This window comes from Microtetraspora malaysiensis (assembly GCF_001528665.1).
GTDB classification, from domain to species: Bacteria; Actinomycetota; Actinomycetes; order Streptosporangiales; family Streptosporangiaceae; genus Microtetraspora_A; species Microtetraspora_A malaysiensis.
Window position 1 is genome coordinate 120988 of the sequence record NZ_BBYJ01000014.1, and the last position, 56004, is coordinate 176991.

At 71.0% G+C, this 56004-nt stretch carries 53 protein-coding genes (1 of these 53 only partly in view); 28 read left to right on the forward strand and 25 right to left on the reverse strand.

Annotated elements, in window-relative coordinates; all coding sequences use genetic code 11:
- Both dhaK and AWQ71_RS44435 read right to left on the reverse strand, forming a co-directional pair.
- The coding region (gene dhaK, locus AWQ71_RS43300) for a dihydroxyacetone kinase subunit DhaK (protein WP_218001857.1) at positions 1–1111 on the reverse strand (1111 nt) is incomplete at its 3' end.
- A 223-nt stretch (positions 1112–1334) separates the two neighbouring features.
- Positions 1335–3170, reverse strand: a complete 1836-nt coding sequence (locus AWQ71_RS44435; RefSeq protein WP_218001858.1) for a multicopper oxidase family protein — start codon at positions 3168–3170, stop codon at positions 1335–1337.
- A 291-nt stretch (positions 3171–3461) separates the two neighbouring features.
- Here AWQ71_RS44435 and AWQ71_RS19055 point away from each other — a divergent pair, with 291 nt between their 5' ends.
- The 3 genes from AWQ71_RS19055 to AWQ71_RS19065 all read left to right on the forward strand — a co-directional run bounded on the left by AWQ71_RS19055 (position 3462) and on the right by AWQ71_RS19065 (position 9019).
- Positions 3462–4838 (forward strand): NADP-dependent succinic semialdehyde dehydrogenase, encoded by a 1377-nt coding sequence (locus tag AWQ71_RS19055; protein WP_067135018.1) that lies wholly within the window; start codon positions 3462–3464, stop codon positions 4836–4838.
- Positions 4839–4922: 84 nt separating this feature from the next.
- Positions 4923–7799 (forward strand): ATP-binding protein, encoded by a 2877-nt coding sequence (locus AWQ71_RS19060; RefSeq protein ID WP_067135020.1) that lies wholly within the window; start codon positions 4923–4925, stop codon positions 7797–7799.
- A gap of 35 nt (positions 7800–7834) precedes the next feature.
- Positions 7835–9019 (forward strand): FAD-dependent monooxygenase, encoded by a 1185-nt coding sequence (locus AWQ71_RS19065; protein ID WP_067135022.1) that lies wholly within the window; start codon positions 7835–7837, stop codon positions 9017–9019.
- A 24-nt stretch (positions 9020–9043) separates the two neighbouring features.
- Here AWQ71_RS19065 and AWQ71_RS19070 read toward each other — a convergent pair whose 3' ends face one another.
- The 7 genes from AWQ71_RS19070 to AWQ71_RS19100 form a co-directional block, all read right to left on the reverse strand.
- Positions 9044–9721 (reverse strand): alpha/beta hydrolase family protein, encoded by a 678-nt coding sequence (locus AWQ71_RS19070; RefSeq protein ID WP_218001859.1) that lies wholly within the window; start codon positions 9719–9721, stop codon positions 9044–9046.
- Between the two features lie 46 nt (positions 9722–9767).
- Positions 9768–11084, reverse strand: coding sequence for an FAD-dependent oxidoreductase (locus tag AWQ71_RS19075; RefSeq protein WP_067135026.1), 1317 nt, complete (start codon positions 11082–11084; stop codon positions 9768–9770).
- Positions 11081–12346, reverse strand: a complete 1266-nt coding sequence (gene kynU / locus AWQ71_RS19080) for a kynureninase (RefSeq protein WP_245658361.1) — start codon at positions 12344–12346, stop codon at positions 11081–11083. The genes AWQ71_RS19075 and kynU overlap by 4 nt, the downstream gene beginning before the upstream one ends.
- A gap of 13 nt (positions 12347–12359) precedes the next feature.
- Positions 12360–13220, reverse strand: a complete 861-nt coding sequence (locus tag AWQ71_RS19085; protein WP_245658362.1) for a tryptophan 2,3-dioxygenase — start codon at positions 13218–13220, stop codon at positions 12360–12362.
- Positions 13221–13433: 213 nt separating this feature from the next.
- Positions 13434–13946 carry a redox-sensitive transcriptional activator SoxR gene (gene soxR, locus AWQ71_RS19090; protein ID WP_084259063.1) on the reverse strand — a complete coding sequence of 171 codons (513 nt, stop codon included), beginning with the start codon at positions 13944–13946 and terminating at the stop codon, positions 13434–13436.
- 38 nt (positions 13947–13984) lie between these two features.
- Entirely contained in the window at positions 13985–15412 is a 1428-nt protein-coding gene (locus AWQ71_RS19095) for an MFS transporter (RefSeq protein ID WP_067135032.1), read from the reverse strand.
- A 348-nt stretch (positions 15413–15760) separates the two neighbouring features.
- Positions 15761–16954 carry a cytochrome P450 gene (locus AWQ71_RS19100; protein ID WP_067135034.1) on the reverse strand — a complete coding sequence of 398 codons (1194 nt, stop codon included), beginning with the start codon at positions 16952–16954 and terminating at the stop codon, positions 15761–15763.
- 295 nt (positions 16955–17249) lie between these two features.
- Here AWQ71_RS19100 and AWQ71_RS19105 point away from each other — a divergent pair, with 295 nt between their 5' ends.
- The 6 genes from AWQ71_RS19105 (at position 17250) to AWQ71_RS19130 (ending at position 23164) form a co-directional block, all read left to right on the forward strand.
- Entirely contained in the window at positions 17250–17741 is a 492-nt protein-coding gene (locus AWQ71_RS19105; RefSeq protein ID WP_067135035.1) for an SRPBCC domain-containing protein, read from the forward strand.
- A gap of 167 nt (positions 17742–17908) precedes the next feature.
- Positions 17909–19114 (forward strand): NAD(P)/FAD-dependent oxidoreductase, encoded by a 1206-nt coding sequence (locus tag AWQ71_RS19110; RefSeq protein ID WP_067135037.1) that lies wholly within the window; start codon positions 17909–17911, stop codon positions 19112–19114.
- The gene (locus AWQ71_RS19115) at positions 19111–20028 is read left to right on the forward strand and encodes an RNA polymerase sigma-70 factor (RefSeq protein ID WP_067135240.1); all 918 of its coding nucleotides are present in this window, start codon (positions 19111–19113) and stop codon (positions 20026–20028) included. The genes AWQ71_RS19110 and AWQ71_RS19115 overlap by 4 nt, the downstream gene beginning before the upstream one ends.
- Before the next feature lie 1198 nt (positions 20029–21226).
- A complete protein-coding gene (locus tag AWQ71_RS43305) occupies positions 21227–21469 on the forward strand; it encodes a plastocyanin/azurin family copper-binding protein (protein ID WP_218001860.1) in 243 nt (80 codons plus the stop codon).
- Complete coding sequence (locus AWQ71_RS19125; protein ID WP_067135041.1) at positions 21466–22431, forward strand: metallophosphoesterase family protein; 966 nt, start codon at positions 21466–21468, stop codon at positions 22429–22431. The genes AWQ71_RS43305 and AWQ71_RS19125 overlap by 4 nt, the downstream gene beginning before the upstream one ends.
- Positions 22432–22609: 178 nt before the next feature.
- Complete coding sequence (locus AWQ71_RS19130; protein WP_218001861.1) at positions 22610–23164, forward strand: DUF6529 family protein; 555 nt, start codon at positions 22610–22612, stop codon at positions 23162–23164.
- 143 nt (positions 23165–23307) lie between these two features.
- Here the strand turns inward: AWQ71_RS19130 and AWQ71_RS19135 are convergent, their stop codons facing one another.
- The 4 genes from AWQ71_RS19135 to AWQ71_RS19150 all read right to left on the reverse strand — a co-directional run bounded on the left by AWQ71_RS19135 (position 23308) and on the right by AWQ71_RS19150 (position 25388).
- Positions 23308–23934 (reverse strand): dihydrofolate reductase family protein, encoded by a 627-nt coding sequence (locus tag AWQ71_RS19135; protein WP_067135044.1) that lies wholly within the window; start codon positions 23932–23934, stop codon positions 23308–23310.
- Positions 23931–24407: an SRPBCC domain-containing protein gene (locus AWQ71_RS19140; RefSeq protein ID WP_067135046.1), complete on the reverse strand. Its 477-nt coding sequence runs from the start codon at positions 24405–24407 to the stop codon at positions 23931–23933. Before AWQ71_RS19140 ends, AWQ71_RS19135 begins: the two co-directional genes overlap by 4 nt.
- On the reverse strand, positions 24404–24742 hold the full coding sequence (locus tag AWQ71_RS19145) for an ArsR/SmtB family transcription factor (RefSeq protein ID WP_067135048.1): 339 nt from the start codon (positions 24740–24742) through the stop codon (positions 24404–24406). The genes AWQ71_RS19140 and AWQ71_RS19145 overlap by 4 nt, the downstream gene beginning before the upstream one ends.
- Positions 24743–24869: 127 nt before the next feature.
- Positions 24870–25388, reverse strand: a complete 519-nt coding sequence (locus AWQ71_RS19150) for a hypothetical protein (RefSeq protein WP_067135050.1) — start codon at positions 25386–25388, stop codon at positions 24870–24872.
- A 167-nt stretch (positions 25389–25555) separates the two neighbouring features.
- Here AWQ71_RS19150 and AWQ71_RS19155 point away from each other — a divergent pair, with 167 nt between their 5' ends.
- The 6 genes from AWQ71_RS19155 (at position 25556) to AWQ71_RS19180 (ending at position 30542) form a co-directional block, all read left to right on the forward strand.
- On the forward strand, positions 25556–25858 hold the full coding sequence (locus tag AWQ71_RS19155) for an urease subunit gamma (RefSeq protein ID WP_067135052.1): 303 nt from the start codon (positions 25556–25558) through the stop codon (positions 25856–25858).
- Positions 25855–26178, forward strand: coding sequence for an urease subunit beta (locus AWQ71_RS19160; RefSeq protein WP_067135054.1), 324 nt, complete (start codon positions 25855–25857; stop codon positions 26176–26178). The genes AWQ71_RS19155 and AWQ71_RS19160 overlap by 4 nt, the downstream gene beginning before the upstream one ends.
- A complete protein-coding gene (locus AWQ71_RS19165) occupies positions 26175–27923 on the forward strand; it encodes an urease subunit alpha (protein ID WP_067135056.1) in 1749 nt (582 codons plus the stop codon). Before AWQ71_RS19160 ends, AWQ71_RS19165 begins: the two co-directional genes overlap by 4 nt.
- 89 nt (positions 27924–28012) lie before the next feature.
- Entirely contained in the window at positions 28013–28936 is a 924-nt protein-coding gene (locus AWQ71_RS19170; RefSeq protein WP_218001862.1) for an urease accessory protein UreF, read from the forward strand.
- 45 nt (positions 28937–28981) lie between these two features.
- A complete protein-coding gene (gene ureG, locus AWQ71_RS19175) occupies positions 28982–29701 on the forward strand; it encodes an urease accessory protein UreG (protein WP_084259047.1) in 720 nt (239 codons plus the stop codon).
- A gap of 22 nt (positions 29702–29723) precedes the next feature.
- A complete protein-coding gene (locus AWQ71_RS19180) occupies positions 29724–30542 on the forward strand; it encodes an urease accessory protein UreD (RefSeq protein ID WP_067135060.1) in 819 nt (272 codons plus the stop codon).
- A gap of 53 nt (positions 30543–30595) precedes the next feature.
- Here the strand turns inward: AWQ71_RS19180 and AWQ71_RS19185 are convergent, their stop codons facing one another.
- Positions 30596–32203: a fatty acyl-CoA synthetase gene (locus tag AWQ71_RS19185; protein ID WP_067135062.1), complete on the reverse strand. Its 1608-nt coding sequence runs from the start codon at positions 32201–32203 to the stop codon at positions 30596–30598.
- 197 nt (positions 32204–32400) lie between these two features.
- Between AWQ71_RS19185 and AWQ71_RS19190 the strand changes: the two genes are divergently transcribed.
- Entirely contained in the window at positions 32401–32955 is a 555-nt protein-coding gene (locus AWQ71_RS19190; protein WP_067135064.1) for a TetR/AcrR family transcriptional regulator, read from the forward strand.
- Between the two features lie 49 nt (positions 32956–33004).
- Positions 33005–34552 (forward strand): MFS transporter, encoded by a 1548-nt coding sequence (locus tag AWQ71_RS19195; RefSeq protein WP_067135066.1) that lies wholly within the window; start codon positions 33005–33007, stop codon positions 34550–34552.
- A gap of 82 nt (positions 34553–34634) precedes the next feature.
- On the opposite strand, the gene AWQ71_RS19200 is transcribed toward AWQ71_RS19195, so the two are convergent.
- The gene (locus tag AWQ71_RS19200; protein WP_369407206.1) at positions 34635–35096 is read right to left on the reverse strand and encodes an Lrp/AsnC family transcriptional regulator; all 462 of its coding nucleotides are present in this window, start codon (positions 35094–35096) and stop codon (positions 34635–34637) included.
- A 53-nt stretch (positions 35097–35149) separates the two neighbouring features.
- On the opposite strand from AWQ71_RS19200, the gene AWQ71_RS19205 reads away from it, so the two are divergent.
- The 4 genes from AWQ71_RS19205 to AWQ71_RS19220 all read left to right on the forward strand — a co-directional run bounded on the left by AWQ71_RS19205 (position 35150) and on the right by AWQ71_RS19220 (position 37718).
- Positions 35150–35926, forward strand: a complete 777-nt coding sequence (locus AWQ71_RS19205) for an AzlC family ABC transporter permease (RefSeq protein ID WP_084259049.1) — start codon at positions 35150–35152, stop codon at positions 35924–35926.
- 7 nt (positions 35927–35933) lie between these two features.
- Positions 35934–36263: a branched-chain amino acid transporter permease gene (locus AWQ71_RS19210; protein WP_067135070.1), complete on the forward strand. Its 330-nt coding sequence runs from the start codon at positions 35934–35936 to the stop codon at positions 36261–36263.
- A gap of 52 nt (positions 36264–36315) precedes the next feature.
- Positions 36316–36804, forward strand: a complete 489-nt coding sequence (locus tag AWQ71_RS19215; RefSeq protein WP_157570437.1) for a DUF5946 family protein — start codon at positions 36316–36318, stop codon at positions 36802–36804.
- A 443-nt stretch (positions 36805–37247) separates the two neighbouring features.
- Positions 37248–37718, forward strand: a complete 471-nt coding sequence (locus AWQ71_RS19220) for a DUF8711 family protein (protein WP_067135074.1) — start codon at positions 37248–37250, stop codon at positions 37716–37718.
- Between the two features lie 144 nt (positions 37719–37862).
- Here the strand turns inward: AWQ71_RS19220 and AWQ71_RS19225 are convergent, their stop codons facing one another.
- A complete protein-coding gene (locus AWQ71_RS19225; RefSeq protein ID WP_218001863.1) occupies positions 37863–38444 on the reverse strand; it encodes a TetR/AcrR family transcriptional regulator in 582 nt (193 codons plus the stop codon).
- A gap of 146 nt (positions 38445–38590) precedes the next feature.
- Here AWQ71_RS19225 and AWQ71_RS19230 point away from each other — a divergent pair, with 146 nt between their 5' ends.
- Together AWQ71_RS19230 and AWQ71_RS19235 are read left to right on the forward strand one after the other, a co-directional pair.
- Complete coding sequence (locus AWQ71_RS19230; protein WP_084259050.1) at positions 38591–39517, forward strand: NADP-dependent oxidoreductase; 927 nt, start codon at positions 38591–38593, stop codon at positions 39515–39517.
- A 109-nt stretch (positions 39518–39626) separates the two neighbouring features.
- Positions 39627–41480, forward strand: a complete 1854-nt coding sequence (locus AWQ71_RS19235) for a glycoside hydrolase family 15 protein (protein WP_245658363.1) — start codon at positions 39627–39629, stop codon at positions 41478–41480.
- A gap of 37 nt (positions 41481–41517) precedes the next feature.
- Here the strand turns inward: AWQ71_RS19235 and AWQ71_RS19240 are convergent, their stop codons facing one another.
- The 3 genes from AWQ71_RS19240 to AWQ71_RS19250 form a co-directional block, all read right to left on the reverse strand.
- Complete coding sequence (locus tag AWQ71_RS19240; protein ID WP_067135080.1) at positions 41518–41817, reverse strand: helix-turn-helix domain-containing protein; 300 nt, start codon at positions 41815–41817, stop codon at positions 41518–41520.
- Positions 41818–42107: 290 nt separating this feature from the next.
- Positions 42108–43643, reverse strand: coding sequence for a class I adenylate-forming enzyme family protein (locus tag AWQ71_RS19245; RefSeq protein ID WP_067135082.1), 1536 nt, complete (start codon positions 43641–43643; stop codon positions 42108–42110).
- Positions 43624–44430, reverse strand: coding sequence for a crotonase/enoyl-CoA hydratase family protein (locus tag AWQ71_RS19250; RefSeq protein WP_067135084.1), 807 nt, complete (start codon positions 44428–44430; stop codon positions 43624–43626). The genes AWQ71_RS19245 and AWQ71_RS19250 overlap by 20 nt, the downstream gene beginning before the upstream one ends.
- 82 nt (positions 44431–44512) lie before the next feature.
- Here AWQ71_RS19250 and AWQ71_RS19255 point away from each other — a divergent pair, with 82 nt between their 5' ends.
- Positions 44513–45307 carry a hypothetical protein gene (locus tag AWQ71_RS19255; RefSeq protein WP_084259051.1) on the forward strand — a complete coding sequence of 265 codons (795 nt, stop codon included), beginning with the start codon at positions 44513–44515 and terminating at the stop codon, positions 45305–45307.
- A gap of 142 nt (positions 45308–45449) precedes the next feature.
- Here the strand turns inward: AWQ71_RS19255 and AWQ71_RS19260 are convergent, their stop codons facing one another.
- Both AWQ71_RS19260 and AWQ71_RS19265 read right to left on the reverse strand, forming a co-directional pair.
- Positions 45450–47864: an ABC transporter permease gene (locus AWQ71_RS19260; RefSeq protein WP_067135086.1), complete on the reverse strand. Its 2415-nt coding sequence runs from the start codon at positions 47862–47864 to the stop codon at positions 45450–45452.
- Complete coding sequence (locus AWQ71_RS19265; RefSeq protein ID WP_067135088.1) at positions 47864–48568, reverse strand: ABC transporter ATP-binding protein; 705 nt, start codon at positions 48566–48568, stop codon at positions 47864–47866. The genes AWQ71_RS19260 and AWQ71_RS19265 overlap by 1 nt, the downstream gene beginning before the upstream one ends.
- Before the next feature lie 87 nt (positions 48569–48655).
- On the opposite strand from AWQ71_RS19265, the gene AWQ71_RS19270 reads away from it, so the two are divergent.
- From AWQ71_RS19270 to AWQ71_RS19285, 4 genes are all read left to right on the forward strand, one after another.
- Positions 48656–49348 carry a response regulator transcription factor gene (locus AWQ71_RS19270; RefSeq protein WP_067135090.1) on the forward strand — a complete coding sequence of 231 codons (693 nt, stop codon included), beginning with the start codon at positions 48656–48658 and terminating at the stop codon, positions 49346–49348.
- Between the two features lie 10 nt (positions 49349–49358).
- Entirely contained in the window at positions 49359–50432 is a 1074-nt protein-coding gene (locus AWQ71_RS19275) for a sensor histidine kinase (protein ID WP_067135092.1), read from the forward strand.
- A gap of 164 nt (positions 50433–50596) precedes the next feature.
- On the forward strand, positions 50597–51325 hold the full coding sequence (locus AWQ71_RS19280) for a class I SAM-dependent methyltransferase (RefSeq protein ID WP_067135094.1): 729 nt from the start codon (positions 50597–50599) through the stop codon (positions 51323–51325).
- 86 nt (positions 51326–51411) lie between these two features.
- Entirely contained in the window at positions 51412–52299 is an 888-nt protein-coding gene (locus AWQ71_RS19285) for a hypothetical protein (RefSeq protein ID WP_067135096.1), read from the forward strand.
- A gap of 198 nt (positions 52300–52497) precedes the next feature.
- Here AWQ71_RS19285 and AWQ71_RS19290 read toward each other — a convergent pair whose 3' ends face one another.
- The 4 genes in view from AWQ71_RS19290 to AWQ71_RS19305 are tightly spaced (at most 3 nt apart) and all read right to left on the reverse strand, a layout consistent with a single transcriptional unit that may run on beyond the window.
- Entirely contained in the window at positions 52498–53262 is a 765-nt protein-coding gene (locus AWQ71_RS19290) for a PIG-L deacetylase family protein (protein ID WP_067135098.1), read from the reverse strand.
- A 3-nt stretch (positions 53263–53265) separates the two neighbouring features.
- A complete protein-coding gene (locus AWQ71_RS19295) occupies positions 53266–54453 on the reverse strand; it encodes an ROK family transcriptional regulator (RefSeq protein ID WP_067135100.1) in 1188 nt (395 codons plus the stop codon).
- Positions 54453–55283, reverse strand: coding sequence for a carbohydrate ABC transporter permease (locus AWQ71_RS19300; RefSeq protein ID WP_067135102.1), 831 nt, complete (start codon positions 55281–55283; stop codon positions 54453–54455). The genes AWQ71_RS19295 and AWQ71_RS19300 overlap by 1 nt, the downstream gene beginning before the upstream one ends.
- Position 55284: 1 nt before the next feature.
- Positions 55285–56004, reverse strand: partial view of a carbohydrate ABC transporter permease gene (locus AWQ71_RS19305; RefSeq protein ID WP_067135104.1) — the 3' portion only. 186 nt of this gene lie beyond the right edge of the window; only the last 720 of its 906 coding nucleotides appear in the window; the start codon falls outside the window, past its right edge; the stop codon is at positions 55285–55287.

Genomic DNA, 56004 nt, shown 5'->3' on the forward strand with positions numbered 1-56004 from the left:
GCGGGCCGCCCGCCGCCGCTGCCGCGGGCCGGCTCCCGGCGGCGGGCACGCCGCCCGGAGCGGGCGGCCCCGGGACGCGCAGCGGCTCCGGCCGTACCCGGCCGAGGTGCGCGGCCGGCCAGGCCGGAGCCGACACCGGCGCGTCGAGCCGGTCCAGGAGACGGTCGTCCACCCGCAGCACCGACAGCGAGCACCCGGCCATCTCCAGGGCGGTGAGGAAGGACCCCGTCCAGGCGCGTTCCAGCCGGAAGCCCTGCTCCGTCAGCCTGCGGACCGCGCGCCGCGCGACGATCTGAAGCTCCATCAGCGGCGTGCCGCCCAGGTTGTTCACCAGGAGCGCGACCCGCTCTCCCGGCGCCAACGCCAGGTCCGCGGTGATCCGGTCCAGCAGCGTGTCCACCACGACGTCGGCCGGCGCGACGGCGGTCCGCCGCACACCGGCCTCACCGTGGATGCCGAGCCCCAGCTCGACCTCGTCCGGGCCGAGCTCGAACCCCGGACGGCCCGCCGCGGGCACCGTGCACGCGGACAGGCCGACCCCCATCGAGCCGACCGCGGCCGCGGCCGCCTCGGCCTCCCGGCGCACCTCGGCGAGCGGCAGCCCCGCCTCCGCCGCCGCGCCCGCGACCTTGTGCACGAACACCGTGCCCGCGATGCCCCGGCGGCCGGCGGTGCCCTCGCCCGTGTCGAGGGCGACGTCGTCCGCCACGACCACAACCTCGACGGGGATGCCCTCAGCCCGGGCCAGCTCCGCGGCCAGGCCGAAGTTCAGCCGGTCGCCGGTGTAGTTCTTGACGATCAGCAGGACGCCGGCCGGGCCCGCGACCGTACGGATCGTCTCCAGCACGGCGTCGGTGGACGGGGAGGTGAAGACGTCGCCGCACACCGCCGCCGTCAGCATGCCCCGCCCGACATAGCCGGCGTGCGCGGGCTCGTGCCCGGACCCGCCGCCCGAGACGACCGCCACCCGGCCCGACCTCCGGAAATCGGCGACATCCGCGCGTACGGCGATCGTCTGTCCGTCCAGCAGGGCGATCTCGGGGTGGGTGAGGGCGAGACCCTCCAGCATGTCCGGGACCACGCCGGACACGTCGTTGACGAGTTTCTTCATCGAATCTCCTTGGATGGGGGTCCGCATGGAGGCGAGGCAAGGTCTACCCCGGCGCCGTACGGGAGTACCCGCTCTCAATGATGCGAGGACCCCGCGGGGTGATACCCCGCTTATCGGGAAAGACCGGCATACCGGACCGCCGGCCACGGCGCCGGGACCGGATCCGCCGGCCAGGCGGACGGAGGCGACGCCGGCTGACCTGCCGCCACCGGCGTCCCCGTCCTCAGCCGACGAGCTGCCAGGGGCGCATCATGTCGTTGTCCTCGTGTTCGAGGATGTGGCAGTGGTGGATGTAGTCGGCCGGGTACGTCGTCCCGGTGCCGGCGATGCCCGGTATCGACGGCGCCGGTGTGTACGCGGCGATGATCCGGTTCACCATCTGCGGCAGGGCGACGAAGCTGTCCCGCCAGCCCTGTTCCTCGGGGGCCGGGGGCACCGGCCCGCCGACGAGATACCTGGCCAGGACGGGCTTCCCGTCGGCGGGCCGGCCCGCCGCCAGCCACCGGGCGTAGTCCTTCTTGTACGCGTCGGCCCGGAACCGCTGCCGGTTGTACACGTGGAACTGGACGAGATGCACATGCATCGGGTGGGCGTCCGGCGTGGTGTTGACGTACTCCCACACCTCGGTGGCGCCGGCGCGGACGAAGTCGTCCACCGGCTCGTAGAAGAAGCGGCCGTTGATCTGCAGGTGGATCGGGTTGTCGTGCCGGTCGGTCGTCTCCGTCAGCACTCGCTCACGCCACCTCGTCCCCTCCCCCGCCCGCAGCGGCTCGAACGGCGGCAGGGCCAGCTTCCCCGGCGGCGTCGTGGGGTCACGTCCGCTGAGGGGCTCGGTCACCTGGAACCGCATGATCTCGGGGATGGCCGGCCCACCTCCTCCGCCCGGATACGGCGCGGGGGCGTCGTTCATGAGAGTGACGCCGCCTCCGGCCGGCACGGAGGCGAAGTCCACGACGAGGTCCACCCGGTCCGCCGGCGCCATCAGCAGCTCCGTGAGGCGCAGGGCGGAGCCGCGCAGGCCGCCGCCGATCCCGATGAGCCAGAACGGCAGGCGGGTCCGGCCGTCGCCGAACCACAGGTGGTAGAAGCGCGAGTTCGACCCGTTGAGCACGCGCAGGCGGTAGCGGCGCGGCTGGACCTCCAGGAACGGGTAGGCCTTGCCGTTCACGATCGGCGTTTCGCCGAAGAACTCGGGCGACCAGACCGGGTGGTACGGGGTCACGCCCTTAAACGGGTAGAAGAGCGAGCCGTCGCGGTTGAAGGTCCGGTCCTGCAGGACCAGGGGGATCTCGAAGCGTCCCCTGGGGAGGCCGAGCGCCTCCTCGTCCTGGTCGCGGATCAGGTAGACCCCGGACAGGCCCGCGTAGTTGTTCAGCCGGGTGATCTCCATCGCGTGGTCGTGATACCAGAGCATGGTCCCCAGCTGCTGGTTGCCGTAGGCGTAGATCGCCTCGTTGGACGCGGCGCCCGGCAGCGAGCCGTACAGGGGGCCGTGCTGTCCTTGGGGGCTGAACCAGGCCCCCGGGTTGCCGTCCGACTGGGGCGGGTTCCATCCGCCGTGCAGGTGGACGACGTTCCACACGGTGAGGCCGCGGGGGAGGTCGTCCATGTGCCGCCCGCCGGACGGATCCGGAGGCGAGCCGGGGACCTGCCGCCACAGTGTCGGGTCGATCGAGCGGTGCAGCAGATGCGTGGTCGGCAGATCGTTGCGGTACCGGACGACCACGGGCCGGTGCCGCCGGGCCACCAGGATCGGGCCGAGGCAGCCGAGACCGGCCGGCCCGCCCCCGCCGGACGGGGCGGACGCCCAATATCCCCAGGCGACCGTGGCGCCGAGATCGGTGTGGAAGCGCCACGGCCGCTGACGCATGGTCAGCTCGTAGTAGTCGGCGTCCGGGTAGACCGTCCTGTCGGGGACGGCCACGGGCAGCCGGGGCAACCGGTCGACGTACTTGCGGAGGCCCCGAGCCGTCGCCGTCGCCCCGCGCACCCCCGCGCCCGTCGCCACCACACCCGCCGCCACCGCGGCCAGGCACACGAACTCCCGTCTCGTCAACATCCCCGTGCCTCCGACTGGGTCGTTGCCGGCGCGGCCCGCCATGCCGTCCTTCCACGCTAGGCGGGCGCCGGTCAACGACCGCCAAAGGTCGGGTCGGCCCCGGATCGGCGCTCCCGGGCCGGGGCCGCTGAACGGGGGTTCCAACTGACCGACAGGGCCCCGGCCTCCGGACGGATAGGCTCGGTACTTGAGTCGAGACATCACGCCTACCCCTGCGGGGCGCTCGCGAGATCGGCCGAAGGTCATGTCGGTGACCGGCGAGCGCTCAGGCGACCATGAGGGAGGCCTGTCATGGCGATCGCCACGATCAATCCCACGACCGGGGAGACGGTCCGGACGTTTCCCGAGTTGAGCGAGTCCGAGATCGAACGGAAGGTCGGCCTCGCCCACGAGCGGTGGCGGACGTACCGCGACACGGGGTTCGACGAGCGGGCCGAGTGGATGCGGGCCGGTGCCGACCTGCTCGAACAGGAGGCCGACGCCGCCGCCCGGCTGATGACCACCGAGATGGGCAAGACGCTGGCCGCGGCCCGCGGCGAGGCGCTCAAGTGCGTCCGCGGCATGCGTTACTACGCCGACAACGCGGCCGAATTCCTGGCCGACGAGCCGCTGGCCGACCCGGCGGCGGTCGGGGCCAGTCACGCGCTGAGCCGGTACCGCCCGCTGGGTCCGGTGCTGGCGGTGATGCCATGGAACTTCCCGATGTGGCAGGTGATGCGCTTCGCCGCACCGGCGCTGATGGCGGGCAACGTCGGGCTGCTCAAGCACGCCTCGAACGTGCCGCAGTGCGCGCTGTACCTGGAGGACGTGTTCCGCCGCGGCGGGTTCCCCGAGGGCTGCTTCCAGACGTTGCTGATCTCCTCCGGCCGGGTGGAGGCGATCCTGCGGGATCCGCGGGTAGTGGCTGCCACGCTGACCGGGAGCGAGCCGGCCGGACGTTCGGTGGCGGCGATCTGCGGCGACGAGGTCAAGCACACCGTGCTGGAGCTCGGCGGCAGCGACCCGTTCGTGGTGATGCCCTCAGCGGACCTGGATCGCGCGGCGGCGACCGCGGTGGACGCCCGGGTGCAGAACAACGGCCAGTCCTGCATCGCGGCCAAGCGGTTCATCGTGCACTCCGACGTCTACGACGCCTTCACCGACAGGTTCGTGGCCGGGATGAGGGCGCTGACGGTGGGTGATCCGTTCGACCCGGCGACCGATGTCGGGCCGCTGGCCACCGAGCGGGGCCGGGCGGGGGTCGAGGAACTGGTGGACGAGGCGGTCACGCGCGGCGCGAAGGTGCTGTGCGGTGGGCGTCGGCCGCCCGGACCGGGGTGGTTCTACCCGCCGACGGTGATCACCGGCATCACCCGGGACATGCGGATCTTCACCGAGGAGGTGTTCGGCCCGGTCGCCGCGCTGTTCCGGGCGGCGGACATCGAGGAGGCGCTGGAGATCGCCAACGCCACCGCCTTCGGCCTGGGGTCCAACGCCTGGACCAGGGACGAGGCCGAGCAGGACCGGTTCATCTCGGACCTGGACGCCGGTCAGGTGTTCATCAACGGCAAGACGGTGTCGTACCCGGACCTGCCGTTCGGCGGCGTCAAGCGCTCCGGCTACGGCCGCGAGCTGTCCGCCCACGGCATCCGCGAGTTCTGCAACCTCAAAACGGTCTGGATCGGCTGACGCCGCCCACGGCCCCTTCGATCGGCGGGCCCATGTGATCTCGTCCGCGCGATTTTGACTGGTTTCGCGTGGATAATCACCGGCATGCGATTGGGAATCCTCGGCGAGACCCGGGCGTGGCGCGACGACGGCGCCGAGGTCCCGCTGGGCGGACCGGCCCGGCGCGCGCTGCTGGCCCTGCTGCTGGTCCGGCCGGGTGAGGTCGTGCCGGCCGACCGGCTGGCCGAGGAGGTCGACGCGGGCGCGGCGCCGTCGGCGCACGCGTTGCAGTCCCAGGTGTCCAGGCTGCGTGCGGCGCTGGGTTCGGCGGCCGTGATCGAGCGGGCCGGGGCCGGGTACCGGATCGTGGTCGCGGCCGATGACGTGGACGCCTGCCGGTTCGAGCGGCTGGCCGGTCAGGGCCGGGCGGCGTTGCGCGACGGCGACGCCGCCCGGGCGGTCGCGCTGCTGCGCGAGGCGCTGGAGCTGTGGCGCGGGCCCGCGCTGCCCGAGGTGGCCGACAGCGAGACGGCCCGGGCCGCCGCCGTACGACTGGAGGAGTCGCGGCTCGGGGCGCTGGAGGACCGGTTCGAGGGCGAGCTGCGGCTCGGCGAGCATCGCGCGGCCGTTCCGGAGCTGCGGGAGCTGGTCGGCCGCCACCCGCTCCGGGAACGGCTGGCGGGGCTGTTGATGCGGGCGCTGTTCGCCGCGGGCGGGCAGGCCGAGGCGCTGGTGGTGTTCGAGGAGACCAGGCGGCACCTGGTGGAGGAGCTGGGCGCCGATCCCTCGGCCGAGCTGGTCGCGCTGCATCGGGAGTTGCTGACCACCGGCACGTCGCCGTCGCTCGCCGGGCCGCCCGCCCAGCTGACCTCCTTCGTCGGCCGCGACGAGGAGGTGGGCGAGGTCACCGACCGGCTGCGGGTGGCCCGGCTGGTCACGTTGATCGGCCCCGGCGGCGTCGGGAAGACCCGGCTGTCGGTCGAGGTCGCCGGGGCGGTGACCGATGAGGTGTGCTTCGTGGAGCTGGCCGCGCTGGGCGACGAAGCCGGCCCGGCCCGGGCGGTGCTGGGCGCGCTCGGCCTGCGTGAGCACGGGCTCCAGATGGGAGATCCCGCGCGGACGCCGGTCGATCGGCTGATCGCGGCGCTGTCGGACCGGGTGCTTCTGCTCATCCTGGACAACTGCGAGCACGTGATCGAGGAGGCCGCCGTGCTGGCGGCCCGGTTGCTGGCGGCGTGCCCGCGGCTGCGGGTCCTGGCCACCAGCCGCGAGCCGCTCGGCATCATCGGCGAGCACCTGCACCAGGTGCGTCCGCTCGACGACGACGCGGCGGCGCGGCTGTTCGGCGACCGGGCCGCGGCCGTACGGCGCGGTTTCGCCGCCGATCCTGAGCTGGTCCGGCGGATCTGCGCGGCCCTGGACGACCTGCCGCTGGCCATCGAGCTCGCGGCGGCGCGGCTGCGCACGCTGGACCTCGACGATCTGGCGGCGCGGCTGGACGACCGGCTCGGTGTCGCGGCCCGCGGCAGCCGTACGGCCCATGACCGGCATCGGACGCTGCGCTCGGTGGTCGCGTGGAGCTGGGACCTGCTCTCCGAATCCGAGCAACGGGCCGCGCGGCGGTTCACGGTCTTCGCCGGGGGCGCGACGGCGGAGTCCGCGCTGCGGGTGTGCGGCGCGGACGGCGAGACGCTGGAATCCCTGGTGGACAAGTCACTCCTGGAGGTCTCTCGCGGCCGGTTCCGGATGTTGGAGACGATCCGCGCCTACGGCGCCGAGCGGCTCGACGAAGCGGGCGAACGCGAGTCGGCGCGGCGGGCTCACGCGCGGCACGTCCTGGATCTGGTGCGTACCGCCGACCCGCGTCTGCGGCGGGCCGAGCAACTGGACTGGCTGCCGCTCATCGTGGCCGAGCATGAGAACGTCCTGGCCGCCCTGCGCTGGGCGGTCGAGGCTCCGGACGTCGCGACGGCGCTGGAGCTGCTCGCCTCGGCCGCGACGTACGTGTGGATCCGGGGCGCGTCCGCCTCGGCCGCGCCACACGCGATCAGCCTGCTCGCCGCGATCGGTGACGCGTTCCCCGCCGGGCTCGGCGAGGAGTACGCGACGTGCGTGCTGCTGGCCGCGTCCGACCGGGCGACGTGGCGGCGCCACCACGCGACGGCCGAGAGAGCGCTGGCCGCCGCGTGGCCCGGTGACCGGCCGGGCCGGTACCCGGCCGCGCTGCTGCTGTGGCTGATGCGCAACGCGACCGACACCGACCCGCAGAGTGCGTTCGCGCTGGTCTCGGCCCAGCGCGACTGTCCCGAGCCGTGGGTGCGCGCGGCCGCCCGGTTCGTGTCGGGGTTCGGAGCTTTGGGCGAGCGGGACGTCGCGGCGGCCGAGCCCGCCTTCGGCGCGGCGGCCGAGGGCTTCCGGTCGCTCGGTGACCGTTGGGGCACCGCGCTCGCGCTGGACATCCTGGCCGGTCTCGCGGGTGGGCGCGGGGACCGCGCGCGGGCGATCGCGCTGACCGACGAGGCCCTCGCCCTCACCAGCCGGCTCGGCGCCCTGGAAGACTCGGCCGACCTGCTGGTCAACCGGGGCGATCATCTCGCCGCCGACGATCCGGCGGCCGCCCGCGCCGACTACGCCGAGGCCGCCGATCTGGCCCGCCGCGCCGGCAGCCCGACCTGCCTGGCGGCGGCCCTGCGCGGGCTCGGCGACATCGCCCTGCTGGAGGAGGAACCGGCCGAGGCGGAACGGCTCTACACCGATGCCCTGGAGCGGATCGACCCGCACTGGGTCAAAAGCCTCGGCAACCAGGTACGCGCCCTCGTCGGCCTCGGCCGGGTCGCCGAAGCGCGCGGCGACCACGCCACGGCCCGCGCGCGCTACCGCGAGGCCGCCGAGAACGCGGCCGTGCTGGGCCCCTCGGCTTCGGACGCGCTGCGCCTGCTGGGACTTCCCAAGGCGGTCACCGAGGCGGTGAGCCGGGGGTGAGTGTCCGGTGAGCCCTCCCATGCAGGCTCTCCACCATGACGAACCGCAACGTACTCATCTCCGGCGCCTCCGTCGCCGGCCCCGCGCTCGCCCACTGGCTCCACCGCCACGGCTTCACCCCCACGATCGTGGAGCGCGCCCCGGCGCTGCGTGACGGCGGCTACGCCGTCGACTTCCGGGGCGCGGCGCACCTGTCGGTCCTGCGCCGCATGGGCATCCTGGACGACGTCGAACGCGCCCGCACCGGCATGGGCTCGATGTCGTACGTCAACAGCGCGGGCAAGCCGCAGGCGAAGATGCCCGCCGACCTGTTCGCCGGAGACATCGAGATCCTGCGCGGCGACCTGGCCCGCATCCTCTACGACGCGACCAGGGAGCACACCGAGTACGTCTTCGGCGACTCCATCGCCTCGCTCACCGAAGACGCCGACGGGGTGACCGTCACCTTCGAACGCGCCGCGCCGCGCCGGTTCGACCTGGTCATCGGCGCCGACGGCCTGCACTCCACCACCCGCCGCCTGGCCTTCGGCCCCGAGAAGGACTACGTCAAGCACCTGGGCGTCTACTGCGCGATCTTCACCACCGCCAACCACCTCGACCTCGACCACACCGGCCACGCGTACCGGACCGCGAACAGGCTGGTGGCGATGTACAGCGCCCGCCACAACACCGAGGCCAAGGCCGTCTTCTACTTCGGCTCACCGGAGCTGGACCTGGACCGGCGGGACGTGGCGCGGCAGCAGGCCATCCTCACTGAGCACTTCGCCGGCAGCGGCTGGCAGAGCGACCGGCTGCTGCACGACATGCGGCACGCGCCCGACTTCTACTTCGACTCGGTCGGCCAGGTGCGCATGGACGCCTGGACCCGGGGGCGGGTCGCCCTGGTCGGCGACGCCGCCTACTGCCCGTCCTCCCTGTCGGGCATGGGGTCGGGCCTCGCCCTGGTCGGCGCGTACGTCCTGGCGGGCGAGCTGGCCGCGGCGCGCGGCGACCACCGCGTCGCGTTCGCCCGCTACGAGCAGGAGATGCGCGGGTACGCCGAGGGCTGCCAGAAGATGGGCGACGGCGTGGCCAACCTCATGGTCCCGAGCAGCCGCTTCCTGGCCTCGGTCCTCAACCGCTACTACAAGATCATGCCGTACCTGCCGGGGAAGAACATGGTCACCAAGATGGCCCGCAAGACCGCCGAGAACATCACGCTCCGCGACTACGTCGGTTGAGGACGCCCGGTGACTCCCGCCGGTTCACCGTCGCCGCGGCGCGAGCGCGGCCAGTTCCCGCCGGACGACCGGCCACGCCTCGCTCTCCGGGTCGATGACGACGTAGTGGCCGGCGCCGGGGATCCGCACCAGCGAGGTCGCCGGATGGGCGGCGACGTAGGACTCCGAGACGCGCAGGGGGACGCGCTCGTCGTCGGTGCCGTGCACGATCACCACCCGGCCGGGCGGATCCGGCATCCGGACCGGGTCCAGGCCGGCGTGGTCATCCGGAGGGCCGCCGAGGAAGTCGGTCACCGCGCCGTCGTCGAGGTTCAGCCGATCCGCGAGCCGCAGGTCGGCGACCGGGGCGAGGGCCAGGACGGCGGTCCCCTCCGGCACGGCGCACATCGCCAGATGTCCACCGGCCGAGTGACCGACGACCACCGACGGACGCAGGACGTCGAGTGCGGTCCGGACGTCGTCCACCGTGGGGCGGGGCCGGCCGGGCCGGCGGCGGTACTCGATCGCGGCGACGCTCCACCCCGCGTCGCGCAGCGCGTTCGCCATCGGGCGCAGGTGGGTCCGGTCGTACTCGGGACGCCAGAACCCGCCGTGGACCAGCGCCACCGTGGGGCCCTCGGCGGGCCAGAGGTCGATCACCTGGTCGGCGTCCGCGCCGTACCGGAGGGTGCGGTCGGGGCCGGGCGCCGGGCGCGTCAACACGGAACGCTCCTCCATGGTCACCTCCGGCCCGGGTGCCGGCGCGAGATCATGACGTCCTCCGGATCCCGGCCACGGCGGCCGCGACCACCCCGGCGAGCAGGGCGGCCCCGGCCCCGGCGAGCAACCGCTGCTGCCTGCGGACCCGGCGTTTGACCTGCGCGTACGGCATCGTCGAGAACGACACCAGCTCGTACCGCGAGACGTAGCGGCCGGGGAACGCCCGCTCCAGCCGGTGTTCGATGCCCTTCACCAGCCGGAACACCGGCGAGGCCACCTTGTCGCGCATCTCGATGAAGTTGGCCAGGGCCATCTCGGCGATCGCGTCGGCGTTCTCCTTGCGCCGCCGTTCGAACAGCGGCAGGGCGCGGGCCCAGGACCCTCCGGTCTCGTCCAGGCACCGGTCCAGGGCGACCACGTCCTCGAAGCCGCAGTTGGCGCCCTGGCCGTAGAACGGCACGATCGCGTGCGCCGCGTCACCGATCAGGCCGACCCGGCCGTCGGTCTGCCACGGCGCGCAGCGGACGGTGCCGAGCAGCCCGACCGGGTTGTGCCGATAGTCGTCCACCAGGGTGGGGGCGAGCGCCACCACGTCCGGGTAGTGGGTGCGGAAGTGGCGTTCGACGGCCGCCGGGCTGCTCAGCGAGGCGAAACTCGCGGTGCCGCCGGTCGGCCAGAACATCGTGCAGGTGAACGACCGGTCGGGGTTGGGCAGCGCGATCATCATGGAGGTGCCGCGCGGCCAGATGTGCAGCGCGCCCGGGTCCAGCGCGAATTCGCCGTCGACCGCGGGGATCGTCAGCTCCTTGTAGCCGTAGTCGAGGAAGTCCGCGCTCTCCTCGATGCCCCGGTGCGCGAGCAGCTCTCCCCGTACGGCGGAGCCCGCCCCGTCCGCGCCGAGCACCACGTCGGCCGTGGCGCGCGTCTCGCCGTCCGCGGTCGCGAAGGTCATCGCGCCGGTCGCCGGGTCGAGCCCGGTCAGCCGGTGCCCGAAAACCACCTTCACCCCGGGGGCGGCCTCGGCGGCATCGAGCAGCGTGTTGTTCAGCGCGCCCCGGCTGATCGAGTTGATCGCCATCTCGCCGTCGTGGCTGTACGGCTGGAAGTCGAGCGGGCCGTCCACCGGGTGGATCATCCGGCCGCGCATCGGCAGCGCGTCGGCCATGACCTGCTCCTCCAGGCCGATGCGGCGCAGCGCGTCCAGGCCGCGTTCGGAGATGGCGAGGTTGATCGACCGGCCGCGCTCGGGGGTGCCGGCACGCGGGTCGGGCCGCCGCTCGTACACGGTCACGTCGAGACCGCGCCGGGCCAGGTAGCAGGTGAGCAGGCAGCCGGTCAGACCGGCGCCGACCACGGCCACGTTCATCGGTCCTCCGCAACGCACTCGGCCAGCGCGACGGCGGCGCGCCAGCAGTCGTGGTAAGTCGAGTAGAGCGGCGTCGGCGCCATCCGGACGATGTCCGGCTCGCGGGCGTCGGTGACGACCCCGTGCTCGTGGCGCAGCCGCCGGGCCAGCTCCGCGGCGCTGCCGCGCTCGATCCGCAGGGAGAGCTGGCAGCCGCGGCGCTCCGGGTCACGCGGGGTGACCACGGTGATCGGCCGGGTCGGGACGATCCGGTCGAGCAGGCTCTCCAGGTATCCGGTGAGCCGCACGCTGCGGGCCCGCAACTCGGACATGCCGACCTCGTCGAACAGCCTGAGCGAGGTACGCACCGGGCCCATGGCGTAGATCGGCGGGTTGGAGATCTGCCAGGCGTCGGCGCTGGCCGGCGGCCGGGAGACCGGCGCCATCTCGAAGCGCGTCTCCGGCTCGGTGCTCCACCAGCCTTCGAAGCGCCGGAGCGACGGGTCACCGAGGTGCCGCCGGTGGACGAAGACGCCGCCCAGGGCGCCGGGTCCGGAGTTGAGGTACTTGTAGGAGCACCAGGCGGCGAAGTCCGGTCCCCAGTCGTGCAGCCGCAACGGGACGTTCCCGGCGGCGTGCGCCAGGTCCCATCCGACGATCGCCCCGGCGGCGTGCCCGGCCGCGGTGATCGCCGGGATGTCCAGGAGTTCGCCGGTGAGGTAGTTGACCCCGCCCAGCAGCACCAGCGCGACCGTGTCGCCCTCGCGCTCCAGGAAGTCGAGCACCTCGTCGCCGTCGCGGAGCCGTACGACGGTCTTGTCGGGGTCGAGGCCGTGGAAGCGGGCCTGGCTGCGCACGGCGTAGCTGTCGGAGGGGAACGCGGTGTCCTCGATGACGATCCGGGACCGCTCCCCCGCCGGCCGGTAGAACGAGACCATCAGCAGGTGCAGGTTGACGGTCAGCGAGTTCATCACGACCGTCTCCTCCGGCAGCGCGCCGACCAGCCGCGCGGCCGGCTCGGTGAGCAGCTCGTGATAGGGCAGCCAGGGGCGTTCGGCCTCCAGGTGACCCTCGACGCCGAGCCGGGCCCACGCGTCCAGGTCCTGCAGCAGCTCGGCCCGGGTCGCCCGCGGCTGCAGGCCGAGCGAGTTGCCCGCGAAGTAGGCGCTCTCGGGATAGCGGCCGCCGTCGGCGGGCGGCACCCGGAAGAGCTCGCGGCGTCCCGGGTCCTCGGCGTCGCGCCGCAGCGCCTCCTCCTCGGCGAACGGCATCGGGGCGATCATGTCGGTCTCTCCTTCACATGTGCGTTCTGGCGGACCACAGCTCCGGGAAGACCACCCGGGCCATGCTGCGCTCCAGCCAGGCCAGGCCGTTGGAGCCGCCGCTGCCGGGCTTGGCGCCCATCGACCGGCGGACCGCCGCGACGTGCTGGTAACGCCAGTCGCCGAACTGCTCGGCCAGCTCGGTGAGCGCCTCGCCGAGGAACCGCAGGTGGTTGTCCGGGCCCTCGTCGCGGTAGGCCTCGACCCAGGCGCGCTCGACCGCCGGATGCGGCTCGTACTCCGCGGCGACGTCGCGGCCGAGCACCTCGCGGGGGATGTCGTGGCCGCGTCGCGCCAGCACGGCGATGACGTCGTCCCAGATGCTCGGCGTCTCGTATGCGCGCGCCAGGTCGCGGTGGAGCGCGGTCTGCCGCTTGAACGGCCGCAGCAGGGCGGGGTTCTTCAGCCCGAGCGTGAACTCCACCTGCCGGTACATCGCCGACTGCAGCCCCGACGCCTCGCCGAGCTGGTCGCGGAAGCGGTTGAAGTCGCCGGGGGTCATCCAGCGCAGCCCGCGCCAGCTCCCGTTGAGCGCCTCCAGGTGCAACGCCGTACGGCGCAGCGGCGCCAGCGCGCCCCACACGTCGTCGTCCCGCAGCCGCTCCTGGGCGTTGCGCAGCTCGAACGTGATGAGCTTGAAGTACAGCTCCATCACCTGCGTGACCATGAGGAACGACATCTCGCCGGGGTCGTCGCTCAGCGGTCGCTGCAGGTCGTGCAGCACGTCGGTGCGCACGTACGCGTCGTACGGAAGCCGCGTCCCGAAGTCCAGAGTCGGCATCCCGCCGGTGACCTGGGCCCGGTCGGCGCGTTCCCACGCCGTCGTCGGACGCACGGCAGGTTCCTGTCGCGTCGTGTCCACGCGCTCGCCCCTCTCCTCGCTGGCCACCCAATGATGGCGTCGCGCTATGGGGCGAAGGAATGCCGTATCAACGGCCATTTCTGGTTATTGCCGTACATCGATGGCTATATTGGGGCAGCCGCTTTGCGAACGGAAGGTTCCCATGGTGGACGGCACGGACGACCGCGCCGGGAACCCAACCGGCGGTCAGGACGTGTGAGCCGTCCTCGGCGGCCCCTTCGGCGCGCTTGGATCGGGGACCGGGGCAACGCCGGGCTCCTGGAGTCGCACCGGACCGGGGCCGCGGTCCCGCAGGGCGTCGTCGGGGTTGAGGAGCAGGCATGCCTTCATCGACAGGCAGCCGCAGCCGATGCAGCCGGTGAGCTCGTGTTCGAGGTTCTCGATGGCACGGCGACGCTCCTCGAGCTGCTTCTTCCAGACACGGGAGACCCGCTGCCAGTCCATGTGGGTGGGGGCGCGATCGGCGGGGAGGGTGGCGAAGACCTCGGCGACATCCGACAACGGGATGTTGAGGCGCTTGGCCACGATGATCAAGGAGATCCGGCGGAGCATGTGCCGGGAGAAGATCCGCTGGTTGCCGCCGTCACGTTCGCTGAAGATCAGGCCCTTGCGTTCGTAGAAGTGCAGGGCGGAGGCGGACACGCCGGTCCGGCGGACGATCTCACCGATCGTGAGGTGATCGTCTGGACTGACGCGCACGGACATCTCTCCTTGCTGCGATCGCGACAGTGCTGGTGTCAGGGGGTGCGGCGGGACGTCGCGCGGCTGTGAATCAAGACGGCCACGACACTCGACGATACGAGGCAGAGCAGTCCGACGCCGAGCTGGGTCAGGCGCCAGGACCAAGTGAAGGCGTCCAGTTCCGCGGCCTCGGCTCCGGTGGTGATACGTCCGGCACCGACCGTGGCGGCGCGGGTCGTGTCGCCGAGCCTGGCCGCCAGGAGGCCGATGAGGGAGGCGCTGAACGCGGCGATCACGAGGGCCTCGGCCGCCCCGCGCAGGGTGTTGAGGAATCCGGCCGCCATGCCGACGACGTCGGCCGGGACCATGGCCATGGCCTGGCCGTCGGTGATGCCGAAGGACGCCCCCATGCCGACGCCGATCAACACCAGCGGCGCCGCGACGGCCGCGACCGCGTTGTCGGCGTTCAGCGCCGTCAGCCACAGGTTCCCGGCCACGACCAGGACCAGAGCGATCATGATCAGGAGACGCGCCGGAACACCCTTGTTGACCAGCGTCACAGCGGCCATGGGCATGATCAGCACAGGTGCGGTCAGCAACAGCATCGCCGCCCCCGAGGCCGCGGGAGAGAGTCCTGCCGCTGCCTGCAGGTAGGTGGGCAGGAAGACCAGGGCACCGAGGAATCCGATCGAGGTCGTCAGGGTCGCGAGGCTCCAGCCCAGGAAGCCGCGGTTGGCGACCAAGGCAGGGGCCAACACCGGAGCGGCGCTGCGCCGCTGGACGACGCCGAAGATCACCAGCGCGACCAGGCCGGCGATCCCGGTGAGAAGGATGACGGGGTGGGCCCAGCCGAGCGTCGGCGCCTCCAGGAGCGTGAACATCAGCAGTGCCAGCGCGGTGATGAAGAGCGCGCTGCCCGCCCGGTCGGCCCGGTCGGCACCGGTCGCGCGGGACTCGCGGGCACGGGTCGCGCCCAGGGCGACCAGCAGGCCGATGACGGTGAAGACCGCGAAGCTTCCCCGCCACCCGGTGGCCGTGATCAGCAGGCCCGACAGGGTGGGGCCGATGGCGATGCCGATTCCGGCCATGGTGCCCATCAGGGCGAAGGCGCGATTGCGGGCCGCGCCGTCGTAGTTGGAGGCGAGGATGGCGCCGCCGGCGGCCATGATCCCGGCGCCGCCGGCGCCGGAGACGATGCGGGCGATGTCGGTGACGGCGATCGCCGGACTCAGCGCCGTCACGAGGAATCCGGCCGCGAAGACCAGAGCCGCGACGATGAACACCCGCCGGCGACCGATCCGGTCGGCGGTCGATCCCGCAACGAGGGTCATGGCGGCGAAGGCCAGGTTGTATCCGCCGACGACCCAGTTCAACGGGGACCCGGAGGCATCGAGATCCCGGCCGATGCTCGGCAGCGCCACCGCGGTTCCCGAGATGGACATCGCCACCAGCACGACGCCGATCAGGACCACCGGGAGCGTCAACCGAGAGGGCCGATCCACCGCGGCCGAGTGCGGGGGCCGATCTGTGGAGGTGGTGTCCATACTGTTCGCTTTCTCTGGTCCGAAGGCCGACGGCGAACAGCCCATCAGCTCAACCGAAGTTGAGGTCAAATGCACTTGTCAGCGCGGACGCGGAGATGGTTGCGACAGCCGCCGGCGCCGTCCGTTGGCTCTGGCCGTCTCGGCGGTGGACGTGGCCCAGCCGGGCGCGTGCCGACCGGGGTGTGATCCACCGGGCCCGCGCCGCCTCTCGACGCGGGCCCGCCTTCGCCGCGGCACGGACGGCGACCGGCGGCAGAGCGGCGGCCGTCAGCTCACCAGGTCACCAGGTCACCAGGTCACCCGCAGCGCGTGCAGGCCGTACACGATGCTGAAGACCCGGAAGTCCACCTGCTCGTGCGGGTCGGCCAGGGCGAGGCCGGGGAAGCGCCGCAGCAGCGCCGGGAAGGCGATGCGCATCTCCATCCGCGCCAGCGGCGCCCCGAGGCAGTGGTGCACCCCGTGGCCGAAGGCGACGTGGCCGGCGGCTCCCCGGGCGATGTCGAGGGTCTCAGGGTCGTCGATGAAGGCAGGGTCGCGGTTGGCGGCGGGAAGCGAAAGGATCACGAGCGAGCCCGCGGGGATGGCCTGCCCGGCGATCTCCACGTCGGTCGTGGTCGTGCGCGGCGGCAGCGACTGCACGATGGACAGCCAGCGCAACAGCTCCTCGACGGCGGGCTCGATCAGCGCCGGATCCTCGCGGATCATCGCGAGCTGGTCCGGATGCCGGAGCAGGGCCAGGGCGCCGAGGGCGAGCATGTTGGAGGTGGTCTCGTGCCCGGCCAGCAGCAGAAGTCCGGCGATGCCGATCAGCTCGTCGGTGCTGAGATCGTCGCCGTGCTCGCGCACCAGCATGCCGAGCATGTCCTCGCCCGGGTCCGCCTGGGCGCGGGCCACCAGGCCGGCCATGTATGTGCGGCCTTCCCGCTGCGCCGCGACGCGCTGCTCCATCGGCAAGGACGTGTCCAGCAGGCGCACGGAACGCTCGTGGAACCCGGCGCGGTCGGCGTACGGCACGCCCAGCAGCTCGCAGATCACCAGCGACGGCACCGGCAACGCGAAGTGCGACACCAGATCGGCCGGTTTACCGGCCCGCTCCAGATCGTCCAGAGCCGTCTGGACGATCTCGGTGATCCGCGGCTCGAGCCTGCGCATCCGCCGTACCGTGAACTCCGGGGTGAGCATCCGGCGCAACCGCGTGTGCTCTGGCGGGTCGAACCCGATCAGCTGCCCGGCCTGTATTTTGGCCAGCTCGTCGGCGTCCATCTGCCCGGATCCCGGGAACGGTGTCCGCGCGCTGCTGAACTGGGCCGGATCCGACAGCACCTGGCGAACATCCTCCTGGCGGCAGACCAGGTACGCGGGCAGGCCGAACGGCGTCTTCACCCGCACCACACCCTCGCTGTCGCGGGCCCGGGCCAGTTCCTCGACCGGGTCGAACCCGTTCCGCCGCATGTGCAGTGGCAATTCCAGTGCCTTCGTCATCATCTGTCCTTTCGCCCGATGATTGTGTGAGACCGCCTCTGCGCTACCGGACAAGTCAGGCCGGGATCAAGCCGAGCCGTCTGCTGGCTCGGACTGGATGGTCATGGTGCCGTCGGCCCCCTTGGTCGCATTCAGCCTCTACCAGTTCGACGAGACAGCGCCGTGAATTGTCAGGTTGACGCGTCACCTCACGTGTCGGTCGAATGGGCGGCGATCACGGGTGGCTGATCGGCGGGCTACCGTTCGACTCCGCGCGGCCCCCTGGGGTCGGAGTTCGCCCGGTAGGGTCGGCCGCATGTACTCGACGCGGGTCTCCCGGCACGTGAACGCGCCGCGTTCGGCGGTCTACCAGGCGCTCGTGGACGCGGACGCGATCGCGAAATGGCGGGTGCCGGCGGGCATGAGCAGCCACGTCCACGAGTTCGACGCCCGCGAGGGCGGCGCGTTCCGGGTCTCGCTCACGTACGACACCCCGGGACCGACCGGCAAGTCGGCGGCGCGCACCGACACCTACCACGGCCACTTCGCGGAGCTCGTTCCGGACGAGCGCGTGGTCGAGGTGTTCGAGTTCGAGACAGCAGATCCCGGGCTGCACGGGACCATGACGATGACGACGACGCTCACCGACGCCGCGGGTGGCGGCACCGAGGTCGTCATCGCGCACGACGGGATCCCCGACGTCGTGCCCGCCTCCGACAACGAGACGGGCACGCGGATGGCGCTGGCGAACCTGGCCGCGCTCGTCGAGCCGGGCCACGCGCCGGCTCCCACCGACCCCACCAGGTAAGCCTGGGCCCTCATCAGCCCGGCCCCGATTCGTGCGCGACGCGCCCTGCGATGCCGTCCGACCTGCGCGAACGCCGGTGTGACGCGCATCACACCGGCCGCATGTCACGAACGGACCGGCAACTTCCATCTGGTGGTCGTCAACAGCCAGTCGAGGAAGGCAGAACGATGAGCGCACAGCACGAAGCCGGCGTGACGACCACACACCGCGTGGTGATTCTGGGGGCGGGGTACGCGGGCCTGTCCGCGGCGATCCAGCTCGCGTCCCGGGTCAAGCGGAGCGAGAACGTGCAGGTGACCCTGGTGAACGCGCAGGAGCACTTCACCGAGCGGCTGCGGCTGCACATGACCGCGACCGGACAGCAACTCGCCGAGCTGAGTATCCCGGAGCTGCTGGAGGGTACGGGTGCGCGGTTCGTCCGCGGCTGGGTGACGGCGGTGGACGCGGACGCGAAGACCGTACGGATCGACGACGAACACGTCCTGCCCTACGACACGCTGGTGTACGGGCTGGGCGGCGTGGCCGACACGGCGGCGGTGCCGGGCGTCGAGGACCACGCGTACGCGCTGAACAGCGCCCAGGACGCCGAGGCGCTGGCCGATCGGCTGGCCCGGCTCGGCCGCGGCACGGTGGTGGTCGCCGGCAGCGGGCTGACCGGCATCGAGTCGGCCGCGGAGATCGCCGAGCGGCACCCGGAGCTGAACGTGGTGCTGCTGGGCCGGCGTGAACCCGGTGCGGCCATGAACCCGAAGGCCAAGGCGTACCTGCGGTCCGCGCTCGAGCGCCTGGGCGTGCGGGTGCGCAGCGGGGTCGAGGTGGCGAAGGTGCTGCCCGACGCGGTCGAGCTGACCGGCGGGGAGAGTGTGCCGGCTGACGTGGTCCTGTGGACGAGCGGTACGCGGATGTCACCGCTGGCGGCCGCCGCCGGGCTGACCGTCGACGAACACGGCCGCGTCGTCACCGACGCCACGCTGCGGTCGGTGTCCCACCCCGAGGTGTACGCCGTGGGCGACGCGGCCGCGATCCGCCAGGGTTACGGCGTCATGCACGGCACCTGCCAGGGGGGCATGCCGACCGGTGTGCACGCCGCGATGTCGATCGTCCGGGCGCTGAAGGGCAAGCGGCCCAAGCCGTTCCGCTTCGGCTACTACCACACGCCGGTGAGCCTGGGCCGCCACGACGCGGTCGTGCAGTTCACCCACCCCGACGACAGCCCCCGACGAGTGCATCTCACCGGCCGCGTCGCGGCCCGGTATAAGGAGACGGTGACCGCTTCCCCTTGGCCCACGTGGGGCCGTATGAAGAAGATGCCCGCTTCGGGCGCGTTCTGGCCCCGCGGCGGGCGCTTCACCCGGGCCGGTGCGGCGCGGTGACCCAGCCACTGAACCTCGACGAGCAGGTGTTCGTCCGGAATCGGAACCTGCTGTTCTCGGTGGCCTACCGCATCCTCGGCAGCGCGGCCGATGCCGAGGACGCGGTGCAGGACGCCTGGATCAAGTGGTCGGCCGCCGACCGCTCCCAGGTGGCCGACCCCAAGGCGTACCTGACCCGGATCGTGTCGAATCAGGCGCTGGAGCGGCTGCGCTCCACCCAGCACAAACGTGAGACCTATGTGGGGCCGTGGCTTCCTGAGCCCATCCTCACCAGCGCAGACACCGCGGATTCCGTCACGGGCGCCGAGTCGGTGTCGATGGCGATGCTGGTGGTGCTGGAGACGCTGAGCCCGCTCGAGCGCGCGGTGTTCGTGCTGAAGGAGGTCTTCGACTTCAGCCACGCCGAGGTCGCGGAGGCGGTGGAGCGCTCCGAAGCCGCGGTACGGCAGGCCGCGCACCGCGCGCGCGAACATGTGCAAGCCCGGCGGCCGCGCTTCGCCGCGGACCGGTCGCGGCAGCGTGCGGTCACCGAGCGGTTCTTCGCCGCCGCGACCGGCGGTGACGTCAACGCCCTGATGGAGCTGCTGTCCCCGGACGTCACGCTATGGACCGACGGCGGCGGCAAGGTCCGCCAGGCCCTGCGCCCGGTCGTGGGCGCGGCGACGGTGGCAGGCTGGTTCGCGGCCATCGGCACCGTCACCTACCAGGGCGTCGAGCCCGCCGACATGAACGCCGAACTCGTCGAGATCAACGGCGGGCCGGGCATCGTCTTCAGCGGCCCGGGCCGTGTGATCGCCACCGTCACCTTCGACTTCGATGGCGACGGCCGCATCACCGCCATCCACAACGTCGCCAACCCGGACAAGCTCCTGGCCGTCGCCGACGGCACCGCCCGCAGTCTCGGGACGCGGTGAGCTACCCGCCCATCGGCCGGACGGCGGCGACCGCGCCGTCCGGCCGGCCGGGCCGGCTCATCCGCGAACGGCTCAGGAAAGCGGCGTTCCTACCTCTGCTGCCGCAAGCAGCATGATCAACTTCGATCGATAGGTCTGTTCCCAGAGAGACCTGACCCGCATACGGGCGGCTCAGCCCACCGAGGCGATCATGGCGAGTGGCCTTGCTACGGACGACGCTATGGACGACGACGGCGTCCTCGACACCATGACAGCGCCGGCACATGGCCGGGATGGCGCTGGACGGAGCACCTGACGCCGGGGCCGTGGCGGACGTAACCGTCGACGGCGCAAGGAAGGCGCGGCGCTGGCACAAGCGTGTTCTCGGCCAGCACCTACGGAAGCGAGCCGTTTCCATACGCATGAATTGACGGCGAGGAAGCCCAGCGGAGCGATGACCCCAGGCATTTCTCAGTAAAACTATCCCCGCGCATTTCAGAGCACAGTAAAGCTAGAATTCCGCGGTTTTCGGGAGATTGGCATCGGGGATACCGCAAAGGTGGGACATAGCTGAGGAAATGGTTTAACTATGCATCTATCTCCGGCAATATGAGGGGCAACGTCGCACATCCAAGGGGTTTCACGTTGCTTCGGTCGGTTCAGGGGAGAAACGCTCTGGGTCGGGTTTCAGCACGTCGGCGCAGTCTCGCCTTGCGCGCGCACGATGGCGCGGACGCCACCCCGTCCTACACCACCACCGGCAAACCCGGCGACTACCAGCCGACCCCATCCGGACTTCAAGGCACGGAGTTCACCAACGGCGGCAACGCCACCCCATTCCTGCTCCATAGCGGCCACCAGTTCCGTGGGTATCCCGGTGTTGCTATCTCACAGTGTCGATGCCGGGTCGCGCTGAATGGATGGCACTCCAGCCATCGAGAGGGACATGAGTATGAGTCACGATATTCATCCCCGCATACCGCGACGGCGGGCCCTGATCGGCGCACTTGCTCTGATCGGCGCACTTGGACTGGTCACCGCTTGCGGCGGCTCGCCGCCCCGCGGCCCGGCGTCCCGCGGGATCACCCCGGGCGCCGGCCAGACCCTGCCCGGCAGGCCCGGCGGCACCGGCCCGGCATCTTCCATCCCGGTGATGCCCAACACGGCCACAGCCCCACCCACACGCAGCGCGCCGGCCACGCCGGTGGGCCCGAACTCCGTGACGATCAAGAATTTCGCCTTCCATCCCGCTGCGCTGACCGTCAAGGCAGGCACTACGGTGACCTGGACCAACCAGGACCCTGAACCGCACACCGTGACGAGCCAGGGCCAGGGCCCGCTCCGCTCCGCCACGCTGGCGTCCGGTGCGCGCTACCCCTACAAGTTCGCCACGCCGGGCACCTACAAGTACCAGTGCAGCATCCACCCATTCATGACCGCCACTGTGACGGTGACCCAGTGACCGGCCCCATCGATCCGCGTGGAGCCGAGCCGACGCCGGAACACGGGATGTCTCGCCGCCAACTGCTGCGCCACGCCGGCTGGTTCGGCGCCGCCGTGGTCTTGACGGTGGCCGACGGCCAAGTGATCAGCAGCATCGCAGGCAGCCAGGACAGCGCCGCCGCACAGGCCGCCCACTCTGGCGCGCTGCGGTTCGTGCAGATTTCCGACAGCCACGTCGGCTTCACCGGCGCCGCCAACACCGACGTGAACCGAACGTTCACCGAAGCGCTCAATCAGGTCAACAGCCTGGGCTTCCTCCCCGACTTCGTCATGCACAGCGGCGACCTCACCCACCTCTCCACTCCGGGCCAGTTCGACCAGGTCAAGCAGATGTTGACCGGCCTGCGTACCGGTCGCGTCTTCACGGTGCCCGGGGAACACGACTCGATCGGCGATGCCGGACATGCGTACCGGCAGCGATTCGGCGCAAACACCCTCGGCGAGGGCTGGTACAGCTTCGACACCCATGGCGTCCACTTCATCGCTCTGGTCAACACCCTGAACATGAAGCAACTCGGGCACCTTGGCACCGACCAGATCGACTTCGTCCGCAAAGACGTCAATGGCCTATCGGCTGACACTCCCATCGTGGTGTTCAGCCATATCCCGCTGTTCGCCATGTACCCGGCTTGGGGCTGGGGCACCGATGACGCCATCAAGGTCCTGGGCCTGCTGCGCCGTTTCTCCTCCGTGACCTGCCTGAACGGCCACGTGCACCAGCTGTTCACCAAGACCGAAGGCAACGTCACCTTTCACAGCGCCACCACCACCGCCTATCCACTGCCCAAACCGGGCATCGGGCCGGGACCCCTCCCGCAGGTGGTACCAGCCGGCCGCCTCAAGGACGCGCTGGGCATCCGCACTGTCACCTACCGTAAGGGCGAAGGCGGCCTGGCCGTCACCGACCACAAGCTGACATGAAGGCGTCCGCGGCCTCGCCGTCCGCTTGAGCACGGCCGCCGCCATCGCCGTCAGCGGCTACATCCACGCCGACCTGGAAGATCGATGCCGGGGACACCGCGAGGCGGGACATAACTAGCGTTGAGCGGGCTGTTGCGACGGCCCCGGCGGCCAGGACCATGGGAGGGAGCAGACGGACGTGGGAGCCCCACCGAAGATGTCACCCCGGCCGGCCCGGCTGCGGCTGGCGACAGCCGCCGGGCTCGCCCTGGCCGTGACGGCGGCCTTGTACGCGTTCGGCCGGATACACACACCCGACTACGCCAGCAGCCTGTTCGGACGCCGCGGCAACGACGCGAACCTTCTGAAGGCGCAAGTAGGCACCGCCCTGCTGGGCCTGGCCTTCTACCAGCTCATATTGGCGCTGTGGATCTACCAGCGGCTACCCGGGGCCGGTGCCGCCCCCCGCCCGGTACACCTCGCCCACCGCATCGGCGGAGCCGTGCTGTTCGTGGTCTCCCTGCCCATCGCCTACCACTGCATCACCGCTTACGGAGTGCAGACGGACAGCGCCCGAGTCGCCCTGCACTCCCTCGCCGGCTGCTTCTTCTACGGCGCATTCGCCGCGAAGGTACTCATCGTCCGCAGTCGGCACCTACCCGGCTGGGCGTTGCCACTCGCCGGCGGCACCCTGGTCACCCTCATCGCGATCTTGTGGTCCGCAGCGGCCCTCTGGCAGCTGACCCAACCCTAGGTCGTGAGGTACTCGACCGCCCTCCCGATGCCCTCGCTTTCCGCCGCTCCGGTCACCGTCGGCAATAGGACGGGAAATTACCTCCCGGCGTGGCAAAAATGTCACGGCACAGGATCAGGCTGCCGAGCTCCCAATAGCGCTGCTCATATGAAGGCGGTGACGCCCTCGTATTCGCCTTGGCGTGCGTGGCCGGTCACCTCGTATTCGAGGAGCAGCAGGCCGTTCGGCGTGGCCTCGTGATGGAGCAGGCGGAGGCCGGACGGGGCGCCTGCGCCGGTCAACAGCCGTCGGCCGGTCCGGAGTACGGCGGGGGCGACCACGAGGCGGAGCGTGTCGATCAGGCCCGCCGACAGCAGTGAGTCGCCCAGGCGGGCGCTTCCGTGGATCTGGAGTTCCCGGCCTGGCTGTGCCTTGAGTTCGGTGACCGCGTGGACCGGGTCGCCCTTGAGGATGATCGTGGGGTTCCAGGTCCCTTCGGTGAGGGTGTTCGTCACGACGTACTTCGGCAGGGTGTTCATCCGCTCGGCGAACGGGTCGGCAGGGTCGGTGATCTTCGGCCAGTCGCGTGCGAACGCCTCGTAGGTCCGCCGGCCGAGCAGCAGGCCGTCGGCGAGGTCGAGCCAGTCGGAGGCGCGCTGGACGAACATCCCGTCCATGTGGGGGACGAGCCAGCCGCCACGGACGAATCCGTCGCCGGTGTCCTCGTCCGGCGAGCCGGGGCCCTGGCTGACCCCGTCGAGCGTGACGAACTCGGTGAGGGTGATCTTCATCGCGGAGCCACGCTCTCGGTGAGAGCGGCCAACTGGCGGGTGACCGTCCCCCACCCCTCGGCGAAGCCGAGCTTCTCGTGATGAGCGCGGGCCTCCGGGTCGCCGTGCCGGACGACGATCCGGTAGTCCGTGCCGTCTGGGTGATCGTTCAGCGTGATCGTGGCGGTCATCGGGACCGGGGCGGGGCTCGCGGGCCGCCACGTGCTGTCAATCGCATTGGTGAACACGATCCGCTCGAACTCGTCCACGGCGAGGAAGCACGCGTCCAGGTGCGAGACGAACGCGGCCCCGTCGTCACTCAGCCGCGTCACGAACGCCCCGCCGGGCCGCAGGTCCAGGCGGTCCACCCGGCAGCGGGACGGAGCCGGGACCCACCACTGCTCAAGCCGGGACGGGTCGGTCCAGGCCCTCCACACGGTCGCGCGCGGGGCGCGGATGATCCGCTCCAGGCCGAGGTCGAGATCGGGATTCACTGCCTGTTCTCCTCCGGGTCGGTGACCAACTGTTCGAGGCGGTCGGTGCGCTCCGCCCAGATCTGGCGCTGCTCCGCGAGCCAATCGTCGACCAAGGCGAGCCGCTCGCGGTTGAGCACGCACGTGCGCACCCGGCCGGACTTGACCGTGCGGATCAGCCCGTTCGATTCGAGCGTCCGCACGTGCTTCATGAAGGAGGGAAGGGTCATCGGGAACTCGCGGGCGAGGTCGCCGACGCTCGTGGGCCCGTGGCCGAGGCGCCGGACGACGGCGCGCCGGGTGGGGTCGGCGAGGGCGACGAACAGCCCGTCGAGCTGCGCCGAATACTGTGCCACGCCGCTAAGTATCACCGCCCCGCAATAGTTAGCGCAAGAGCTAACTGTCGAGTCGCGCAGGCGATCACCAACCATCACCGGCCATCTCCCTGATCAACAGCGTCTCGGCCGGGCGACGTCACCGTGGTCAGGCAAGGTAGGAGAGGCGCGCCGACCTGTACAAGCTGATGATGAACCACGCCATGACGATGAAACCGGTGATCGCGACGATGAATGCGATGCCCTGCGTCCGGGCGGCCGTATACGCGAGCAGCGACGCGACAACGCTGACTATCGTCAGAATCCAGCGGATCGCGTCGAAAGTCGAAGCGGTGGAGACGTCGCCGAAAGCTCGCGCCCGGGTAACGATGCCCGTTGCCACCAGCCATATCGTGACGAGTTTTCCCGCACCGTAAAGCAGGCCGATGACGATGTTCTCCGTCAGCCCGGTGAGCTCCGCGAGCGAGAGCACCAACGTCACGAGGGCGGCCATCCGAGCCTTGCCGAAGGCGGGATCCACCGCCGTTTCCAGGCGCGAGAGCCCCGAAACCACGAGCGCCCATCCGATGGCGTCTACGAGCAGGTCGAATCCGTTGACGCGTAACGCCACTGAGGCGATGAGGAATCCGGCCGCGATGCGATAGAGAGGAAACACGGTCGAGATCATCTCATGAGCGGCAAAAGTAGATCGACCAATGATTTCTACCCGAATCCGGTCGATCTTCTGACGTGGAAAAATGTCGCGGCGACCGGCAGAGTCGCGGATCGCCGACTGACACGTCCGCGAAATGCACGGGAAACGCGGTGGAAACGGCGGCTTCCTATCGTCCGTTCATGAGGCTCACTCCACACGAACAGGAACGCCTGCTCATCCACGTCGCCGCGGGGGTCGCCCGCGACCGCCGGGAGCGGGGCCTTCTCCTCAACCATCCCGAGGCCACCGCGCTCATCGCGTCCTTCCTGCTGGAGGGCGCGCGCGACGGCCGCAGCGTGGCGGACCTGATGGACGCGGGCCGCAAGGTGCTCCAGCGCGAGGACGTCATGGAGGGCGTCCCCGAGATGCTGGAGTCGGTGCAGATCGAGGCGACCTTCCCCGACGGCACCAAGCTCGTCACCGTCCACCGGCCGATCGCATGATCCCCGGGGAGATCGTGTACGGCGACGCCCCGGTCCCGCTCAACCCCGGTAGGCGGCGGATCACGCTGCGGGTCGTCAACACGGCGGACCGGCCGATCCAGGTGGGATCGCACTACCACTTCGCCGCGGCCAACCCCGCGCTGGAGTTCGACCGGCGGGCCGCCTGGGGCACCCGCCTGGACGTGCCCGCCGGGACCGCCGTCAGGTTCGAGCCCGGCATCGAGCGCGACGTGACGCTCGTTCCCCTGGCGGGCCACCGCGTCGTCCCGGGGCTGCGTCCGGAATGGGCGGGCCCGCTCGACCGTGAGGAGTCCCGATGACCGCCGTCGAACGGGAACGCTACGCCGCGCTGTACGGTCCGACCGCCGGCGACCGGGTGCGGCTGGCCGACACGGATCTGTTCGTCGAGGTGACCGAGGACCTCGCGATGGGCCCGGCCGGCGCGGGCGACGAGGCCGTCTTCGGCGGCGGCAAGGTGATCCGTGAGTCCATGGGGCAGGCCCGCGCCACCCGGGCCGAGGGCGCGCCCGACCTGGTCGTCACCGGCGCCGTGATCCTCGACCACTGGGGCGTCGTCAAGGCCGATATCGGCATCCGCGACGGGCGGATCTCGGCGATCGGCAAGGCGGGCAACCCCGACACGATGGACGGCGTCCACCCGGATCTCGTCATCGGGCCGTCCACCGAGATCCTCGCGGGCAACGGCAAGATCGTCACAGCGGGGGCGGTGGACTCCCACGTGCACCTGATCTGCCCGCAACTCCTGGACGAGGCGCTGGCGTCGGGCGTCACGACGATCATCGGCGGCGGCACGGGCCCCGCCGAGGGGACCAAGGCGACCACGGTCACCGGCACGTGGTACCTCGCCCGCATGCTGGAGTCGCTGGACTCCCACCCGGTGAACGTGGCGCTGCTCGGCAAGGGCAACACCGTGCGCATCGAGGGCCTGTACGAGCAGCTCAGGGCCGGGGCCTGCGGGTTCAAGCTGCACGAGGACTGGGGCACGACGCCCGCCGCGATCGACGCCTGCCTCGGCGTGTGCGAGGCCACGGGGGTGCAGGCGGCGATCCACACGGACACGCTGAACGAGGCCGGGTTCGTCGAGTCGACGCTCGCGGCGATCGGCGGGCGGATGATCCATGCGTACCACACCGAGGGCGCCGGAGGCGGGCACGCCCCCGACATCATCAAGGTGGCGGGCCATCGGAACATCCTGCCGTCGTCCACCAACCCGACCCGGCCGCACACCGTCAACACGCACCACGAGCACCTGGACATGCTCATGGTGTGCCACCACCTCAACCCGTCGATCCCCGAGGACCTGGCGTTCGCCGAGTCCCGGATCCGCCCGGCGACGATGGCGGCCGAGGACGTCCTGCACGACGTCGGAGCCATCTCGATGATCGGCTCCGACTCTCAGGCCATGGGCCGGATCGGCGAGACGATCATCCGCACGTGGCAGACCGCGCACGTCATGAAGGGGCGGCGCGGCGCGCTTCCCGGTGAGTCCGGTACGGCGTCCGCCCGCGGGACCGCCCACCCCGCCGACAACCTCCGCGCCCGCCGCTATATCGCGAAATACACGATAAATCCGGCGATAGCGCATGGGCTGGAGGCCGAGGTCGGCTCGGTCGAACCCGGCAAACTGGCCGACCTCGTGCTCTGGAGTCCCGCGTTCTTCGGGGTGAAACCGGATCTCGTGATCAAGGGCGGCGTGATCGCGTACGCGCAGATGGGCGACGCGAACGCGTCGATCCCGACCCCGCAGCCGGTGCTCCCCCGGCCCATGTTCGGCGCGGCGCCGGCCACGGCGGCGGCGACGTCACTGCACTTCGTGTCCCCGCTCGCCATCGAGGACGGCCTCGCCGACCGGCTCAGGATCGCCCGCAGGCTCGCCCCCGTCTCCGGCGTACGGCGGCGCGGCAAGGAGGCGATGGTGCTCAACGACGCGCTTCCCTCGATCGAGGTGAACCCCGACACCTTCGCGGTGCGGGTGGACGGCGAGCTTGTCGAACCCGCCCCCGCCGAGGTGCTTCCCATGGCCCAGCGCTACTTCCTCTTCTGAGCCGACTTCTGAGACGGCTGCAGGGCCGGCTGCTGGGCCGGCGGCCCCGGGCCGATGACCTCGATCGACCACGACGAAGGACGGTGACCGTGGACGCCGCGCTCCTGCTGCTCGCCGACTCCCGGCTGCCCGCCGGAGGCCACGCTCATTCCGGCGGTATCGAGGAGGCCGTACGCGCGGGTGCGGTGACCGGCCCCGGCGACCTGGCGCGCTTCCTACGCGGGCGGCTCGCCACGGCCGGCCTGGTCGCCGCCGCGCTCGCCGCCGCCGCCTGCGAGCTCGGCTCCACCTGCGATATCGGCTCCGCCCGTGAGCTCGGCTCCGCCGTCATCGACGCTCCGGCGCCCTCGGCGAACGCCCGGCGACGACCGGCCGACCTCGCCTCCGAGAGCACCGCGCCGGAGCCGGCCGGCGGCCCACCGGAGCCGATCGTCCTCTGGAGAAGGCTCGACGCCGAGGCGGACGCCCGTACCTCGTCGCCCGCCCAGCGGGAGGCCGCTCGCACCCAGGGGCGGCTCCTGGTCAGGACGGCCCGCCGGATCTGGCCGTCGCCCGTCCTCGAGACGCTCGCGCGAGCCGTACCCGAGGGCGCGCACCATCCGATCGCGCTCGGCGCGGCGGCCGCGGCGGCAGGCTGCGACCCGGGCCAGGCCGCGCTGGCCGCGGCCTACGCGTCGGTGACGGGGCCGGCGACGGCGGCCGTGCGGCTCCTCGGCCTGGACCCGGTGGCGGTGCACCGGCTGCTCGCCGACCTGGCTCCCTCGCTGGACGAGACCGCACGCGCCGCTCGTACGGCCACTCGTACGGCCGCGCGCCCGGAGCGCGGGGCCGCCGATGCAGACAGCCGGTGGACCCCCTGCCCGGACGGCGAGGGGACGGCGGACCCGGATCTCGCCGGTCCGGAGGTCGCGGGCGACGCGTGGTGGGCGGCGTTACCCGCGGCGGCCGCGCCCGCGCTCGACCTTTTGGCCGAGAACCACCTGAAGGCCGCGACCCGGCTCTTCGTCTCCTGACCGGCTCCATCCCTGACGGCCACGCAGAAGGACGGTGACCCGCAGATGGGCGCACACCACAACGACCGGCACGACGCGCCGGACGGCCACGGCCGGGCGCTCCGCCTCGGCGTCGGCGGCCCGGTCGGCAGCGGCAAGACCGCTCTGGTGGCCGCGCTGTGCCGCGGCCTCGGCCGGTCGATGCGGCTCGGCGTCGTGACGAACGACATCTACACGACCGAGGACGCCGACTTCCTGCGCCGCGCGGGGGTGCTCGACCCCGAACGCATCCTCGCGGTGCAGACCGGCTGCTGCCCCCACACCGCGATCCGCGACGACATCGCGGCCAATCTGGACGCGGTCGAGACCCTGGAGGAGCGGTTCGGGCCGCTCGATCTGGTGATCGTCGAGAGCGGAGGCGACAACCTGACCGCCACCTTCAGCCGCGGGCTGGCGGACGCCCAGATCTTCGTGCTCGACGTCTCCGGCGGGGACAAGGTCCCGCGCAAGGGCGGTCCGGGCGTCACCACGGCCGACCTGCTCGTGGTCAACAAGACCGATCTCGCTCCCCTCGTCGGCGCGGACCTGGCCGTCATGGCCCGGGACGCGGAAGCCGTACGCGAGGGCAGGCCCGTGCTGTTCACCTCGATCAGGGAGGACGGCGGCGCGCCCGGCGTCGCCGACTGGGTGTCCGGCGTCGTCCACTCGTGGCGGCACCGGCACGGCCACATCCATGACCACGCGGACGGGCCGGTTGAGATCCCCATGCCCCTCGACCTGGCATGACGTCGGGTCCGAAGGAGACGCGATGACGGCGCCGCCACTCGGCACCCGGTCGTCCGTGCGGGCGCGCGCGGCGGTCAGGACGGAGCGCGGCCCCGGAGGCCGCACCCGGCTGGAGACCCTGCGGTCGGATCCGCCGCTGACCCTCCGGCAGACCGGACCCGACGTGGTCCACCTCGTCTCGACGGCGGCCGGACCGCTCGGAGGCGACCGCCTCGTGCTCGACGTCGCCGTCGCGCCCGGCACCACGCTGGAGGTCCGTTCGATCGCGAGCACGCTGGTCCTGCCCGGTCCCCGCGCGGCGGACTCCGTCCTGGTCGTCACCGCCCGGGTCGGCGCGGGCGGCTCGCTGCGCTTCGTGCCGGAGCCGACCGTACTGGCCGCCGGATGCGCGCACCGCGTCGCCGTACGGCTCTCGCTCGCGCGGGACGCCACCGTGTTCTGGAGGGAGGAGATCGTCTTCGGCCGCCACGGCGAGCGGCCGGGACGGTGCCGGTCCCGGTTCGACGCGGTCGTGGACGGGACGCCGCTGCTCCGTCAGGAACTCGTCGTCGGCGAACCGGCGGCCGACGGCAGCCCCGCCGTGTACGGCACCGCCCGCTGCGTCGGGAGCACCCTCATCGCGGGGCGCGGTCACGCTGCCGACGCCCCCGTGGCCGGGGACGGTCTGCCGCGCGGCGCGCGGGCCGGTTCTCCGGAGAGCGCGCCGCCGCGGGCCATGCTGGGCGACGGCTGCGCGGTGCTTCCGCTGGCCGGGCCCGGCGTCCTGGTGTCGGCCCTGGCCGAAGACGCCGTCCAGCTGCGCAAGCGCCTCGAATGGGGCGAAGCGCTCGCCGCGCCGTAACCGCCGCCGCGTCCGAGCTCGGGGCGGCGGCGGACAGGGCCGGCGGGACGGGGTCAGCGGCCGGCGCCCGGGATCCGGTCGGCGAGGCCGGCGTGCAGGTCCCGCAGCTCGCGCTTGAGGATCTTGCCGCTCGGGTTCTTCGGGAGCGCGTCGACGAAGGCGACCGCCTTGGGCACCTTGAAGGCGGCCAGCCGCGACCGCGTGTGGGCCCGCAGCTCCTCCTCGGTGACGGCCGTGCCCGGCTTGGTCACCACGATCGCGACGACCGCCTCGATCCAGCTGGGATGCCTGACCCCGACGACCGCGACCTCGGCGACGGCGGGGTGCTCGTAGATGACCTCCTCGACCTCCCGGCTGGCGACGTTCTCACCGCCGGTCTTGATCATGTCCTTGATCCGGTCGACGACCGTGAGGAACCCCTCGTCGTCCATCACCCCCAGGTCGCCGGAGTGGAACCAGCCGCCGCGGAAGGCCTCGGCCGTCTTCTCCGGGTCGTCCAGGTAGCCGAGGACGGCGTGCGGGCTCCGGTGGACGATCTCCCCGATCTCTCCCGGCGCCACGTCGTCGCCGTCGGCGTCCACGACCCGGGTCTCGACGTTCAGGGCGGCCTGGCCGGCCGACCCCGCCTTGCGGATCTGGTCCTCCGGCTGGAGCATGACCGCGACCGGGGCCATCTCCGTCTGGCCGTAGAAGTTCCACAGACGCACGCCGGGCAGCCGCTCGCCGATCTCTCTGAGCACCTCGACCGGCATGATCGCCGCGCCGTAGTAGCCCTTCCTGAGGGAGGAGAGGTCGCGCCGGTCGAAGTCCGGGTGGCGCAGGAGGGAGATCCACACGGTCGGCGGGGCGAAGAACTTCGTCACCCGGTGGCGCTCCATCGCCTCCAGCAGGGCGGCCGGGTCGGGGCCGGGCAGGATGTGGCTGACCGCGCCGAGCTGGATGTCCGGCACCAGGAAGCAGTGCTGCTGCGCGCAGTGGAACAGCGGCATCGCGTGCAGCTCGACATCGTTGCGGTCCATGCCGCCGTCGATGACGCAACTGCTGTACTGCGCGATCAGCGCGGCGTGGGACAGCACCGCGCCCTTCGGGCGTGACTCGGTGCCGGAGGTGTAGAGGACCTGGGCGGGGTCGTCGGCGCCGATGAGGACGGCGGGGGCCTCGGCGTCCTCGTGGGCGAGCAGCGCGCCGAACGGCTCCCACCCGTCGGCGTCCCCGTACGCGACGCGGATCCTGAGGCGGTCGGCCGCCTTGGCCGCGTCCCGCGCCACGGGAAGGAGCGCGTACTGCGCGATCAGCGCGACGGCGGACGAGTGCGCGAGCACGTAGCCGATCTCGTCGGCCCCGAGCATGAAGTTGATCGGCACGAGGACCGCTCCGGCGCGGGCGACCCCGAAGATCGTCTGCACGTACTCCACGCTGTTGCGCGAGAGCACCGCGACCCGTTCGCCGGGCCGCACGCCGCGCGCGATCAGCGCGCCGGCCAGCCGGGAGGCGTCCTCGTCCAGCTCGGCGAAGGTGCGACTGGTCCTCCCGTCCGACACGGCGAGCCTGCTCGGATGGCGTCGGGCGGAGCGGCGCAGCAGGTCGGCGAGGGACTGCCTGCGGGCGAGGGCGACGTCCGCCGCCGCTTCCGAGGGGGCCGAGGGTCCAGCGAAAGCCATAAAGTTCTCCAACTGGCGCAGCAGACGAAACTTCCGGAAAGCGTAGTGACTTACGCCACTTTTGAGGAGATCTGTACGGACCGGAAGCCGCCGCCCAGGCCGCGCGCGGCGCCCGCCGCCATCTCTTGATCGCCCCCACCGCACCAAGACATGGCGGATTTGAGACATTGATGTCTCACATGAGGTATATTTGTCTCATGGCGTTCGATCGTGACCACGTACTCCGCTGCGCGGCGGACCTGCTCTCGCGCAAGGCGACCGCCACCCAGGACGAGATCGCCAAGGCCGCCGGGATCAGCCGCGCCACCCTGCACCGGCACTTCGCCGGGCGGGACGCGCTCATCCGCGCCCTTGAGGAACTCGGCATGCGCCAGCTCCAGGAGGTCGTGGACCAGGCCCGGCTGGACGACGGCAGCGCCACCGAGGCGCTGGTCCGACTGGTCGAGGCCAGCCACCCGGTCGCGAGCTTCCTCGCCTTCCTGGCCACCGAGAACCAGCTCTTCGAGGGCGAGGAGCTCAACGAGGGCTGGCAGCTGATCGACGTCCGGATCGCCGCGCTGTTCAAGCGCGGCCAGGAGTCCGGCGAGTTCCGCATCGACCTCTCCCCGGCCTGGCTCATCGAAGCCCTCTACGGGCTCATCTCCGCCGCCGCCTGGACCATCCAGCTCGGCAAGACCGCGCCCCGCGACTACACCGCGATGATCACCGGGTTGATGCTGGGCGGCCTCGAACGCCGCACCCCGCAACCCTGATCGCGACGGCGCTCCACGAACCCCACCCTGTCGAAGGACAACCCGCACCATGACCACCGTTTCGCGGCCGACACCGGAACCGACCGAACTGAACGACAAGCACCCCGGCCGCTGGGCCGCGCTCGGCGTGCTCGTCCTCGCCGTCCTCCTGGTCGCCGTCGACGCGACGGTCCTCGCCCTGGCCACCCCGTTCATCAGCGAGGACCTCAAGCCGTCCGGCGTCCAGTTGCTGTGGATCGGCGACGTCTACTCGTTCGTCATCGCCGGCCTGCTCGTCTCCATGGGCAGCCTCGGCGACCGCATCGGCCGCAAGAAGCTCCTGCTGACCGGCGCCGCCGCCTTCGGCGCCGCCTCGCTGCTCAACGCCTACGCCGCCGGCCCCGAAATGCTGATCGCCGCCCGCGCCCTGCTGGGCGTGGCCGGCGCGACGCTGATGCCCTCCACCCTCGCGCTGATCCGCAACATCTTCACCGACCCGCGTGAGCGCTCCCTCGCCATCGGCATCTGGGGTTCCAGCGCCTCGGCCGGGGCGGCCCTCGGCCCGCTGGCGGGCGGATTCCTGCTGGAGCACTTCTGGTGGGGCTCGGTCTTCCTCATCAACCTGCCGGTGATGGCCCTCCTGATCCTGGTCGGCGCGAAGCTGCTGCCCGAGTCGAAGAACCCCGCGCCCGGACCGTGGGACCTGCCCAGCGTCGGTCTGTCGCTCGTCGGCATGATCGGCGTCGTGTACGCGATCAAGAACGCCGCGTCGCACGGCTGGTCGACGCAGGCCGGCGTGGCCGGCGCGGTCGGTGTCGCCGCCCTGGTCTGGTTCGTCCGCCGGCAGAAGAGCCTCGCCGCGCCGCTGATCGACGTCCGCCTCTTCCGCCACCGCGGCTTCTCCGCGGTCGTCGCCTGCGACCTCTTCGCCGTGCTGGGCCTGACCGGGCTGGTCTTCTTCCTCTCCCAGTTCCTCCAGCTCGTCCAGGGCCTCTCACCGCTCCAGGCGGGCATCGCCGAGCTGCCCGCCACCGCGGGCGCCGTACTCACCGGACTGCTGGCCGGGGCGGCGGTCCGCCGGACCTCGGTCCGCGTCGTCGTCTCCGGCGGGCTCGCCGGCATCGGCGTCGCCCTGCTCCTGCTGGCCGGACTCGAACCGGGCACCGGCTACGGACTGCTGCTCACCACGCTGCTCCTGGTCGGCGTCGGTGCGGGCCTCGCCTTCACCACCACCGCCGACGTGATCGTCTCCAGCGTCCCGAAGGAGCAGGCGGGCGCCGCCTCCGCCGTCGCCGAGACCGCCTACGAGCTCGGCGCGGCGCTCGGCATCGCCATCCTCGGCTCCATCGTGAACGGCGTCTACCAGGGCTTCACCACCCCGCCCGGCATCCCGTCCGCGATCGCCGAGGCCGCGCACGCCTCAATCGGCGGCGCGGCGGAGGCCGCCGCCTCAATCGGCGGAGCCGACGGCCACGCCCTCCTGACCGCCGCCCAGGACGCCTTCACCGCGGGCCTGGCCGGTACGGCGACCGTCGGCGCGGTGGTCCTCCTGGCCACCGCCCTGGCCGCCTGGTTCCTCCTCAAGGGGCTGCGGCAGGACAGCGCCGCGGACCACTGACGGCAGGCGCGCCGACCGCCGCGGTCAGCGCGCCGGAGCGCCCGGACGGCGCCCCACGTCCCCACGGGGGCGTGGCGCGCCGTCACTCCTTGATGCGCTTCATGGTGAGGTGGGAATCGACGCGGGAGACCGCGGGCAGCGGCAGGATCCGCTGGCTGAGGAACTTCTCGTAGGCGATCTGGTCGGCGACCGCCACGCGCATGTAGTAGTCGGGGCGCCCGAACATGCGCCGGAACTCCACGACCTCCTCCAGCGCCGCGACCCGGGATTCGAAGTCCTCCACGGTCTGCAGGTCGTTGACCGCGATCTCCACCGACACGACCACTTCCAGAGAACGACCCAGGGCCTCGGGAGAGATCTGCGCCCGGTACCCGGCGATCACCCCGGCGTCCTCCAGGCGCTTGACCCGGCGCAGGCACGGCGGCGGCGTGAGGCCCACCCGGCGGGCCAGCTCCACGTTCGACAATCGCCCATCCTGAGCGAGATGAAACAATATTTCCTGATCAACGTGATCTAGGCTAATAGAATTGCTCATAGTCCTCATTTCCGCTCACTTTTGAAACCATATTATGCGCTGTACGCACTAAAATTGCGTTCATGCGTGGAATGCGAGCAAGAGGCGGAGCGCGGGACTTCGCGGCAGCGGCGGCCGACACCGCCTCGGTGGGGCTGAGCCTGTTCCCCCTCGGGATCAGCTTCGGCGTCCTGGTGGTGCACGCCGGGCTGACCTGGTGGTGGGCCACGGTGTTCACCGCCGTGATCTACGCCGGGTCGCTGGAGTTCCTGCTGCTGGGCCTGGTCGCCTCGGTGACACCACTGGGGCAGATCGCGGTCACCGCGCTCCTGGTGAACCTCCGGCACGTCTTCTACGCGCTGTCCTTCCCCCTCTCCCGGGTCCGGCCGCTCGGCCGCGTGTACGCCACCTTCGCGCTCACCGACGAGGCCTACGCCATGACCGCCGGGGAACACGCCCGCTCCTGGAGCGGCGCCCGCATCCTCTGGATGCAGGCGCTGTGCCAGGGCTACTGGGTCGGCGGGGCCACGCTCGGTGCGCTCGCCGGCTCATTGATTCCGATCACCCTGCACGGCCTGGACTTCGCGCTGACCGCCCTGTTCGTGGTTCTGACGATCGACGCCTGGCGGACACAGCGGGACCTGCCCGCTCCCCTGCTGGCCGCGGCGAGCTTCGCCCTCGCCGCGCTCCTCACGCCGGGACAGGTGCTGCCGGCCGCGATGGCCCTGTTCACCGTGAGCCTGCTCATCCGGTACGCCCTGCGCCACCGCGCCGGCTCACCCGCGCCCGACGAGCACCGCCACCCCGTACCCGCCGTACCCGCCGTACCCGCCGTGGCCGCAGCGGGCGGGGAAGGATAGGACCCGCATGCCCACCCCGCTCTACCTGGCCACCGCCGTGGCCGTCAGCGCCGCCGTCACCTGGGGCCTGCGCGCCCTGCCCTTCGCCGTCCTGACCCCGCTGCGCAGCTCGGCCGTCCTGCGGTACCTCGCCCGCCAGATGCCCACCGGCATCATGCTGATCCTGGCCCTCTACACGCTGCGCGAGGTCCGCCCCACGGCCTGGGCGGACGTCGTGCCCACCGCGCTGGCCCTGGCCGCCGCCATCGGGCTGCACCTGAGAACCCGCAACGCCGTGATCAGTGTCCTGGGCGCCACGGCCCTGCACGTGGCGATGTCGACCCTCTGGCCGGCCTGACGACCCGAAATCCCGTCGACAAGGCCGCTCCTGGCCGCCTATGTTGCGGATCATGGCAGATATCCCCGTTGCGGCGCAGTGTGACTGCGGTGCGGTTGCCGGCCCGCTGGGCGAATGCGTGGACTATTACCACGCGATCCTCTCGGAAGAGCAGGCCGATCCTCAGATGTACAGGTGGCACGCCCCGGTGGTCTGCGCGTATCTCCTGCAGCATCCTGCCAGAGCTCACGAGAAGTACCTTGACGGTCAGTTCCGCCAGCTGCAGCTCTACGTGGACAAGGGCCTTGACGCGCTGCTTCGCGTGGCGGCTCATCAGGTGGCGCGGAACAAGCACGGAGTACGGTCGGGCTACGACATGGCGCCATTGGCGGCATACGAACCGCTTCCGCCGGCCGGGCCTCCCCGGGATTTCCGCGCCACGTTCTCCGGGTTGCCGTTCAGGGACGGCAGCTTCGTGTCTGATGGGCATCTGGCCTACGGACACCGCATCGAGGCCATCGCCGAAGCGACCGTGGAGTCCTGGAGATCTATCCAGGCCTGATCCCCGAAGGCCGCTGCGGGCTCATCCCAGGAAGCGGAACACGTTGCCCTTGTGACTCCTCCGCTCCTTGAAGGGAGCGGAGGCTCGCCAAGCCGCTTCCGCAGCGCCGCGAAGGGCAAGCCCTGCCCTGAGAATGTTGACCGCCGCGCAGAAGCCTCAGGCCCGGGCATGGGCCGCACCGGTTTCCAAGGGGATACGCCACAGACCGCGGTCGCGAGGTCGGCGCCCACTGCCGATATCCGTGCTGGCACGGATCACTCCCCGCCACCCGCGGGCCTAGCTTGAGAGCCGTGGCGCCTCCGCCCACCGGTCTGCCTTCACCGTTTTCCCGGCCACGGCCCGTCCGCTGTGTTCTCATCGCCTGGTGACAGGACTTTGAAAGCGAGCCTCAAGGGAGCGCGCGGAAGCTCCTTCTCAGTGACGATCCATCGGAAGGACCACCCATGAGCAACGTCCGGAAGACCCTCGCAGCCGTCGCGGCGATCGTGCTCGTCTCCCTCACCGCGGCCTGCAACAGCACCGACCTCGGCGGCGGCAAGAGCGGAGAAGACAAGCCGGCCAATATCAGCAAGGCCGCCGACGGTGGCACCGACAAGGGCACCGACGACGGCACGAAAGGTGTCACGGGTGGCGCGGGCAACCCGGCGATCTGTGCCGAGGCGCTTGCCGCGACGGGCGAATTCATGACCAAGGTGATGGCGGCGCCCACCGATCACCAGAGCATCAACAAGGCGATTTCGGGCCACGCCGACACGCTCAAGAAGCTCTCCGGGCGGGCCGACGGCGATCTCAAGACGGCCCTGTCCGAGATGGTCGACGCGTTCTCCCAGCTCGACGTCAACTCCGCCACGGCGAGTGACGTCAGCAAGAAGGCCGACGTGGCCAGCAAGAAGCTCCTGGCCGCCTGCTCCTGACTCCCTCAGTGCCCGCGAACACACCGGTGGTTACGGCACGGCCCTTGATGGCGCGCTGACGGCCCGGCGATCAATCGGGCCGGCTCAGTTCGTGATCGTCCAGTTCGGCCGCCGACTCCGCCGACCCGCCGCTCCTGGCAGGGCTCACCGGTGCGGGTCGGGCTGGGGGCCTGGCGGGTCGGCAAGGGCGTGCACGCCTGCGCGAATGCGTTCGATGTCCATGTGTTGATGCTGGCGAAGGTAGTCCATGACGTCGGCGCGGAGCGCGGTGAAGACGGCGTAGGCAAGGTAAGGGGCGTCGACGGCGGGCCGTACGACACGGATCCGGTCGGTGAGTTCGTCGATCCAGAACTGGCTGGCGGGGTTGGCGTAGTAGGCGTACGGCCCGTAGTGCTCCAAGGCACGGATGAGCGTGCGGTTGTCCAGGACGAAGTCGAACAGGGCATCGAGGTAGGCGTGGAGCCGCGCTCCGGCATCTCCTCCGGGGCCGAGTGGGGGTTCTCCGGATCGCACGCGATCCCGCAGGGCGGTGACGCGTGGCGCGATGAGCGCTTCGACCAGTCCCAGCAGGTCGCCGAAGCGGCGCATGACCGTGGCCTTGCCGACTCCGGCGGCCTGGGCGATGCGGGCCAGGCTGACATGGTCGAGGTCCTCGCGCTGGAAAAGCGCTTCCGCTGCGGTCAGTACGGCGGCGCGGTTGCGAGCAGCATCGGCGCGTTCGGTCACAGCCACACCTCCTTGCAAAAGTGGTCCAGTGGACCGTATCTTACCGGACCGTAGGACCGGTTCGCGTCCTTCCTGGCTTCGCTCGCCCGATGTCCGCGTTGGGTGAAGTGCCAGTGGGTATGGACGCCACCTGCGGAAAGGGAGCTATGAAACGCATCTGTCGGGCTGTGATGTTCTCCGAATACGGCGAGGCCGAGGTCCTGCGTGTGGCCGAGTGCGAGGTGCCCGATCCGGGCCCGGGACAGGTCCGCATCGCCGTCCGCGCCGCCGGTGTCAACCCGATCGACTGGAAGATCCGCAGCGGCGTCATGGCCGCGATGATGCCGGTGCGGTTTCCGGCCGTTCCCGGTGTCGACGTGGCCGGCGTCGTCGAGTCCGTCGGGCCGGACGTGACCGATGTCGCCGTCGGAGACGAGGTCTTCGGCAAGGCGGTCTCCGGAAGTTACGCCGAACTGGCGCTGGCAAACTGCGACTCCATCGCCGCGAAACCCGCAGCGGTGCCCTGGGAGGTCGCAGCCGCCCTGCCGGTGGCCGGCACCACGGCCTATCACGCTTTCGCCCAGCTCCGCCTGGCGCAGGGCGAGACGATCGTGATCGACGGCGCGGCCGGCGGCGTGGGGACTGTCGCAACCCAGGTCGCCCGGCATCGCGGACTCACGGTGATCGGCACGGCCAGCCCACCCAACCACCACTACCTGCGCTCTCTCGATGCCATCCCCGTGAGCTACGGCGACGGCCTGGCCGACCGGGTCCGGGCTGTCGCCGCGGACGGTGTGGACGCCGCCGTCGACGCCTCGGGGCGCGGTTCCCTCTCCGCCCTGGTGGAGTTGACCGGAGATCCCGATCGCGTCATCACTCTCGCCGACGCGTCGGCACGGTCACTGGGCGTGCGCCTCGCCTACGGCGAGCCCGACGACATGCCCGGCATTCTGGCCGAAGCGATAGCGCTGGTGGCGGTAGGCACGATCACGATCCCCATCGCCCGCACCTATCCCTTGACCGACGCGGCCGCCGCCCATCGCGACAGCCAGGCAGGGCATGTCCGCGGCAAACTTGTCCTGGCACCGATCTGACGGCTGCGGCCGGATCAGATCAGGGAGGAACCCGCCGCGGGTAGCCGCTCCCGCCTGGCCCGCCCTGCCAAATGGGCCCGCCGAGCACGAGCCCCACACCGCGGCGTGAATGACCCCCGAACCGGGGCAGCACACCCGTATGACCGGCAGGCGACAACCGTACGCCAGCGCTGACTACCTGCCGATCGCCGACCACGGACTGATCGGCGATCTGCGCACCGCGGCCCTGGTGGGCACCGACGGCACCATCGATTGGTACTGCTGTCCGCGCTTCGACGCGCCCAGCGTGTTCGGCTCGATCCTGGACGCCGACCGGGGCGGGTCGTTCGAGCTGGCCGCGGACGCGCCGACGAGGACCAAGCAGTTCTACTTCCCGGACACCAACGTGCTGATCACCCGGTTCTTCACCGAGGACGGCGTGGGAGAGGTCCAGGACTTCATGCCGATCACCGACGACGCGGGCGAGCTCGGCCGGCATCGGCTGATCCGGCGCGTGCTGTGCGTGCGCGGCTCGGTGCCGTTCCGCGCGCGGGTGGCTCCGCGGTTCGACTACGCCAGAAAGCCGCACATCGTCCGGCGGCAGGCCGGTCAGATCCTCTTCGAGTCCGCGGACCTCGCGCTCGCGCTGACCGCGACCGTGGCGGTCGAGCACGACGCCCAGAACGCGACCGCGTCGTTCAAGCTCGGCGAGGGTGAGTCCGCGGTATTCGCGCTCGACTGCGTCAGCGACGACATCACGCCACGGGGCTGCCCGCACGCCGAGGCCGAACAGCAGTTCACCGCCACCGTGGCGTTCTGGCGCCGGTGGCTGTCCTCCTCCCGCTACCGCGGCCGGTGGCGGGAGATCGTGCACCGCTCCGCGCTGACTCTCAAGCTGCTCACCTACGCGCCCACCGGAGCGATCGTGGCCGCGCCGACAACCAGCCTTCCCGAACAGATCGGCGGCGGACGCAACTGGGACTACCGGTACGTCTGGATCCGCGACGCGGCCTTCTGCGCCTACGCCCTGCTGCGCCTGGGCTTCTCCAGCGAGGCCGAGGCCTTCATGAAGTTCCTGCGCGAGCGCGTCAGCCTGCGCGCCGGCGGACAGGGGCCGCTGCAGATCATGTACGGCATCGACGGCCGCACCGACCTCCCCGAACACGAACTGGCCGAGCTGGAGGGCTACCGCGGCTCCGCCCCGGTACGCGTCGGAAACGCCGCCGCCGATCAGCTCCAGCTCGACATATACGGCGCGCTGATCGACTCGGTCTATCTCTGCGACAAGTGGGGCCAGCCGATCCCCAGCGACCAGTGGGACAGCGCCTGCGAAGCGGTGGAGTGGGTCTGCGACCACTGGGACCAGCCCGACGAGGGCATCTGGGAAACCCGCGGCGGCCGCAAGAACTTCCTGTACTCCCGGCTCATGTGCTGGGTGGCGATCGAACGGGCCATGCGGCTGGCCCACCGCCGTGGCCTGCCCGCCGACCTCTCCCGCTGGGCCCGGGCCCGGGACGCGATCTACCGGCAGATCATGAGCCGCGGCTGGTCTCCCACGCGGCGGGCGTTCGTCCAGCACTTCGACGGCGACGTCCTCGACGCCGCGGTCCTGATGATGCCGTTGACCAAGTTCATCTCCCCCACCGACCCGAAGTGGCTCGCCACGCTGGACGCGCTCACCGCCGACCTGGTGTCCGACTCGCTGGTCTACCGCTACGACCCCGCCGCCAGCCCCGACGGCCTGCGCGGCGCCGAAGGCACCTTCTCGATCTGCTCGTTCTGGTACGTGGAGGCGCTCGCCCGTGCCGGGCGACTCGACGAGGCACGGCTGGCCTTCGAGAAGATGCTCACCTACGCCAACCATCTCGGCCTGTACGCCGAGCAGATCAGCCACACCGGCGAGCAGCAGGGCAACTTCCCGCAGGCCTTCACCCACTTCGCGCTGATCAGCGCCGCGTTCAACCTCGACCGCGCCCTCGGCTGATCGGCGGCCGCCAGCGGAGCTGATCCGATCGGCCGAGTCAGCTTGCCTCGCGGAGCGGTTGGAACTGGACGTTGAGACGTACTTCGAGCGCTTCGGCGAGACGTTCCAGCATGGGGATGGTGGGCATGGTGCCGCCGGCCTCGAAGCGAGCGACCGCGGGCTGCTTGAGGCCGGCCCGCTCAGCCGGTTCGGCCTGCGTGAGCCCGAGTTCTTCGCGGCGCTGCCGCACCGCCTCTCCGAGCTCGAACCGAAGACGAGCGGCCTCATAGGCGGCTCCGGCACCGGGACGGCCCATGATCTCGGCACGCTTGTCGGCCCACGCCTTGCGATCGGCCATGGCCCTCGCTCCTCATCTGCCGTGTGCGACTCGGCAATACACCGCTCCATCGCTCGTACCGCCCGCTCGGTCTCACCGGCCTCACGCATCCGTTGCTTCTTGAACACCGTGAGCAGGATGATCGGACGTTACAAGGCGGGCAAACGCGCCGTCCTGCGAATGGAGCATCGGCCCAGCATCGGGCCGGGGGCTCCCGAAGGCCGAGAACAGGCGTAACGGATCCGGCCCTCCGGCGGGCGCTCGGCCACACGCTCGTTGAACAGGGAACGCGCGGAAGGCGCGCGTGCCCGTCAGCGCTCGGCCGTGAGCTCGACGCGCAGGCGCTTGCGGTCGAGCTTGCCGACAGCCGTCTTGGGGATGGCGTCGCGGAAGACGACCGTGCGCGGCTTCTTGTAGGACGCCACCTTCTCGGCAACGTGCACGACCAGCTTTTCGCGCAGCTCGTCGTCCGGCTCGACCCCGTCGGCGACGACCACGACGGCGGTGACCGCCTCCACCCAGCGTTCGTCGGGGGTGCCGACGACGGCGACCTCGCGCACCGCCGGGTGCTCCAGCAGGACGTCCTCGACCTCCCGCGGATAGACGTTGTAGCCGCCGCTGATGATCATGTCGGAGGTCCGGTCCTTGAGGAACAGGAAGCCGTTGTCGTCCAGGACCCCGACATCGCGGGTGTGGACCCAGCCGTCACGGAAGGTCTGCGCGGTCAGTTCCGGGGCGGCGAAGTACCCGGCGCTCGCCGAAGGCCCGCGCACCACGATCTCCCCCGGCTCGCCCGGGGCGACCTCGCGGCCGTCCTCGTCGAGCAGGCGCAGGTCGATCTCGGTCGCGATCTGCCCGCACGCGGCGAGCCGCGCGCCGCCGTGGTCCTCCGGCCGGAGTACGGCGATGCACAGCGGGATCTCGGTCTGCCCGTAGTACTGCCAGAAGCGCTCCCGGCCCCACGCGCGCATGGCGCGCTCGATGGTGGGACGCGGCATGGGCGATGCGCCGTAGATGACCCGGCGCATCGTGGAGACGTCGGTGGTCTCGAAGGCCGGGTGCTCGACCAGCATCTGGATCATGGTCGGCACCAGGGTGGTCGCGGTCGCCCCGTAGCGCGGGATCGCCTCCAGGAACGCCCCGGGCAGGAAGCCGGGGAGGATCACCGTGCGGCCGCCGCGCAGCCACAGCGGCAGCACGAACACCCCGCTGGCGTGGATCAGGCTCGCGGCGTGGAGCATAACGTCGTCACGCGTGGCCGGGAAGAGGTTGAGCAGCACGTTCCGGCAGATCGCCGCGTAGGACGCCTGCGTGTGCTGGGCCGCCTTCAGGGTGCCGGTCGTCCCGGAGGTGAACAGGGTCAGGATCACATCGTCGGGCTCCACCGGGACCTCGGGCAGGCTCGCGGGCGCGTTCTCGGCCCTGCGCAGCAGGCTCGGCTCGTCGTCCAGGCCGGTCTCCAGGCCCAGGAAGACGACCTGCGGGAGCGCGGCGGCCAGTTCACGGGCGCGGTCGGTCAGGTCCGGCCCGAACACCACGAGCTCACATCGGGTGTCGGTGAGCATGGTGACGTGCTCGGCGACCGACAGCCGGGCGTTGAGCGGGACCCGGTTGATCCCGGCCTTCACACAGGCGAAGTCGAGCGGGACGCTGAGCAGGCCGTTGTTCACGAGAAGCCCGACGCGCCGCCGGTGTCCGGCGCCCGCTTCCCCCAGCACATGAGCGAGCCGGTTGCTCAGCCGGTCGACCTGCGCGTAGGTCAGCTCCTCCTCGCCGAACACGACGGCGACCCGGTCGGCGTGCTGCCGCGCGCCGCGAACGATCAGCTCACGGGTGGTGGGACTCATGCTGGTCTCCTCTCGGGGTGAAGCTTCCGTGCCGGCCCTCACCGGCGGCGAAGCGGGCGGCGCCGGCCACGCCCTCACGCGCCACGACGGGGACGCCCGCGGCTCCCTCGGCGCGCAGCGCCTCGGCGACGGTCAGATCGAGCCCGGCGTAGACCGAGGCGCGGTCGGCCAGCACGCACTCGAACGGGAAGGCCGCGATCTGGGCGGCGAGCTCCCGCGCGGCGTCGACCGCCCGGCCGGGTTCGACGACCCGGTTGGCCAGTCCCATCGCGAGCGCCTCGTCGGCCTCGACCGGACGTCCGGTCAAGATCAGGTCGAGCGCCCGGCCCAGGCCGACGATCCGCGGCAGGCGGACCGTGCCGCCGTCGATGAGCGGCACCCCCCACCGCCGGCAGAAGACGCCCAGCACCGCGTCACGCTCCACGATCCGCAGGTCGGCGAGGAGGGCCAGCTCAAGTCCGCCCGCTACGGCGTAGCCGCTGATCGCGGCGATGAGAGGCTTGCCGAGCTGCAACCGGGTCGGTCCCATCGGGCCGCTGCCGCCGCCGGCCGGGTCGAGCTCGTTTCGGCGGGCCGGGTCGCCCACCGCGGTCAGGTCGGCTCCGGCGCAGAACGTCCCGCCCGTACCGGCGAGCACCGCCACACGCTGACCCGGATCGGCCTCGAACTCCTCGAACGCCGCCCGCAGCTCCGCGGCCATCGCGCCGTCGACGGCGTTGCGCCGGTCGGGACGGTCCAGCCAGATCGTGGTGGTCGCGCCATCGACCTCGACCCGCACATCAGCCATCACTACCTCCGTGGTCCTACAGTGGAGCAACGGAATGCCTTTATAACGCGCCATGGAAATTCTTGTCTAGGAGCCGTTACAAATGACCGAGCTGACGGCCCGCAAGCTCCTGCTGGACCTGGTGACAGCCCGCCCGCACACCAGGTTCTCGATCTCGGCGCTGTGCCGCGCCGGCGAGATCGTGGGACTGAGCGGGCCGAGCATCCGCATGGCCGCGACGCGGTTGAACGAGGAGGGAGTGCTGGACCGCGACGGCCGCGGCACCTACACGCCGTATCCCGACCGGCTGCGCACGTACCCGCACGTCGAGCACTGGGAGGACCGGCACCTGTCCGTCGTCCCGTGGAGCGGACGCTGGGTCGCGGTCGAGAACTCCGCCACCGCCCGCACCGACCGCGCGACCCTGCGCCACCACGAGCGCGCGCTGCACCTCCTGGGATTCCGGACCTGGCGCGGCGCGCTCCACGTACGCCCCGGCAACCTCCGCGACGGCGTCGACGGGCTCCGCCGGACCCTGGGGAACACCGGCATGGCTCCGGGAGCCGCCGTGTTCGGGATCGATCAGCTCGATCCGGCGACCGACCGTGAGCTGCGACGGCTCTGGGACACCGGCGAGCTCGTCGCGCGACTCGACCGGACGGCGCACGAGCTCACCCGGAGCCGCGACCGCCTCGGCACACTGAGCGCCGAGGAGTTCGCACGCGAGTCGCTCCTCCTCGGCAGCCGGGCGATCGCGACGATCGTGCACGACCCCCTGCTGCCCGCGGAACTCTGCGACCCCGAGCCCCACCGACGGCTGGTCGCGCTGACCAGGTCCTACCAGGAGACGGCCCAGACCGTCTGGGGGCGACTGCTCGGTCTCGACGAACAGGACTGAGCACCCCGGCGAAAAGCTACCTCTCCTCGGTGGCCGGGCAGGCTGAGGGGTTGAGCGCGGTGGTGATGGCGGCGAGCCAGGCCGGCGGCCGCGCATGACCGGCGGACGTCAGCAGCCGCCGGCCAAGCGACTGACGAGGGCATCAGTCGAGGGACAGCCCTGCGGCCGGAGTCACCCGGGCGGCCCGGCGCGCCGGGAGAACAGCGGCGAGGAGCCCGGCCAGGGCGGCGATGAGGACGACGACACCGAGTGACAGCCAGGGGACGCGCATGGTGGCGTCGCTGAGCGCCCGCGTCACGAGCGTCTCGTAGCCGACCCAGGCGAACCCGACGCCGATCACGGTGCCGAGCAGGGTGGCCACCACCGACAGCAGCACCGCCTCGGTCGCCAGCATCCGCCTCAGCTGCCTGCGGGTGAGCCCGAGCGCGCGCAGCATCGCGTGCTCGCGGGCGCGTTCGAGTACGGAGAGTCCCAGGGTGTTCGCGATCCCGATCAGGGCGATCACGACCGCGATGCCGAGCAGGCCGAGCGCTGACCAGGTATAAATTTCCAGCTGTTGGTCCAGCGACTCCCAGGTCCGCAACCCGTTCTCGATCGTCGCGCCAACCGGATCCGCCAGCTTGTCCAGGTCACCGCCGAGTCGAGCCGGGTCGGCGCCGGAGGAGGCGCGGATCCAGATGGCATGCGGCTCGGGGGCGTCGGTGAGCGTCGCCAGCGTCTCGGGCGCGACCACGCCCACCGGGCCCCAGCCGGTGCCGACGGCGACCTGCAACTGGGCTCGCCGGTCGCCGACGCGCACCGTGACCCGGTCACCGGGCCGCAGACTCAGGTCCTTGCCGAAGGCCTCGGAATCGATTCCGATCTTCCCCGGCTCCACCCGGGCGAACGCGCCGCCGTCGCGGGCCACGTGCTCCGCGGCCGGCGCGGTGACAACCGGGATCGGTTTGTCGAGCCCGGCCACTCGGGCCACGGCGCCGTCCACTGGAATGGCCCGCTCCACACCGGGAGTGTGACGTACCCGGTCAAGGAGGTCGGTGGTGACCGGCCTCTCGGGCGAGGTGAGTGCGACATCGATGGGGTGGTCCCTGCCGATCTGCTCATCCAACGCCGAACGCCACGTGGCCATCCCGGTGAGCACGGCGGTCGTCAGGGTGACGCCGACCAGCAAGGAGGCAGTGGTGGTGGCGGTCCGGCGCGGGTTGCGCACAGCGTTCTTGGTCGCCAGCCTTCCGGCGGGGCCGAGCAACGCGCCGGTGATCCAGACCAGGTGGGGAACGAGCACCGGCCCGAAGAGGAGTACGCCGGCGAACACCGATCCTCCGCCTGCCACCATGAGCGCCGTACTGCCCTGGACCATCGCCACCCCGAGCAGGGCCGGCCCGGTGACCAGGAGGATCGCGGCGAGCGCCAGCCGCACCAGGCCGGTGGCCGTGTGCACGTCGACCGCGGCATCCGGGCGCAGCGCCGCCAGCGGGCTCACCCGGACCACACGCCGGGCCGGCAGCCAGGACGCGACCATGGTGACCACCAGGCCGACGGCGAACCCTCCCAGCAGCCAGGGCGTGGGCAACTCGGCGGCGCCCATCAAGGCGGTGGGCGTGAGGGTGTTGATCAGGGCGATCAGCCCGTAGCCGAGACCGACGCCGACCAGTGTCCCGGTCAGCGACGCGAGAACCCCGACGACGGCCGCCTCGCGGCGTACCGAACGCACCACCTGCCGCCGGGTCGCACCGATGCAGCGCAGCAGTGCGAAGTCGCGGAGTCGTTGCGCGAACAGGATGGAGAACGTGTTCGCGATGACCAGGACCGCGACGAAGAGCGCGATGCCGGCGAACAACAGCAGCATCACCGACAAGCTGTCCACCCTGTTCTGGACATAGGTCAGCCGCTCCGCGGCGAACCCCTCCGGCGACTGCGCCTTCGCGCCTTCCGGGAGCTGACCTACCTCCCCGCGCACCGCCACCGCGCTCAGATGGAGATGGTCGCGCCACTGCAGCAACTGCGGCCAGGTGACGTACATCGCGGCCTGGGCCGGGGGCGAGGGCGACTCCACGAGACCGACCACGCGTACGTCGCGCGCGGCGGCGCCCTCACCGATCCGAACCCGGTCGCCGACCGCGATGTGCTCGGCCAGGGCGAAATACACGTCCGCCACCGCCTCGCCCGTGCGTGCGGGGAAGCGACCCGAGCTGAGCTCCTGCCAGCGCCACTCCGCCGAGGTGGCGATCGGCCCCACGGTCGTTTCGGAGGGGAGGCGCCGGCCGTTCGCGCGCGCTGGCAGCGTTGCCCGGCCGGTCGCGGCCGCGTTCTCACCGTGTCGCTCGGCGAATGCGATCGCGGCCTTCGGGTCCAGCTCGGACGATGGCCACCCCGCCGCCGAGACCACGTAGTCGGCATCGCGGTACGGCGCCCCCAGGCCGTCCATGAGTCCGCTACGCGCCCCGGACGTGAGCACGCCGACCACGACGACGAAGGCGACTGCGACGGCGACCGCGATCGCCGCTGCGACGTACCTGCGGATGTGGGTGCGCAGCGACGCGAGGAAGACGGTACGCATCAGGCGATCCGCCCGTCCTGCATGGTGACCACGTAGTCGGCGTACGTCGCCGCGTCCCGCTCGTGGGTGACCATCACGACGGTCTGGCCGAGTTCGCGCGCCGACCGGCGCAGGTGATCCAGCACCTCCGCCGACGTGGTGCTGTCCAGGTTTCCGGTGGGCTCGTCGGCGAACAACAGGTCCGGCTCGGTGATCAGGGCCCGGGCGATTGCGACCCGCTGCTGCTGGCCGCCGGACAGCTCTGCGGGCCGGTGGCCGAGCCGGTCGGCCACGCCGAGGGTGTCGGCGAGCATGCGCGCGCGCTCCCGTGCCGCGTCGTCGATCCGGCGACCGCCCAGCTCAAGCGGGAGCACGATGTTCTCGCCCGCGGTGAGCATCGGCAGCAGGTTGAACGACTGGAACACGAAGCCGATGTGCTCGCGGCGGAAGATCGTGAGCGCGTCGTCATCGAGTGATCCGAGGTCGGTGCCCGCCACGGTGACGGTGCCGCCGCTGGGCTGGTCGAGTCCGGCCAGGCAGTGCATCAGCGTGGACTTGCCCGACCCGCTCGGCCCCATGATCGCGGTGAACCTGCCTCGTGGGAGGTCGAAGTCGATGCCGCGCAGGGCATGCACCTGGGCATCGCCTTGGCCGTAGGTCTTGGTCAGGTTCCACGCGCTGGCGGCCACGGTTTCCTGCGCGCCTTGCCGGGTGGTGGTCGTCATGCCTGCAGTCAAGGCAGCGCGGTGTTGTCAGCATGTATGTGGTTTTCGATATGCCGACGAAATGCTCCGGCTCCTAGCATCGAGAGCATGCGTGTGTTGATCGTCGAGGACGAGCCCTACCTGGCAGAAGCCATCCGCGACGGCCTGCGCCTGGCAGCGATCGCCGCCGACATCGCCGGTGACGGTGACACCGCTCTGGAACTGCTGAGCATCAATGCCTACGACACCGCCGTCCTCGACCGCGACATCCCCGGCCCCTCCGGCGACGAGATCGCCAAACGCATCGTCGCCTCCGGCAGTGGCATGCCCATCCTCATGCTCACCGCTGCCGACCGGCTCGACGACAAGGCCTCCGGGTTCGGCCTCGGCGCCGACGACTACCTCACGAAGCCCTTCGAACTCCGAGAACTCGTGCTCCGTCTCAGAGCACTCGACCGCAGGCGCGCCCACAGCAGACCACCCGTACGAGAGATCGCCGGCCTGCGTCTGGATCCGTTCCGCCGCGAGGTCTACCGCGACGGCCGTTACGTCGCGCTCACCCGGAAACAGTTCGCCGTGCTCGAAGTCCTCGTCGCCGCCGAAGGCGGTGTCGTCAGCGCCGAAGAACTCTTGGAGCGAGCGTGGGACGAGAACGCCGACCCCTTCACCAACGCCGTACGCATCACTGTCTCGGCGCTTCGCAAACGGCTCGGCGAACCCGGGATCATCGCCACCGTGGCCGGCGCCGGCTACCGCATCGACACAGCACCCGGCACCGGTGAGGGAGGAGGCCGTGGCTAGAGCGCCTGGTTTGAGCGTTCGCCTCAAACTCACCCTCAGCTATGCCGGGTTCCTCATGCTTGCCGGTGCCTTGCTCCTCGCGGCCGTGTGGGTGTTCCTCCTGTCCTACGTGCCCGACAGTGCGCGCGGCCTTCTCGGCGTGGCGCCCAACCGCCGCGTCCTCCTGCGAACCTTCGCGCCGGCGGCAGCCTCAGTGTTGGCGTTCCTGCTGGTGTTCGGTCTCGTGGGAGGGTGGATTCTCGCCGGCCGCATGCTCGCCCCGCTGACCCGCATCACCGACGCCACACGCAGGGCCGCGAACGGATCCCTCTCCCACCGGATCCAGCTGGAGGGCCGCACAGACGAGTTCAGCGAACTCGCCGACGCCTTCGACGCCATGCTCGCACGGCTCGAAGCACACGTCGCCGAACAGCAGAGATTCGCGGCCAACGCCTCCCACGAACTGCGCACCCCGCTGGCGATCTCGCAGTCACTTCTCGACGTGGCCCGCGATGATCCGGCACACGACCATGGCGCACTCGTCGACCGTCTTCACGCCGTCAACGCCCGTGCGATCGACCTCACTGAGGCGCTACTCGTGCTCAGCCGCGCTGACCAGGGGTCCTTCACCCGAGAATGTGTCGACCTGTCGCTACTCGTCGAAGAAGCCATCGAAACACTGCTCCCGCTCGCCGAGAAACGCGGTGTCACCATCGAGACCTCCGGTGACATCACCCCGGCCATCGGGTCGCACGCGCTCCTGCTGCAGATGACGACCAACCTTGTGCACAACGCGATCGTGCACAACCTGCCCGAACAGGGCGCCGTGTGGATCAAGACCAGCGTCCACCCCGAGACCGTGGTGCTCACTGTCGAAAACAGCGGCGAGAAGCTGTCTCCACAGTTGGTCTCGACACTCACCGAACCGTTTCAGCGCGGCACCGGAAGAATACGCAACGACCACGCAGGCGTCGGCCTCGGCCTGGCAATCGTCAAGAGCATCACCCGAGTACACGACGGATCCCTCACTGTCGTCCCGCGCCCCGCGGGCGGGCTCCATATCGTCGTCCGGCTGCCCGCCCCACCACCGCATGCCGCCAAATAGTCAGGTACCGCACAACGTGGTGGCGTACGGCCACAGAACGGGATGAACCCCACCGACGATCCCCGGCTTCGATTACCGGCGAGTCCCGGCCGCTGTGCCGAGTGCTCCGGCGACGGACCGAAAAATCCGTCGCCGGCGCGGCCGGGCGTGAATAGGGTTGCCGGATGCCCGGCGCGATCTTCAGCCATCCCCGCCTCGCACTCGTGTACGACGCTTTCGACGGAGACCGCGACGATCTGGCGGCGTACCTCGCCATCGCCGACGAGCTGGGCGCGGAGCGTGTGCTCGATGTCGGATGCGGGACGGGGAGCCTGGCGGTCCTGCTCGCCGACGGCGGCCGCACGGTCGTGGGGGTCGATCCGGCCGAGGCGTCGCTTGAGGTCGCGAGGGCGAAGGATCCGACCGGAAGGATCACCTGGATTCACGGCGACGCCACGACCGTTCCGGCCCTCGACGCCGATCTCGCGGTGATGACCGGCAACGTGGCGCAGGTCTTTCTCACCGACGACGACTGGGCACGGACCCTCCGGGGCATCCACGCCGCACTGCGCCCGGGTGGTCACCTCGTCTTCGAGACCAGGCGTCCCGAGCGCCGGGCGTGGGAGGACTGGGCCGCCGACACCGCTCCGGTCACCCTCGACGTCCCGGGGGTCGGCTCGGTGGAGCAGCGTCTTGCGGTCACCGACGTGAGCCTGCCGTTCGTCTCCTTCCGCCACACCTACCGGTTCCTGGCGGACGGCGCCGTCGTCACCTCGGACTCGACCCTCCGGTTCCGCGACCGCGACGAGGTGGGGACGAGCCTGGCCGCAGGCGGTTACCGGGTGGTGGACGTGCGAGAAGCCCCTGACCGGCCGGGTCGCGAGCTCGTGTTCGTCGCGGAGCGCGTGTCCTGAAGCCGTCCGGCTCACCCCCTCGCGGGCGCCCAGGGACGGCCGATTCCTTCAAGACACCGGCCCCCTCCCCGAGGCAGGCTGCAGGCATGAACGTCGACCTCTCCGCGGCGGACGCCTTCATGGCCGCGTACGCGCGCGTCCTGGACCGCCGCCGCTTCGAGCTGCTGCTGAACCGAACGGACCCCGCCGCCGCGCTGGCCGCCCTGGACGGCTATCGCAACCCCGACGGCGGATACGGCTGGGGCCTGGAACCCGACCTCCGCTCGCCGGAGAGCCAGCCCGGGGCCGCGCTACACGCCTTCGAGGTGTTCGAGGACGTCGCGCCGGTCACCGCCCCGCACGCCTCCGCGCTGTGCGACTGGCTGGAGTCGGTCTCCCTGCCCGACGGGGGCCTGCCGTTCGCGCTGCCCCTGACCGTCACGGCGGGCACGGCCCCCTGGTGGAGGGAGGCCGACCCCTCGGTGTCGGCACTGCAGACCACCACCGTGACCGCGGCCGCGGCCTGGCGCGTCGCCGCCCACGACCCCGCCGTGGCCGCGCATCCCTGGCTGGAGCGGGCCACCCGCTACTGCCTGCGCGCGATCGAGGCGATCGACCGCGCCCCCTTGGCGTACGTTCTGCTCTTCGCGGTGCATTTCCTGGACGCCGTGTACGACGCCCGCCCCGAGGCGGCCGATCTCCTGCGGCGGCTGGGCAAGTACGTCCCCGCCGACGGACGGGTGCGCGTCGAGGGCGGCACGGAGCAGGAGATGGTGCGCCCGCTCGACTTCGCCCCCTCCCCCGACCGGCCGGCGCGTGATCTGTTCGACCCGGCGGTGATCTCGGCGGACCTCGACCGCCTGGCCGCCCTCCAGCAGGACGACGGCGGCTGGATCGTCGACTACGCCACGATCTCTCCGGCGGGCTCCCTGGACTGGCGCGGCCACACCACCGTCCGGGCCGTCGACACGCTGCGCCGCAACGGCCGGCTCTGACCGCTCGCCACCGTCCTGATCGTCAGGTGGCGAGCCGGGCGAGGTCGCCGTGCACTCCTGGGCGGGCATCTGGCACGACCGGCGTGGTGTACGGCGCCCGCGCCCTGTCGGGACCACGCCGTGCACGCCGAAGGCCGGCGTGCCAGGTGAGGATCGCCCAGGCACGCCGCGCCCGAACCCGAGCCGGCGCGCCTCAGCTCATTGCGTCAGGCACTCTTGGCCGAACGGCATCAGCTGGCGTAGCTCGGCCGCGTTGGCCTGCCTGCCGTACGGTGCGAGCTGGAAGGTCTCCGGCCCGAGAAACTCCGACCAGTGCCTGTCGACGAAGGCGCGGCAGGCGTCCACGTCGCCGGCCGGGGGCACCTGGTCGAGGAGGCCGCGCTGGAATGGGGCGAACTCCAGGAACTGGGAGGCGTGCGCGAGGCAGGCGTCCAGTTTGGCCTGCGCCACCGGTGCCACGTCCACCACCACGTCGTCCCGGTGCACAGGGCCGGAGGCGTAGTCGGTCATCAGCAAGCAGACCGGCTGCCGTTCCAGGGCGGGCTTGCCGCACTCGACATTGCGCACGGTGACAAGCTCCACGGCCTGCTCGGCCAGCTTTCCCGCGGCCCGGTTGTCCGGGTGACCGGCGCCGTCACCATGTAGGGCGATCACCAGGTCGGGCCGCCAGGCGCGGATCTCGCGCATCAGTCTCAGGCGCAGCTTCACGGTCGGCTCGAGAAGGCCGTCATGCACGTCGAAGATCTCGTAGTCGACCACTCCGAGAGCGTCGGCCGCGCGCCAGGCCTCCTCCGCTCTGCGGCGGGCCAGCGGCGCCCGTTCGAGCTCGTGGTGCCCGGCGTCGCCGTTGGTGAGCGTCAGGAACTTCACCGCGTGTCCCGCCCTGGCCAGCAGGGCGGAGGTGCCGCCCGCGTAGAGCTCGGGTTCGTCGGGGTGGGCAGCGATCACCAAGGTGCGCAACATCTCTCAGCTTTCATTGAGGGGGCCGGTACGGCCTGCCGTACCGGCGTGGAAGACCTGCTCGCGAGCCAGGTCGAGGGCATGGCGGACGGCGCCTTCGAGCACGGCGTTACCGCTGACGCGGCTGACGGCGACGGTGACGGGCGCGAGGCCGGTGGGGGCCAGGAGCTCGGCGACGCGGATGCGCAGCGCCTCACCGGCCGCTGCGCAGAGGGGGCCGCCGAGGACGACGTGGCCGGGGTCGAGCACGCCCACGGCCGCGGTCACGCCGAGCGCGACACGTTTGGCGACATCGTTGAGGAACCCCGCGGGAAGCTCGGTGCGAAGGAACTGCGTGACCGCGCGGAGGGTGGGCTCGACGTCCAGTCCGTGCGCCTTGGCCAGCTCGGCCAGCGAGGCGGTACCGAGCAGCGCGCCCAGCGGCCCGCCGTCCGGCCCGTAGAGCCGCCCGCGGCTCACCGGATCGGGCACGATCACGGAACCGACCTCACCACCACGGCCGGTGACCCCGCGCCACAGGGCATCGTTGAGCACGACCCCGGCGCCGACTCCGTTCCCCACCCAGAAGAGCACGAAGCTGCTCCCCTTGTGCTCTTCCAGCTCCCGGATCGTGACGAGGTTGACGTCGTTCTCCAGCCGGAAGCGTTCAGTGCCCAGCCGCTCGCGCAGATCGCCGAGGTCGTCGAGGTGCGACCAGCCGGACAGCTGCACCGCCTGGCGCAGCCGGTGGCCTCCGGCGTCGACGACTCCGGGCACGCCCAGCACGATCTGGTCGAGGTCGTCGAGCGTGACCCCGGCGTCGTGGGCCGCCGCCTCCACCGCCTCGGTCAGGAACGTCACCGCGTCGGTGCCCTCGCCGGGGGCTTCGGCCTGGTAGCCGCCCCGGACCTCGCCGCTGAGGTCGGCCACCGACACCTCCACGGCGCGCGCTGTCAGATCCAGCCCCGCGACCCAGGCGGCCGAACCGTTCAGCTCCCACAGTTGGGCGGCGGGGCCGGCGTTGCCGGGTTTGGTGCCGGCCTTACGCACGAGGTGCCCGTTCTCCAGGCGGCGCAGCACCTCGGCGGCGGAGGCCTTGGAGAGCCCGGTGTGGAACTCGAGCTCGGCGCGGGTGAGCGAGCCGTGCCGGAGCAGCAGTTCCAGGGCCGCTCGCTCATTGAGCGTGCGGAAGACGGTGGGGTTTCCGGTGGACACTACTTCACTGCTCCTGACGTAAGCCCGGACTGGATGTGTCGCTGGAAGACGATATAGGCCACCACGACCGGCAGGACCGTCATGCTGAGCGCCGCGAACAACGCCGGCCAATCCGCCTCATATCCGGCAATAGTCGAGATATCCGCGATGCCCTGCGTGATCACCCAGTTGCTCTTGTCTCCGGGCAGCAGCACCAGAGGCAGCAGGTACTGATTCCACTGGCCGAGCACGTTGAAGATGGTCAGGCTGACCATCGCGGGCTTGGCCATCGGCAGCATGACCTGGAAGAAGGTCCGTGTGTACGAGGCTCCGTCGATCATCGCCGCCTCGGCGACCGCGTCCGGCAACCCCCGGAAGAAGGAGGTGAGGAAGAAGACGGTGAAGGGCAACGAGTACGCGATGTAGACCAGGATCAGCCCGACGTGTGTGTTGAGCAGCCCGAGCCCGTCGACCACGAAGAAGAGCGGCACCAGGGCGAGGAAGACCGGGAAGGCCATGCCCGACACGAACAGGAAATAGATCAGCCGGTTGCCGGGGAATTTGAAGCGGGCCAGCACGTAGGCGGCCATGGAGCTGAGCAGCATGGTGCCCGCGACGCCGAAGAAGACGACGATCGCCGTGTTGAGCAGGTACCGACCGATGCTGGCACGTTCCCAGGCCCGCGCCCAGTTGTCCCAGCGCAACTCGCCCGGTAGTTGCAGGGCGTCACCGAAGATCTCGCCGTTGCTCTTGAAGGAGGCCAGCAGCGTCCAGATCAGCGGGGCGATGATGAGCAGCGCCCATACCGCCAGGACGGCCTGCGAAAAGCCCCCGAAGACTTTGCGGCCCATGTCAGTAGACGATCCTCTCGCGCCTGGTGACCCGCATCGTCAGAGCGGCGAAGGTGAGGGTCAGGAAGAACAGCGCCACGCCGAGCGCCGAGGCGTAGCCGAACCGCGAGTAGCTGAAGGCGTTCTTGTAGATCTCCGTGGCCAGCACCGTGGTCGCGCCGTCGGGCCCGCCCTGTTCCATGGACAGCACGTTGACCAAGGCGAAGCCGTCGAAGGCCGCGATGCCGAGGTAGATCCAGCCGACCTGGACGGTGTCCCAGAGCAGCGGCAGGGTGATGGAGAAGAACATCCGCGTACGGCCCGCACCATCCAGGGAGGCCGCTTCGAAGACGTCCTTCGGGATGGCGGCCATTCCTGCGGAGAAGAGCACAACGTAGAAACCGACCGCCTGCCAGACCATGACGGCGATGATCGACCAGAGTGCGAGCCTCTGGTCGGTCAGCCACCCGACCGGTTCCATCCCCAGCTTGACGAGAACGCCGTTGATCACGCCGCTGGAGTCGGGGCGGTAGACGGCTTTGAACAGAACGCCGACCACCGCCACCGCGAGCACCTGAGGCAGGAAGAAGACGACGCGGTAGAAGCCGGAGCCCTTGACCCCGGTCATCGTGCCGCCGCGTGAGCCGCCGGCCACGTTCAGCAGATAGGCGAACAGCAGCGCGAGGGAGACGGTGGCCAGCGGCATGGCGACGAGCAGGACCAGATGGTTGCGGATCGCCTG

Bases quoted from the DNA above. Each gene is read 5' to 3' on its own strand.
- AWQ71_RS44435 (WP_218001858.1), bottom strand. From the start codon at position 3,170: ATGTTGACGAGACGGGAGTTCGTGTGCCTGGCCGCGGTGGCGGCGGGT.
- AWQ71_RS19055 (WP_067135018.1), top strand. From the start codon at position 3,462: ATGGCGATCGCCACGATCAATCCCACGACCGGGGAGACGGTCCGGACG.
- AWQ71_RS19060 (WP_067135020.1), top strand. From the start codon at position 4,923: ATGCGATTGGGAATCCTCGGCGAGACCCGGGCGTGGCGCGACGACGGC.
- AWQ71_RS19065 (WP_067135022.1), top strand. From the start codon at position 7,835: ATGACGAACCGCAACGTACTCATCTCCGGCGCCTCCGTCGCCGGCCCC.
- AWQ71_RS19075 (WP_067135026.1), bottom strand. From the start codon at position 11,084: ATGAACGTGGCCGTGGTCGGCGCCGGTCTGACCGGCTGCCTGCTCACC.
- kynU (WP_245658361.1), bottom strand. From the start codon at position 12,346: ATGATCGCCCCGATGCCGTTCGCCGAGGAGGAGGCGCTGCGGCGCGAC.
- AWQ71_RS19100 (WP_067135034.1), bottom strand. From the start codon at position 16,954: ATGACGAAGGCACTGGAATTGCCACTGCACATGCGGCGGAACGGGTTC.
- AWQ71_RS19105 (WP_067135035.1), top strand. From the start codon at position 17,250: ATGTACTCGACGCGGGTCTCCCGGCACGTGAACGCGCCGCGTTCGGCG.
- AWQ71_RS19110 (WP_067135037.1), top strand. From the start codon at position 17,909: ATGAGCGCACAGCACGAAGCCGGCGTGACGACCACACACCGCGTGGTG.
- AWQ71_RS19135 (WP_067135044.1), bottom strand. From the start codon at position 23,934: ATGAAGATCACCCTCACCGAGTTCGTCACGCTCGACGGGGTCAGCCAG.
- AWQ71_RS19150 (WP_067135050.1), bottom strand. From the start codon at position 25,388: ATGATCTCGACCGTGTTTCCTCTCTATCGCATCGCGGCCGGATTCCTC.
- AWQ71_RS19155 (WP_067135052.1), top strand. From the start codon at position 25,556: ATGAGGCTCACTCCACACGAACAGGAACGCCTGCTCATCCACGTCGCC.
- AWQ71_RS19160 (WP_067135054.1), top strand. From the start codon at position 25,855: ATGATCCCCGGGGAGATCGTGTACGGCGACGCCCCGGTCCCGCTCAAC.
- AWQ71_RS19165 (WP_067135056.1), top strand. From the start codon at position 26,175: ATGACCGCCGTCGAACGGGAACGCTACGCCGCGCTGTACGGTCCGACC.
- ureG (WP_084259047.1), top strand. From the start codon at position 28,982: ATGGGCGCACACCACAACGACCGGCACGACGCGCCGGACGGCCACGGC.
- AWQ71_RS19180 (WP_067135060.1), top strand. From the start codon at position 29,724: ATGACGGCGCCGCCACTCGGCACCCGGTCGTCCGTGCGGGCGCGCGCG.
- AWQ71_RS19185 (WP_067135062.1), bottom strand. From the start codon at position 32,203: ATGGCTTTCGCTGGACCCTCGGCCCCCTCGGAAGCGGCGGCGGACGTC.
- AWQ71_RS19190 (WP_067135064.1), top strand. From the start codon at position 32,401: ATGGCGTTCGATCGTGACCACGTACTCCGCTGCGCGGCGGACCTGCTC.
- AWQ71_RS19195 (WP_067135066.1), top strand. From the start codon at position 33,005: ATGACCACCGTTTCGCGGCCGACACCGGAACCGACCGAACTGAACGAC.
- AWQ71_RS19200 (WP_369407206.1), bottom strand. From the start codon at position 35,096: ATGAGGACTATGAGCAATTCTATTAGCCTAGATCACGTTGATCAGGAA.
- AWQ71_RS19205 (WP_084259049.1), top strand. From the start codon at position 35,150: ATGCGTGGAATGCGAGCAAGAGGCGGAGCGCGGGACTTCGCGGCAGCG.
- AWQ71_RS19210 (WP_067135070.1), top strand. From the start codon at position 35,934: ATGCCCACCCCGCTCTACCTGGCCACCGCCGTGGCCGTCAGCGCCGCC.
- AWQ71_RS19215 (WP_157570437.1), top strand. From the start codon at position 36,316: ATGGCAGATATCCCCGTTGCGGCGCAGTGTGACTGCGGTGCGGTTGCC.
- AWQ71_RS19220 (WP_067135074.1), top strand. From the start codon at position 37,248: ATGAGCAACGTCCGGAAGACCCTCGCAGCCGTCGCGGCGATCGTGCTC.
- AWQ71_RS19230 (WP_084259050.1), top strand. From the start codon at position 38,591: ATGAAACGCATCTGTCGGGCTGTGATGTTCTCCGAATACGGCGAGGCC.
- AWQ71_RS19235 (WP_245658363.1), top strand. From the start codon at position 39,627: ATGACCCCCGAACCGGGGCAGCACACCCGTATGACCGGCAGGCGACAA.
- AWQ71_RS19240 (WP_067135080.1), bottom strand. From the start codon at position 41,817: ATGGCCGATCGCAAGGCGTGGGCCGACAAGCGTGCCGAGATCATGGGC.
- AWQ71_RS19245 (WP_067135082.1), bottom strand. From the start codon at position 43,643: ATGAGTCCCACCACCCGTGAGCTGATCGTTCGCGGCGCGCGGCAGCAC.
- AWQ71_RS19250 (WP_067135084.1), bottom strand. From the start codon at position 44,430: ATGGCTGATGTGCGGGTCGAGGTCGATGGCGCGACCACCACGATCTGG.
- AWQ71_RS19255 (WP_084259051.1), top strand. From the start codon at position 44,513: ATGACCGAGCTGACGGCCCGCAAGCTCCTGCTGGACCTGGTGACAGCC.
- AWQ71_RS19260 (WP_067135086.1), bottom strand. From the start codon at position 47,864: ATGCGTACCGTCTTCCTCGCGTCGCTGCGCACCCACATCCGCAGGTAC.
- AWQ71_RS19265 (WP_067135088.1), bottom strand. From the start codon at position 48,568: ATGACGACCACCACCCGGCAAGGCGCGCAGGAAACCGTGGCCGCCAGC.
- AWQ71_RS19270 (WP_067135090.1), top strand. From the start codon at position 48,656: ATGCGTGTGTTGATCGTCGAGGACGAGCCCTACCTGGCAGAAGCCATC.
- AWQ71_RS19280 (WP_067135094.1), top strand. From the start codon at position 50,597: ATGCCCGGCGCGATCTTCAGCCATCCCCGCCTCGCACTCGTGTACGAC.
- AWQ71_RS19285 (WP_067135096.1), top strand. From the start codon at position 51,412: ATGAACGTCGACCTCTCCGCGGCGGACGCCTTCATGGCCGCGTACGCG.
- AWQ71_RS19290 (WP_067135098.1), bottom strand. From the start codon at position 53,262: ATGTTGCGCACCTTGGTGATCGCTGCCCACCCCGACGAACCCGAGCTC.
- AWQ71_RS19300 (WP_067135102.1), bottom strand. From the start codon at position 55,283: ATGGGCCGCAAAGTCTTCGGGGGCTTTTCGCAGGCCGTCCTGGCGGTA.